The sequence below is a fragment of the Acidovorax sp. GW821-FHT09B03 genome (assembly GCF_059418305.1).
Map to the genome: position 1 here is coordinate 489,656 of NZ_JBWKPP010000002.1, position 54,716 is coordinate 544,371.

At 68.4% G+C, this 54,716-nt stretch carries 55 protein-coding genes (2 of these 55 running past the window's edge); 27 read left to right on the forward strand and 28 right to left on the reverse strand.

Annotation, left to right across the window (positions count from 1 at the left end; translation table 11 throughout):
- The 3 genes in view from nuoN to AC07PA_RS05590 are tightly spaced (at most 41 nt apart) and all read left to right on the forward strand, a layout consistent with a single transcriptional unit that may run on beyond the window.
- Positions 1-33 carry the end of an NADH-quinone oxidoreductase subunit NuoN gene (gene nuoN / locus AC07PA_RS05580; protein WP_007849150.1) on the forward strand. It extends 1,461 nt beyond the left edge of the window, so the window shows 33 of its 1,494 coding nt (coding positions 1,462-1,494); its start codon lies beyond the left edge, outside the window; the stop codon is at positions 31-33.
- A 21-nt stretch (positions 34-54) separates the two neighbouring features.
- Entirely contained in the window at positions 55-360 is a 306-nt protein-coding gene (locus tag AC07PA_RS05585; protein WP_494604703.1) for a DUF2818 family protein, read from the forward strand.
- A 41-nt stretch (positions 361-401) separates the two neighbouring features.
- A complete protein-coding gene (locus tag AC07PA_RS05590) occupies positions 402-875 on the forward strand; it encodes a DUF1178 family protein (protein ID WP_494604705.1) in 474 nt (157 codons plus the stop codon).
- Between the two features lie 64 nt (positions 876-939).
- On the opposite strand, the gene AC07PA_RS05595 is transcribed toward AC07PA_RS05590, so the two are convergent.
- Entirely contained in the window at positions 940-1,836 is an 897-nt protein-coding gene (locus tag AC07PA_RS05595) for a LysR family transcriptional regulator (protein ID WP_494604707.1), read from the reverse strand.
- 99 nt (positions 1,837-1,935) lie between these two features.
- On the opposite strand from AC07PA_RS05595, the gene AC07PA_RS05600 reads away from it, so the two are divergent.
- Positions 1,936-2,979 (forward strand): SDR family oxidoreductase, encoded by a 1,044-nt coding sequence (locus AC07PA_RS05600; RefSeq protein ID WP_494604709.1) that lies wholly within the window; start codon positions 1,936-1,938, stop codon positions 2,977-2,979.
- A 1-nt stretch (position 2,980) separates the two neighbouring features.
- Positions 2,981-3,385: a DUF6220 domain-containing protein gene (locus tag AC07PA_RS05605; RefSeq protein WP_494604711.1), complete on the forward strand. Its 405-nt coding sequence runs from the start codon at positions 2,981-2,983 to the stop codon at positions 3,383-3,385.
- 84 nt (positions 3,386-3,469) lie between these two features.
- Here AC07PA_RS05605 and AC07PA_RS05610 read toward each other — a convergent pair whose 3' ends face one another.
- Positions 3,470-5,284 carry an ABC transporter transmembrane domain-containing protein gene (locus AC07PA_RS05610; RefSeq protein WP_494604713.1) on the reverse strand — a complete coding sequence of 605 codons (1,815 nt, stop codon included), beginning with the start codon at positions 5,282-5,284 and terminating at the stop codon, positions 3,470-3,472.
- Positions 5,285-5,668: 384 nt separating this feature from the next.
- Between AC07PA_RS05610 and AC07PA_RS05615 the strand changes: the two genes are divergently transcribed.
- The 5 genes from AC07PA_RS05615 to AC07PA_RS05635 all read left to right on the forward strand — a co-directional run bounded on the left by AC07PA_RS05615 (position 5,669) and on the right by AC07PA_RS05635 (position 10,562).
- A complete protein-coding gene (locus tag AC07PA_RS05615) occupies positions 5,669-6,439 on the forward strand; it encodes an ABC transporter ATP-binding protein (RefSeq protein WP_007857591.1) in 771 nt (256 codons plus the stop codon).
- Positions 6,440-6,608: 169 nt separating this feature from the next.
- Positions 6,609-7,340, forward strand: coding sequence for an ABC transporter ATP-binding protein (locus tag AC07PA_RS05620; protein WP_494604715.1), 732 nt, complete (start codon positions 6,609-6,611; stop codon positions 7,338-7,340).
- Positions 7,341-7,413: 73 nt separating this feature from the next.
- The gene (locus AC07PA_RS05625; RefSeq protein WP_007857593.1) at positions 7,414-8,610 is read left to right on the forward strand and encodes an ABC transporter substrate-binding protein; all 1,197 of its coding nucleotides are present in this window, start codon (positions 7,414-7,416) and stop codon (positions 8,608-8,610) included.
- 53 nt (positions 8,611-8,663) lie between these two features.
- Positions 8,664-9,548: a branched-chain amino acid ABC transporter permease gene (locus tag AC07PA_RS05630; protein WP_007857594.1), complete on the forward strand. Its 885-nt coding sequence runs from the start codon at positions 8,664-8,666 to the stop codon at positions 9,546-9,548.
- A gap of 15 nt (positions 9,549-9,563) precedes the next feature.
- Positions 9,564-10,562, forward strand: a complete 999-nt coding sequence (locus AC07PA_RS05635) for a branched-chain amino acid ABC transporter permease (protein ID WP_007857595.1) — start codon at positions 9,564-9,566, stop codon at positions 10,560-10,562.
- Between the two features lie 801 nt (positions 10,563-11,363).
- Here AC07PA_RS05635 and AC07PA_RS05640 read toward each other — a convergent pair.
- Genes AC07PA_RS05640 through AC07PA_RS05665 form a run of 6 tightly spaced genes read right to left on the reverse strand, consistent with a single transcriptional unit; the run spans position 11,364 to position 19,093 of the window.
- Positions 11,364-12,488, reverse strand: a complete 1,125-nt coding sequence (locus AC07PA_RS05640) for a lipocalin-like domain-containing protein (protein WP_494609256.1) — start codon at positions 12,486-12,488, stop codon at positions 11,364-11,366.
- Between the two features lie 10 nt (positions 12,489-12,498).
- On the reverse strand, positions 12,499-13,581 hold the full coding sequence (locus tag AC07PA_RS05645; RefSeq protein WP_494609257.1) for a PLP-dependent cysteine synthase family protein: 1,083 nt from the start codon (positions 13,579-13,581) through the stop codon (positions 12,499-12,501).
- 41 nt (positions 13,582-13,622) lie between these two features.
- Positions 13,623-16,217, reverse strand: coding sequence for an FtsX-like permease family protein (locus tag AC07PA_RS05650; protein ID WP_494609258.1), 2,595 nt, complete (start codon positions 16,215-16,217; stop codon positions 13,623-13,625).
- A gap of 20 nt (positions 16,218-16,237) precedes the next feature.
- Positions 16,238-16,897: an ABC transporter ATP-binding protein gene (locus AC07PA_RS05655; protein ID WP_494609259.1), complete on the reverse strand. Its 660-nt coding sequence runs from the start codon at positions 16,895-16,897 to the stop codon at positions 16,238-16,240.
- Positions 16,894-17,865, reverse strand: a complete 972-nt coding sequence (gene miaA / locus AC07PA_RS05660) for a tRNA (adenosine(37)-N6)-dimethylallyltransferase MiaA (protein ID WP_494609260.1) — start codon at positions 17,863-17,865, stop codon at positions 16,894-16,896. The genes AC07PA_RS05655 and miaA overlap by 4 nt, the downstream gene beginning before the upstream one ends.
- Complete coding sequence (locus AC07PA_RS05665) at positions 17,852-19,093, reverse strand: multidrug effflux MFS transporter (RefSeq protein WP_494609261.1); 1,242 nt, start codon at positions 19,091-19,093, stop codon at positions 17,852-17,854. The genes miaA and AC07PA_RS05665 overlap by 14 nt, the downstream gene beginning before the upstream one ends.
- 157 nt (positions 19,094-19,250) lie before the next feature.
- Between AC07PA_RS05665 and AC07PA_RS05670 the strand changes: the two genes are divergently transcribed.
- Complete coding sequence (locus tag AC07PA_RS05670; RefSeq protein WP_494609262.1) at positions 19,251-20,609, forward strand: serine hydrolase domain-containing protein; 1,359 nt, start codon at positions 19,251-19,253, stop codon at positions 20,607-20,609.
- Here the strand turns inward: AC07PA_RS05670 and AC07PA_RS05675 are convergent.
- The gene (locus AC07PA_RS05675) at positions 20,569-21,480 is read right to left on the reverse strand and encodes an alpha/beta hydrolase (protein ID WP_494609263.1); all 912 of its coding nucleotides are present in this window, start codon (positions 21,478-21,480) and stop codon (positions 20,569-20,571) included. The two genes, AC07PA_RS05670 and AC07PA_RS05675, sit on opposite strands and share 41 nt — an antisense overlap.
- Positions 21,481-21,619: 139 nt before the next feature.
- Positions 21,620-22,963: an NADP-specific glutamate dehydrogenase gene (gene gdhA, locus AC07PA_RS05680; protein WP_035204318.1), complete on the reverse strand. Its 1,344-nt coding sequence runs from the start codon at positions 22,961-22,963 to the stop codon at positions 21,620-21,622.
- 256 nt (positions 22,964-23,219) lie between these two features.
- Between gdhA and AC07PA_RS05685 the strand changes: the two genes are divergently transcribed.
- The gene (locus AC07PA_RS05685; RefSeq protein WP_007856573.1) at positions 23,220-24,389 is read left to right on the forward strand and encodes a glycerophosphodiester phosphodiesterase; all 1,170 of its coding nucleotides are present in this window, start codon (positions 23,220-23,222) and stop codon (positions 24,387-24,389) included.
- Between the two features lie 197 nt (positions 24,390-24,586).
- On the opposite strand, the gene AC07PA_RS05690 is transcribed toward AC07PA_RS05685, so the two are convergent.
- Both AC07PA_RS05690 and mutL read right to left on the reverse strand, forming a co-directional pair.
- Positions 24,587-25,276, reverse strand: a complete 690-nt coding sequence (locus AC07PA_RS05690; RefSeq protein WP_494609265.1) for a PA4824 family protein — start codon at positions 25,274-25,276, stop codon at positions 24,587-24,589.
- Positions 25,277-25,357: 81 nt separating this feature from the next.
- The gene (mutL, locus tag AC07PA_RS05695; protein ID WP_494609266.1) at positions 25,358-27,379 is read right to left on the reverse strand and encodes a DNA mismatch repair endonuclease MutL; all 2,022 of its coding nucleotides are present in this window, start codon (positions 27,377-27,379) and stop codon (positions 25,358-25,360) included.
- A gap of 96 nt (positions 27,380-27,475) precedes the next feature.
- On the opposite strand from mutL, the gene AC07PA_RS05700 reads away from it, so the two are divergent.
- On the forward strand, positions 27,476-28,126 hold the full coding sequence (locus tag AC07PA_RS05700; RefSeq protein WP_007856569.1) for a DedA family protein: 651 nt from the start codon (positions 27,476-27,478) through the stop codon (positions 28,124-28,126).
- A gap of 256 nt (positions 28,127-28,382) precedes the next feature.
- Here the strand turns inward: AC07PA_RS05700 and AC07PA_RS05705 are convergent, their stop codons facing one another.
- Positions 28,383-28,625, reverse strand: a complete 243-nt coding sequence (locus AC07PA_RS05705) for a YMGG-like glycine zipper-containing protein (protein ID WP_007856567.1) — start codon at positions 28,623-28,625, stop codon at positions 28,383-28,385.
- 300 nt (positions 28,626-28,925) lie between these two features.
- Between AC07PA_RS05705 and AC07PA_RS05710 the strand changes: the two genes are divergently transcribed.
- Positions 28,926-30,509 (forward strand): methyl-accepting chemotaxis protein, encoded by a 1,584-nt coding sequence (locus AC07PA_RS05710; protein WP_494609267.1) that lies wholly within the window; start codon positions 28,926-28,928, stop codon positions 30,507-30,509.
- A 2-nt stretch (positions 30,510-30,511) separates the two neighbouring features.
- Here the strand turns inward: AC07PA_RS05710 and AC07PA_RS05715 are convergent, their stop codons facing one another.
- The 3 genes from AC07PA_RS05715 to tsaE form a co-directional block, all read right to left on the reverse strand.
- Entirely contained in the window at positions 30,512-30,844 is a 333-nt protein-coding gene (locus tag AC07PA_RS05715) for a cupin domain-containing protein (RefSeq protein ID WP_494609268.1), read from the reverse strand.
- Between the two features lie 105 nt (positions 30,845-30,949).
- Complete coding sequence (locus tag AC07PA_RS05720; RefSeq protein ID WP_108016333.1) at positions 30,950-32,407, reverse strand: N-acetylmuramoyl-L-alanine amidase; 1,458 nt, start codon at positions 32,405-32,407, stop codon at positions 30,950-30,952.
- 4 nt (positions 32,408-32,411) lie between these two features.
- Positions 32,412-32,966, reverse strand: a complete 555-nt coding sequence (gene tsaE / locus AC07PA_RS05725; RefSeq protein ID WP_494609269.1) for a tRNA (adenosine(37)-N6)-threonylcarbamoyltransferase complex ATPase subunit type 1 TsaE — start codon at positions 32,964-32,966, stop codon at positions 32,412-32,414.
- A gap of 12 nt (positions 32,967-32,978) precedes the next feature.
- Between tsaE and queG the strand changes: the two genes are divergently transcribed.
- Positions 32,979-34,016 (forward strand): tRNA epoxyqueuosine(34) reductase QueG, encoded by a 1,038-nt coding sequence (gene queG, locus AC07PA_RS05730; protein ID WP_494609270.1) that lies wholly within the window; start codon positions 32,979-32,981, stop codon positions 34,014-34,016.
- 20 nt (positions 34,017-34,036) lie between these two features.
- Here the strand turns inward: queG and AC07PA_RS05735 are convergent, their stop codons facing one another.
- Entirely contained in the window at positions 34,037-34,636 is a 600-nt protein-coding gene (locus tag AC07PA_RS05735; protein ID WP_494609341.1) for a GDSL-type esterase/lipase family protein, read from the reverse strand.
- Between the two features lie 59 nt (positions 34,637-34,695).
- Positions 34,696-35,601 carry an AEC family transporter gene (locus AC07PA_RS05740; protein ID WP_035206142.1) on the reverse strand — a complete coding sequence of 302 codons (906 nt, stop codon included), beginning with the start codon at positions 35,599-35,601 and terminating at the stop codon, positions 34,696-34,698.
- Positions 35,602-35,726: 125 nt separating this feature from the next.
- On the opposite strand from AC07PA_RS05740, the gene AC07PA_RS05745 reads away from it, so the two are divergent.
- From AC07PA_RS05745 to AC07PA_RS05760, 4 genes are all read left to right on the forward strand, one after another.
- Positions 35,727-36,692, forward strand: a complete 966-nt coding sequence (locus tag AC07PA_RS05745; protein WP_145696941.1) for a tripartite tricarboxylate transporter substrate binding protein BugE — start codon at positions 35,727-35,729, stop codon at positions 36,690-36,692.
- 75 nt (positions 36,693-36,767) lie between these two features.
- The gene (xerD, locus tag AC07PA_RS05750; RefSeq protein WP_007859897.1) at positions 36,768-37,667 is read left to right on the forward strand and encodes a site-specific tyrosine recombinase XerD; all 900 of its coding nucleotides are present in this window, start codon (positions 36,768-36,770) and stop codon (positions 37,665-37,667) included.
- A 43-nt stretch (positions 37,668-37,710) separates the two neighbouring features.
- Positions 37,711-38,673, forward strand: a complete 963-nt coding sequence (locus AC07PA_RS05755; protein ID WP_494609271.1) for a Bug family tripartite tricarboxylate transporter substrate binding protein — start codon at positions 37,711-37,713, stop codon at positions 38,671-38,673.
- Between the two features lie 23 nt (positions 38,674-38,696).
- Positions 38,697-39,710 (forward strand): Bug family tripartite tricarboxylate transporter substrate binding protein, encoded by a 1,014-nt coding sequence (locus AC07PA_RS05760; RefSeq protein ID WP_494609272.1) that lies wholly within the window; start codon positions 38,697-38,699, stop codon positions 39,708-39,710.
- Positions 39,711-39,774: 64 nt separating this feature from the next.
- On the opposite strand, the gene AC07PA_RS05765 is transcribed toward AC07PA_RS05760, so the two are convergent.
- From AC07PA_RS05765 to AC07PA_RS05775, 3 genes are all read right to left on the reverse strand, one after another.
- Entirely contained in the window at positions 39,775-41,055 is a 1,281-nt protein-coding gene (locus tag AC07PA_RS05765; protein ID WP_494609273.1) for an EAL and HDOD domain-containing protein, read from the reverse strand.
- A 102-nt stretch (positions 41,056-41,157) separates the two neighbouring features.
- Entirely contained in the window at positions 41,158-42,429 is a 1,272-nt protein-coding gene (locus tag AC07PA_RS05770; protein ID WP_007859905.1) for an EAL and HDOD domain-containing protein, read from the reverse strand.
- A 73-nt stretch (positions 42,430-42,502) separates the two neighbouring features.
- On the reverse strand, positions 42,503-43,306 hold the full coding sequence (locus tag AC07PA_RS05775; RefSeq protein ID WP_145696944.1) for a ferritin-like domain-containing protein: 804 nt from the start codon (positions 43,304-43,306) through the stop codon (positions 42,503-42,505).
- Positions 43,307-43,409: 103 nt separating this feature from the next.
- On the opposite strand from AC07PA_RS05775, the gene AC07PA_RS05780 reads away from it, so the two are divergent.
- The 3 genes from AC07PA_RS05780 to AC07PA_RS05790 all read left to right on the forward strand — a co-directional run bounded on the left by AC07PA_RS05780 (position 43,410) and on the right by AC07PA_RS05790 (position 45,585).
- A complete protein-coding gene (locus tag AC07PA_RS05780) occupies positions 43,410-43,934 on the forward strand; it encodes a gamma carbonic anhydrase family protein (RefSeq protein ID WP_494609274.1) in 525 nt (174 codons plus the stop codon).
- 40 nt (positions 43,935-43,974) lie between these two features.
- Positions 43,975-44,967 (forward strand): Hsp33 family molecular chaperone HslO, encoded by a 993-nt coding sequence (gene hslO, locus AC07PA_RS05785; protein ID WP_007859911.1) that lies wholly within the window; start codon positions 43,975-43,977, stop codon positions 44,965-44,967.
- 174 nt (positions 44,968-45,141) lie between these two features.
- On the forward strand, positions 45,142-45,585 hold the full coding sequence (locus AC07PA_RS05790) for a CZB domain-containing protein (RefSeq protein ID WP_238541918.1): 444 nt from the start codon (positions 45,142-45,144) through the stop codon (positions 45,583-45,585).
- Here the strand turns inward: AC07PA_RS05790 and AC07PA_RS05795 are convergent.
- The 6 genes from AC07PA_RS05795 to pyrG all read right to left on the reverse strand — a co-directional run bounded on the left by AC07PA_RS05795 (position 45,545) and on the right by pyrG (position 50,927).
- A complete protein-coding gene (locus tag AC07PA_RS05795; protein WP_494609275.1) occupies positions 45,545-46,066 on the reverse strand; it encodes a hypothetical protein in 522 nt (173 codons plus the stop codon). The genes AC07PA_RS05790 and AC07PA_RS05795 overlap by 41 nt on opposite strands.
- A 16-nt stretch (positions 46,067-46,082) precedes the next feature.
- Positions 46,083-46,361 (reverse strand): septum formation initiator family protein, encoded by a 279-nt coding sequence (locus AC07PA_RS05800; RefSeq protein WP_007859924.1) that lies wholly within the window; start codon positions 46,359-46,361, stop codon positions 46,083-46,085.
- A 100-nt stretch (positions 46,362-46,461) separates the two neighbouring features.
- Positions 46,462-47,748, reverse strand: coding sequence for a phosphopyruvate hydratase (gene eno, locus AC07PA_RS05805; RefSeq protein ID WP_305745761.1), 1,287 nt, complete (start codon positions 47,746-47,748; stop codon positions 46,462-46,464).
- A gap of 313 nt (positions 47,749-48,061) precedes the next feature.
- A complete protein-coding gene (locus tag AC07PA_RS05810) occupies positions 48,062-48,352 on the reverse strand; it encodes a DUF1330 domain-containing protein (protein WP_007859228.1) in 291 nt (96 codons plus the stop codon).
- A 3-nt stretch (positions 48,353-48,355) separates the two neighbouring features.
- A complete protein-coding gene (gene kdsA / locus AC07PA_RS05815; RefSeq protein ID WP_145696947.1) occupies positions 48,356-49,213 on the reverse strand; it encodes a 3-deoxy-8-phosphooctulonate synthase in 858 nt (285 codons plus the stop codon).
- A 40-nt stretch (positions 49,214-49,253) separates the two neighbouring features.
- The gene (gene pyrG / locus AC07PA_RS05820) at positions 49,254-50,927 is read right to left on the reverse strand and encodes a CTP synthase (protein ID WP_007859226.1); all 1,674 of its coding nucleotides are present in this window, start codon (positions 50,925-50,927) and stop codon (positions 49,254-49,256) included.
- 139 nt (positions 50,928-51,066) lie between these two features.
- Here pyrG and coaBC point away from each other — a divergent pair, with 139 nt between their 5' ends.
- From coaBC to AC07PA_RS05840, 4 genes are all read left to right on the forward strand, one after another.
- Complete coding sequence (gene coaBC / locus AC07PA_RS05825; protein WP_494609277.1) at positions 51,067-52,290, forward strand: bifunctional phosphopantothenoylcysteine decarboxylase/phosphopantothenate--cysteine ligase CoaBC; 1,224 nt, start codon at positions 51,067-51,069, stop codon at positions 52,288-52,290.
- A gap of 41 nt (positions 52,291-52,331) precedes the next feature.
- Entirely contained in the window at positions 52,332-52,829 is a 498-nt protein-coding gene (locus AC07PA_RS05830; protein WP_494609278.1) for a hypothetical protein, read from the forward strand.
- Positions 52,826-53,272: a dUTP diphosphatase gene (gene dut / locus AC07PA_RS05835; protein ID WP_007859220.1), complete on the forward strand. Its 447-nt coding sequence runs from the start codon at positions 52,826-52,828 to the stop codon at positions 53,270-53,272. The genes AC07PA_RS05830 and dut overlap by 4 nt, the downstream gene beginning before the upstream one ends.
- Before the next feature lie 218 nt (positions 53,273-53,490).
- On the forward strand, positions 53,491-53,985 hold the full coding sequence (locus AC07PA_RS05840; protein ID WP_007859218.1) for an outer membrane lipoprotein: 495 nt from the start codon (positions 53,491-53,493) through the stop codon (positions 53,983-53,985).
- Between the two features lie 55 nt (positions 53,986-54,040).
- Here the strand turns inward: AC07PA_RS05840 and AC07PA_RS05845 are convergent, their stop codons facing one another.
- On the reverse strand, positions 54,041-54,565 hold the full coding sequence (locus tag AC07PA_RS05845; protein WP_007859216.1) for an FKBP-type peptidyl-prolyl cis-trans isomerase: 525 nt from the start codon (positions 54,563-54,565) through the stop codon (positions 54,041-54,043).
- A gap of 53 nt (positions 54,566-54,618) precedes the next feature.
- Between AC07PA_RS05845 and AC07PA_RS05850 the strand changes: the two genes are divergently transcribed.
- Positions 54,619-54,716: the start of a cupin domain-containing protein gene (locus AC07PA_RS05850; RefSeq protein ID WP_007859215.1), read on the forward strand. Its footprint extends 1,042 nt past the window's final position; only the first 98 of its 1,140 coding nucleotides appear in the window; the start codon lies at positions 54,619-54,621; its stop codon lies off the right edge, out of view.

Genomic DNA, 54,716 nt, shown 5'->3' on the forward strand with positions numbered 1-54,716 from the left:
GCCGAGGCCGTCGTGCGCGCCCTGGCCACCTGACCGAACGGCCGGAGCGAACCCGTGTCCCTGACCGGTTCCGTCTGGCTGGTGATCGTGGCGGCCTTCATCGCTGCCAACCTGCCCTTTGCCAACCAGCGCTGGCTGGTGGTGGGGCCGGTGGCCCAGCCGAAGAAGGGCCTGCCTGTCCGCATTGCGGAACTGGTGCTGGCGTATTTCCTGGTAGGTGGCCTGGCGTTGCTGCTGGAGCGCCGTGCGGGGCAGATCGCTCCCCAGGGCTGGGAGTTCTATGCCATCACCGGCACGCTGTTCCTGACCCTGGCCTTCCCTGGCTTCGTGTACCGCTACCTGCTGCGCCGCCACGGCTGAGGGCCGGCAGCCCTTTCCCCTCCATTGCGATTCCTCCGACCATGAAAGTGCTCGATCTGCACTGCCACGCGGGCCATGTCTTCGAAGGCTGGTTCGCCTCGGAGGACGATTTCCAGGGCCAGAACCAGCGCGGTCTGGTGCAATGCCCGTTCTGCGGCGATTCGGGCATTTCCAAGCGCCTGAGTGCGCCGCGCCTGAACCTCGGTGCCAAGCCGCCGGCCCCACAGGCACCGGCAAAGCCGGCGATGACCACCCCCACCGGCAGCCAGGATTCCGTGGCCTTGCCGCCCGCCCTGCAGGCGGCGTGGCTGGAACTGGCGCGCAAGATCGCCGCCAACACCGAGGACGTGGGTAACCGCTTTGCCGACGAAGCCCGGCGCATGCACCACGGCGAGACCGAGGAGCGTGCCATCCGCGGCCAGGCCACGCCCGACGAAGCCGCGCAACTGCTCGATGAAGGCATTGCCGTGCTGCCGCTGCCCCTGCCGGTCGCGGCCAAGGAAACCCTGCACTGAAGTGCACCCCCCGGGGCGTGCACGGGACCAGCGCGAAGCCGTTTCAGTCTCCCTGGCGCTGCGCTCAGGACGTGTGGGACGACAGTCCCGTGACCAGGGCATCGAAGGCCACCTTGCAGCGGGGGCTGTCGCGCAGGTCCTCGTGCATCGTGACCCAGGTTTCGAGTGGCAGCGTGAAGTGCTGGGGCAGTACCCGGACCAGCGATGGATCGCGCCTGGCCAATGCCACCTGGCACACCCCGATGCCGCAACCTGCCCGCAGCAGCGCCAGCTGACCCAGGTCGCTGTCGGTGCGCAGCGAGAAGTTGCGCCGCGTCCAGCCCGACAGTGCCGGCAGTGCCTTGCTCGCCGCGCGCAGAAAGGGCGTCTCTTCGTCGAACCCGATCAGCGCATGGTCTGCGAGGTCACCGGGCTGTGACGGTGTGCCGTGCTGTGCCAGATAGCGCTGGTGGGCATGCAGGCCCAGTTCCACGTTGCCCACGCGGCGGGCCACCAGCACATCCTGTTTGGGGCTGGTCATGCGCACCGCGATGTCGGCCTCGCGGTGCAGCAGGTCCTGCACCCGGTTGGTCAGCACCAGCTCGATCCTGAGCGCTGGGTAGGTTTCGCGCAGCCCGGCCACGATGGGCGGCAGCACTTCCACGCCGATGACTTCGCTGGCCGATACCCGCACCGTGCCCTTCACGCCCGTCCCCTGGCTCTCGGCCGCGCGCTGCAGCGCCGCAGCGGTGCTGTGCATCGCCTCTGCGTGGCCGCGCAGGGCCAGGGCCGCCTCGGTCGGCATCAGGCCCGTCTGCGAGCGCGTGAAGAGGGCAAAGCCCAGCGACTTCTCCAGCGACTGGACGTGCCTGCCCACGGTGGGCTGGGTAATGCCCAAAGCCCGTGCAGCACCGGAGAGCGAGCCCTCCACCAGCACGCCCAGAAAGCTGCGGTACAGCTCCCATCCAATTTCCTTGTCCATGCATAAATGTATAGCTGATCAATCATGTTGGGCAATTTCTTTTGTTCTCTCGTGCGCCCAGAATTCCCCCATCGCAACACAATTCACTGGAGAGACATCATGGAAAACGCACATCCGAACATCGCCCTGGTACTCGGCGCCACGGGCGGCATCGGCGGCGAAGTGGCGCGCCAGCTGCGCGACGCCGGCTGGCAGGTGCGCGCGCTCCGGCGCGGCCTGGCACAGGCGCAGGAGTTGCGCGACGGCCTGGTCTGGCTGCGCGGCGACGCGATGAACCGCGACGACGTGCTGAACGCCGCGCAGGGCTGCTCCGTCATCGTGCATGCCGTCAACCCGCCGGGCTACCTGCGCTGGGCCGAGCTGGTGCTGCCCATGCTGGACAACACGGTGGCCGCCGCGATGGCCCAGCGCGCCACCATCGTGCTGCCCGGCACGGTCTACAACTACGGGCCCGATGCATTCCCTGTGCTGGCAGAAACCTCGCCGCAGCAGCCAGCCACCCGCAAAGGCGCCATCCGCGTGGAGCTGGAGCGCCGCCTGGAGGCTGCGAGCCAGCAGGGCGCGCGGGTGATCGTCGTGCGTGCCGGCGACTTCTTCGGCCCCCAGGTCGGCAACAGCTGGTTCGCCCAAGGCCTGGTCAAACCAGGCCAGCCCGTGGCCGCCGTCAGCCTGCCGGGCGACCGGGGCGTGGGCCACCAGTGGTCCTACCTGCCCGACGTGGCGCGCACCATGGTCGCGCTGCTGGCTCGCCGCGCGCAGTTGCAGCCGTTTGCCACCTTTCACATGGCCGGGCACTGGGACGCGGACGGCACGCAGATGGCTGCGGCGATCGGCCGCGTGGTGCAGCGCCGCAGCGGCAAGCGACCCAAGGTGCGCGCCTTCCCCTGGTGGCTGGTGCGGCTGGCCGCGCCGTTCGTGCCGACCCTGCGCGAGTTGCTGGAGATGCGCTACCTGTGGCGCCAGCCGGTGGCCATGGACAACGCGCGCCTGAAGGCGGTGCTGGGCCAGGAGCCGCACACGCCGCTGGACGAGGCCGTGCAGGCGACGCTCGAGGGCCTCGGGTGCCTCCTGCCAGCCCCCAATGCCCAGGTGCTCTCGCCGGCGGGCGCGGCACGGGCCTGGGGAGCACACCATGGCGCATAACATGCATCCTGCACCAACCGCCGGCACGCCGGCCATGGCCTGGAGCGCAAGGCTGGCGCTGGGGCTGGTCCTGGCCCAGTTCGCCCTGGCCGGGGCGGCCCTGTACGCCAGCCCCGCGGTGTGGGCGGCGCATGGCGCGGTCGGTTCCAGCGTGCTGCTGCCGGTGGTGGCGATGCTGGTGCACAGCAGGCAAGGGCAGGGGTTTGCCCACCTGCGGCCAGGGGTGTGGGGCCTGCTCGTGCTGTACCTGGCCCAGGTGCTGCTGGCGGTGCTCTCCGAGCGGCCCGAAATGCTGGCACTGCGTGCCGCGCATGTGGGCAATGCAGCCCTGGTGCTGTGCGCGAGCTTCTGGCTGGTGCTGCGCACCCGGGTGACCCGCGATGGCTTGTCGACCGCCTCACGGTAGGGCGGTCGACAAGCCCTGATCCAGAGGCGGTCAGGAACCGGGTCCGGGATCTGGAATGCCCCGGCATGGCCGGGAACGCAGGGTCTATGCCGTGAACTGCAGCGCCGCCAGCCGCGCGTAGATGCCATCGGCCGCCAGCAGGTCGGCATGCGTGCCTTGCTCCACGATGCGGCCATGCTCCAGCACCACGATGCGGTCGGCGTTCTGCACGGTGGCCAGGCGGTGGGCGATCACGAGGGTGGTGCGCTGGCCCGTGTGGCGCTGCATGGCAGTGTCCAGGGCCGCCTGCACCATGCGCTCGCTCTCTGCGTCGAGCGCGCTGGTGGCCTCGTCGAGCAGCAGCAGGGGCGGGTTCTTGAGCATGGCGCGGGCAATCGCGATGCGCTGGCGCTGGCCGCCGGACAGGCGCACGCCACGTTCCCCGAGGAAGGTGTCGTAGCCCTCGGGCAGCGCCGTCAGGAAGTCGTGCGCAAAGGCCGAGCGCGCGGCGGCCATCACCTCATCGTCCGTCGCACCGGGCCGGCCATAGCGGATGTTCTCCATCGCCGATGAGGAGAAGATCACCGCATCCTGCGGCACCACGCCGACATGCGAGCGCAGCTCGGTCAGGGGCAGGGCGCGGATGTCCATGCCGTTCAGGCGGATGGCACCCCGCAGAGCGCCGTCGCCCGCGGCATCCACGTCGTAGAAGCGCTGCAGCAGTTGGAACACCGTGGTCTTGCCCGCGCCGCTGGCACCCACCAGGGCCACGGTCTCGCCTGCGGCCAGCTGCAGGTTGAAGTCCTGCAGCGCCGGCTGGTCGGGGCGCGAGGGGTAGTGGAAGTCCACCTGGTCGAAGGCCACGGTCAGGCCCTTGCCGGTGCCGGGCAAGGCCAGGGGCGCAGCCGGCTCGGCCACCGGCGAGCGGCTGCCGAGCAGCTCCATCAAGCGCTCGGTGGCACCGGCCGCGCGCAGCAGGTCGCCATACACCTCGCCGAGCACGGCCACGGAGCCTGCCAGCAGGATCACGTAGACGACGGTCTGCCCCAGGTGCCCGGCCGTCATCTTGCCGGCCAGCACGGCCTGCGTGCCCTGGTACAGGCCCCACAGCAGCAGGGCCGCATTGGCGATGATGATGAAGGCCACCAGCACCGCGCGCGACAGGGTGCGCCGCACGGCCACGTGGAAGGCGTTCTCGGTGGCCTGCGAGAAGCGCTGCGCCTCGCGCGGCTCGGCGGTGTAGCTCTGCACCACGGGGATGGCGTTGAGCACCTCGGCCGCGATGGCGCTCGAGTCGGCCACGCGGTCCTGGCTGTCACGCGAAAGGCGCCGCACGCGCCGCCCGATCCACATCGTGGGCACCACCACCAGCACGATGGCCAGCAGCACCCAGGACATCACGTAGGGATTGGTCCACACCAGCATGGCCAGCGCGCCGATGCCCATGACCGCATTGCGCAGCCCCATGGACAGGGACGAGCCCACCACCGTCTGCACCAGGGTCGTGTCCGCCGTCAGGCGCGAGAGCACCTCGCCGGTCTGGGTGGTCTCGAAGAACTGCGGGCTTTGCTGCAGCACATGGCCGTACACCGCATTGCGCAGGTCGGCCGTCACACGCTCGCCCAGCCAGCTCACCATGTAGAAGCGCCCGGCCGAGAACACACCGAGCGCAATCGCCACGGCGAACAGGGCTTCGAAATGGTCGCGCAGCGCCATGGTCTGCTCGCCCCTGTCGGCGTCGACCAGGCCGCCATCGACCAGCGTGCGCAGTGCGATGGGGAACGCCAGCGTGGCCAGCGCCGCGAGCACCAGGAACAGGCCGGACAGGGCGATGCGCCCGCTGTACGGACGCAGGAAAGGCAGCAGGCCGGTCAGGGAGCGCGGTGCCCCGCGCGCAGGGGAGGAGGGGGAGGATGCCATGCGCCCAGTGTAGGGCGGCGGCTTGCACGCGGGAGGTGGGCCGGCGGCTCCATACAGGTGGATACATGCCGCTGCCTGTGCAGACGGCGTGTTCACCAGTCAGTAAAAAGTCAGCCTGAGGGCTTGGCGCTGGCAATGGCCAAGAGGGCCGCACAGCGGGCCACCGCGCCCTGTTTCAGAGGAAGCATCCGGGTATACGAGCATGCCCTCGGAGCGCCGCACGCAGCACCGCACTGTCACCTAGGCGTTTATACATAGGCATTAGTCCCAGTATCTGCGCAGGGGCCCACCCGCATACGATGCGTTGCAACAACAAATAAGTATGCATGGAGACCTTGCCGCAAGGCTCTCCCACACCGCACACCACGGAGCAGCCAAGGCGCAATGAGCGACGTCATCCTCGAAACCACCAGCCTGACCAAAGAGTTCAAGGGCTTCACCGCAGTCAGCGATGTGAACCTGGCCGTGCGCCGGGGTTCCATCCATGCGCTGATCGGCCCCAATGGTGCAGGCAAGACCACATGCTTCAACCTGCTGACCAAGTTCCTGGAACCCACGTCGGGCGTCATCCGCTTCAACGGCCATGACATCACGCGCGAGCAGCCCGCACAGATCGCGCGCCGCGGCGTGATCCGCTCGTTCCAGATCTCGGCCGTGTTCCCGCACCTCACGCTGATGGAGAACGTGCGCCTGGGCCTGCAGCGCAAGCTCGGTACCTCGTTCCACTTCTGGCGCAGCGAACGCAGCCTGCACCAGCTCGACGACCGGGCCATGCAGCTGCTGACCGAGGTCGGCCTGGCCGACGTCGCCGACGAAGTCACCGTGAACCTGCCCTATGGCAGGAAGCGCGCGCTGGAGATCGCCACCACGCTGGCCATGGAGCCCGAGCTCATGCTGCTCGACGAGCCCACCCAGGGCATGGGCCACGAGGACGTGGACCGAGTCACCCAGCTCATCAAGAAGGTCTCGGCCGGCCGCACCATCCTCATGGTGGAGCACAACATGAAGGTGGTCTCCACCATCGCCGACCGCATCACCGTGCTGCAGCGCGGCGCCGTGCTGGCCGAAGGCCCGTATGCCGAGGTATCGAACAACCCGCAAGTGATGGAAGCCTACATGGGCACCACCGACGGCCAACTCCAGGGAGCCCATTGAATGAAGCTCCCCCTGAGTCGCTTCGCGCCTTCCCCCTCTCTCGACTCGCTGCGCGATTCGGGAGGGGGACGCCCCCAGCGCGGCGGGGCGGCCCTTGCGCGGGGGCACTGGCCTGGTGCGTGCCGGTTTCGTGGGCTGCAGGTGGCGCGTAGCGCAATGGATAACTGAGATGGCAAATTCCCCAATCAATAACGGCGTGCCTGCGCTGGAAATCAAGGGCCTCGAAGCCTGGTACGGCGAATCGCATGTGCTGCACGGCGTGGACATCGTCGTGCAGCCCGGCGAGGTCGTCACCCTGCTGGGCCGCAACGGCGCCGGCCGCACCACCACCATGCGCGCCATCATGGGCCTCACGGGCGCGCGCAAGGGTTCGGTGAAGATCAACGGCGTGGAAACCGTAGCCATGGCCACGCACCGCATCGCCCACTTGGGCGTGGGCTACTGCCCCGAAGAGCGCGGCATCTTCTCCAGCCTCTCGTGCGAGGAAAACCTGCTCCTGCCCCCGGCGCTCAAGACCGGCACGCCCGGCATGTCGGTGCAGGAGATCTATGCCATGTTCCCGAACCTGGCCGAGCGCAGGAACAGCCAGGGCACGCGCCTGTCCGGCGGCGAGCAGCAGATGCTGGCCGTGGCCCGCATCCTGCGCACGGGTGCCAAGCTGCTGCTGCTCGACGAAATTTCCGAAGGCCTGGCGCCCGTGATCGTGCAGGCCCTGGCGCGCATGATCACCATGCTGCGCGAGAAGGGCTACACGGTGGTCATGGTGGAGCAGAACTTCCGCTTTGCCGCGCCGCTGGCCGACCGCTTCTACGTCATGGAGCATGGCCGCATCGTCGAGAAGTTCGGCGCCGCCGAGCTCGAAGCCAAGATGCCGGTGCTCACCGAGCTGCTGGGCGTCTGACCCGACCCCCAGCCCCCTTGCGAAGACCCTACCCCCGATTCTTCACCACCACCACACCTACAGGAGACAAACCATGAAGAACCAACTCAAAGTGCTGGCCCTGATGCTCGGCGCCGCCGGTCTTGCGACGTCGGCCGCGCACGCGCAGGACAAGGTCAAGATCGGTTTCATCACCGACATGTCCAGCCTGTACGCCGACGTGGAAGGCAAGAACGGCGCGCTGGCCATCCAGATGGCCATCGACGACTTCGGCGGCAAGGTGCTGGGCATGCCCATCGAGCTGCTCAGCGCCGACCACCAGAACAAGGCCGACATCGCCGCCTCCAAGGCGCGCGAGTGGATCGACACGCAGGGCCTGACGATGATCTTCGGCGGCACCAACTCCGGCACCGCCCTGGCCACGGCCAAGGTGGCATCCGAGAAGAAGCGCGTGTACATCAACAACGGCGCGGCCAGCTCGGCGCTGACCAACGAACAGTGCTCGCCCTACACCGTGCACTACGCCTATGACACCGTGGCGCTGGCCAAGGGCACGGGCTCGGCCATCGTCGATACCGGTGGCAAGAGCTGGTACTTCCTGACCGCCGACTATGCCTTCGGCCATGCACTCGAAGCCGACACCACCACCGTGGTCAAGGCCAAGGGCGGCAACGTGGTGGGCGCCGTGCGCCACCCGCTCAATGCGTCGGACTTCTCGTCCTTCCTGCTGCAGGCACAGAACTCCAAGGCCCAGATCCTGGGCCTGGCCAACGCCGGCGGCGACACCATCAACGCCATCAAGGCTGCCAAGGAATTCGGCATCGGCAAGACCATGAAGCTCGCCGGCCTGCTGATCTTCATCAGCGACGTGCACAGCCTGGGCCTGCGCAACACCGAAGGCCTGCAGTTCACCACCAGCTGGTACTGGGACCTGAACGACGAGACGCGCAAGTTCTCGGCCCGCTTCTTCGAGAAGGCCAAGCGCATGCCCACCGAAATCCAGGCCGCCGACTACTCGGCCACCATGAACTACCTCAAGGCCGTGGAAGCCGCCAAGAGCATCGATGCCGACAAGGTCATGACCACCTGGCGCGGCATGAAGATGAACGACTTCTTCGGTTCGGGCCAGCTGCGCGCCGACGGCCGCTACGTGCACGACATGTACCTCATGGAAGTGAAGAAGCCTTCGGAGTCCACCAAGCCCTGGGACTACTACAAGCTCGTGAAGAAGCTGCCCGGCGACACGGTGTTCACCACCAAGGCCGAGAGCAAGTGCCCGCTCTGGAAATAAGCCTTTTCTCGACCTGACCCGAACCCCCTTCGCACCTCCTGCCGCTCTCGCCCATGGAAATCTTTGGTGTCTCATTGCCAGGCCTGTTGAGCCAGCTCCTTCTCGGACTGGTCAACGGATCCTTTTATGCAATCCTCAGCCTGGGGCTGGCCGTGATCTTCGGCCTGCTCAACGTCATCAACTTTGCGCATGGTGCGCTGTTCATGACGGGGGCATTGATCACCTGGATGGCCATGAACTACCTGGGCCTCGGCTACTGGTGGATGCTGGTGCTGGCGCCGCTGGTGGTGGGGGTGTTCGGGGTGGTGATCGAGCGCTTGCTGCTGCGCTGGATCTACAAGCTCGACCACCTGTACGGGCTGCTGCTCACGCTGGGCCTCACACTGCTGATCGAAGGGGTGTTCCGCTCCATCTATGGCGTGTCGGGCCTGGGCTATGACACGCCCGAGCTGCTCGAGGGCGCGACCAACCTCGGCTTCATGATCATGCCCAACTACCGCGCCTGGGTCGTGGTGGCTTCGGTCGTGGTCTGCCTGGCCACCTGGTACGTGATCGAGAAGACCAAGCTCGGCGCCTACCTGCGCGCCGGCACCGAGAACCCCCGCCTGGTGGAAGCCTTCGGCATCAACGTGCCGGTGATGGTGACCCTGACCTACGCCTTCGGCGCAGCCCTTGCCGCATTTGCCGGCGTGCTCGCCGCGCCGGTCTACCAGGTCACGCCGCTGATGGGGCAGAACCTCATCATCGTGGTCTTTGCCGTGGTGGTGATCGGCGGCATGGGCTCCATCATGGGCTCCATCCTCACCGGCCTGGGTCTGGGCGTCATCGAAGGCTTCACCAAGGTGTTCTACCCCGAGGCTTCTTCCACCGTGGTGTTCGTCATCATGGTCATCGTTCTCCTCATCCGCCCCGCCGGCCTGTTCGGCAAAGAAAAGTAAGCAGGGGCCGCTCGCATGAATCTCAAGAACCTCGCCCCCATCGGCTACGGCCTGCTGCTGCTGGGCCTGATCGCCGCGCCTTTTCTGGGCGCCTACCCTGTCTTCGTGATGAAGCTCATGTGCTTTGCACTGTTCGCTTCCGCGTTCAACCTGCTGCTTGGTTTCACCGGCCTGCTGTCCTTCGGCCACGCGGCCTTCCTGGGTGGCGCCGCCTACGTGGCCGGCCATGCCATCAAGGTCTGGGGTCTCACGCCCGAAGTGGGCCTGCTGCTCGGCACGGCCGGCGGCGCCTTGCTGGGCCTGCTGTTCGGCTGGCTGGCCATCCGCCGCCAGGGCATCTATTTCTCGATGATCACGCTGGCCCTGGCGCAGATGCTGTTCTTCGCCTGCCTGCAGGCCCCGTTCACCGGTGGCGAGGACGGCCTGCAGGGCGTGCCCCGCGGCAAGTTGTTCGGCGTCATCAGCCTGCAGAGCGACCTGGTGATGTACTACGTGGCGCTGGTCATCGTGGTGCTGGCCTTCCTGGTCATCGTGCGCACCATCCACTCTCCGTTCGGGCAGGTGCTCAAGGGCATCAAGGAGAACGAGCCGCGCGCCATCTCCCTGGGTTACGACACGCACCGCTTCAAGCTGCTGGCTTTTGTTCTCTCGGCCGCACTGGCCGGGCTGGCGGGCTCGCTCAAGACCTTGGTGCTGGGTTTTGCCACCTTGTCCGACGTGCACTGGACGGCTTCGGGGCAGGTGATCCTGATGACCCTCGTGGGCGGGCTCGGGACGCTGTCCGGGCCACTGATCGGGTCGGCTGTGGTGGTGATGCTGGAGAACAAGATTGGCGAGTTCGGTAACCTGCTGGCTGCTCTGACCAGCGTGGAATGGTTCAAGACGCTGGGTGAGTCGGTCACCATGGTCACGGGGTTGATCTTCGTGATCTGTGTGTTGTTGTTCCGGCGCGGGATCATGGGGGAAATCATTGCTTGGCTGGCCAGCCGTCGGGCATCAGGTTCGCGGCACTGAGGTTCTTATTGCCCCCATGCCTTTGTTGAGGGCGGAGGCCGGGTCTCGGCCCGGCGGCCGAGGTACTTGTTCTTTGCTTCGCCAAAGAAAAGTACCCAAAAGAAAGGCGACCCCGCTGCCCGTGTCCCCCTCGCACTGCGTACGAGGGGGCAGCCTGCGATGCTCGGTCCTGGGGTGCACCGCGGAACTCGCTGCGTTCCCCCTGCGGGTGAACTCCCCTCGGACAACCGCGGTGAGTCAGTTCACGATGCGCGTGTCCTTCGGCACGCGCTCACCCCAGGCCCTGCGCTTCTCGGCACGGTCAGAAGGGGGTGAAAACGGGCTCCACTCGGGCCATTGCTTCGCTCGGCCTGTGGTCCTTCGCTGCGCTCGGCTCGCCAGGGCGATCGAGCCCACGCGTCGGCAGCGCGCAGCGCGAACAGACCCCAGGCGCAGCTGCGCAGCAGCAGCCGAGTGGTACCCGCTCCCCACCCCTGCTGGCTGCGCCGAGAAGCGCAGGAGCTGGGGTGGGCGTGTGTGCCGAAGGACACACACGCTTCGTGAACTGACTTGCCGCAGCTGTTTAAGCGAAGTTCGAAGAACGCAGCGAGTTCTGCGGCACCACCCCAGATCCGAGCATCGCAGGCTGCCCCCGTTCGCCCGACAGGGCGAACGGGGGACGCAGACTGGGGGGCGCCTTTTCTTGGCCCACCTTCTTTTGGCGACGCAAAAGAAGGTGGGTGCGCCGCCGGGCGCACACCCCGGCTCCCGCACATAGCCAAGGCATGCTGTAACCACCAACCACCAACCACCAACCACCAACTACAACTTCAAAGGCCTCGCATACCCCGTCATCTCCAGATACCCCTTCCCCACCACCACCCCCTCCCGCACCAACTCCGACAACCCCTCCCAGTAGATAGCCCCCGTAGACGCACTGCTATCGAGCTCCTGGTTGTCCAGCAGACTGCGCACCAGGAACACCCCCACAGGCGTCTGCACCCGCCACTGCACCGGATACCGCGCCCCGCTCACAGGACTCGTCCACCACCGCTCAGCCGAGAACACCACCTCGGCCGCATCGAACACGCGGGGCGCCTGCCCAGGAGCGCGGAACGACCCACCGGCCCACAGCGCAGACCCATCCGCGCGCCGCAACCGGAACGCTGTGAGCGCACTGTCATCCAGCAGGTTCATCCCGATCCAGTCCCACCCCTGCGCCTCGGGGTGCAGCAGCGCCTCGCTCCACTCGTGGTCCATCCAGGCGTGGCCACTGCCCGGGTCGATGGCCATGCGCTTGCCATCGAGCACGATGGTGCCGCCCACGGCCAACTGCGGCTGGCTGTAGTAGTAGCTGGCCTGGGTGCTCTCGGGGCCCTTGCGCGACAGGCCTTCGCGGCCCTGCAGCAGCACGGGCTGGGTGGCGTTGAATTGCAACTGCAGGCCGAAGTGCTCGCCCTCTATGCGCGCGGTGTAGCGGCCGCCCCCGCCACCCGGCAGGTCGCTGCGCACCAGGCTCCAGTCCTGCAGTCGGATGGCTGTGTCGGATTCACTCGCCTGGGCCACGCCGAAGCCTGCGCGGGCGATGCGCTGGTCGTGGTGCAGGCGCTGGCCCTTCAGATCGGTGAGGGCGGCATGCGCGAACAACAGGTGCTTTGCGGCAAAGGCCGACTGGATGCCTTGTGCGGCGTCCACGCGCGAGCGGAAGAACGTGACCTGGAAGCCCCATTCGCGGCCGCCCGCCTGCGCATGACCGGTGATGTACCACCACTCGGTGCGCTGCTCGGGGTGGCTGCCGTGGTCGCGGGGGAAGGCCAGGGTGCGGGCAGGCAGTGCCTGGGTGCGGCCGCTCCACGCGCTACCCAGGGCACCGGCCAGGCCCAATACGAGTGCCTTGCGGCGCGAGGGTGCGGGAGGTATGCCAAAGAGCATTGGGTACGGCGGCATGCGGCCTGCCTCAGTCCATCAGCGCCTGTACCTTGCGCTGTGCCTCGGTGCAGTCGCCGAAACTCCGGGCCACCCAATCGGCGTCGAAGTACGTGGGCAGGTAGCGCTCGCCTGCGTCGCACAGCAGCGAGAGGATGGAGCCCTGCTCCCCGCGCTCGCGCATTTCTCTGGCCAGCGTGAGCATGGCCACGAAGTTGGTACCAGTGGAAGGCCCCACGCGGCGTCCGAGCAGCTGCGACAGCGCCTGCATGGCGGCCACCGACTCCACGTCGGCCACTTCCTGCATGCGGTCCACCAGGGTGCGGATGAAGCTCGGCTCCACGCGCGGGCGGCCGATGCCCTCGATGCGCGAGCCGGGTGCGGTCAGCGTGGCATCGCGCGTGCGGTGGTAGGCGCTGAACACCGAGCCCGCCGGGTCGGCCACGCAGACCTCGGTGGTGTGCTGCTGGTAGCGCAGGTAGCGGCCGATGGTGGCACTGGTGCCGCCCGTGCCTGCCCCCACCACGATCCAGCGCGGCACGGGGTGGGGCTCGCGCGCCATCTGGGTGAACATGCTCTCGGCGATGTTGTTGTTGCCGCGCCAGTCGGTGGCGCGCTCGGCATAGGTGAACTGGTCCATGTAGTGGCCACCCGCCTGCTCGGCGATGGCGCGGGCCTCTTCGTACACCTGGCCTGCGCTGTCCACGAGGTGGCAGCGCCCGCCGTGGAACTCGATCTGCGCGATCTTCTCGGGCGAGGTGCTGCGTGGCATCACGGCCACGAAGGGCAGGCCCAGCAGGCGTGCGAAATAGGCCTCGCTCACGGCGGTGGAGCCGCTCGACGATTCGACCACGGTCGAGCCCTCGCTGATCCAGCCATTGCACAGCGCATACAGGAACAGCGAGCGCGCCAGCCGGTGCTTGAGGCTGCCCGTCGGGTGGGTGGACTCGTCCTTGAGGTACAGGTCGATGCCGTGCGCGCCATACGCGGGCAGGCGCAGCGGGATCAGGTGCGTGTCGGCACTGCGCTGGTAGTCGGCTTCGATGCGGGCGATGGCGTTGTGCAGCCAGGCGCTAGCATGCACGGGCGGCAGGGTCTTGGTGGCAGCGGTCATGAAGGGATTGTCTCGCAGTGCCTGCGGCCGCCCCACCGGGCTTACCAGTCTTCCTTCACGGCCATCACCGCATCGCGCCCGGCAGCGGCCCGCCCGGCGAGCCAGGCCGTCACCGTGCCCGAGACCACTACGGCCGCGCACAGCGCCGCCAGCCGCCAGGGCGGGATGCGCAGGTCCATGGTCCAGTGAAAGCTCTGCGGGTTCACCACATGCACCAGCACCACCGACACGGCCAGGCCCAGCAGCAGGCCCGCGACCGCGCCCACCCCGGTCCAGGCCGCGCCCTCGGCGGCCACCACGGCCAGGATCTGGCGGCGCGTGAGGCCCAGGTGTGCCAGCAGCCCGAACTCCTTGCGCCGCGCCAGCACCTGGGCGCTGAAGCTCGCGGCCACGCCGAACAGGCCGATGCCGATGGCCACGGCCTGCAGCCAGTAGGTGACGGCAAAGCTGCGGTCGAAGATGTGCAGCGAGCGCTCGCGGATCGCGCTGGCGGACATGAATTCCAGGGGCAGCGTGCCGGTGCCACCGGTCGCTGCCAGGTCACGGATGGCTTGCTGCAAGGCCGCCAGGTCGGCCCCTTCCCGCGGCCACAGGGCCAGGTCGCTGGTGCGCGCATCGCCCGTGAGACGCAGGTAGTCCGCCCGGTCCAGCGCCACCGCGCCCGACTGGCGCGCGTAGTCGCGCCAGACCCCGGCGATGAAGAAGCGCGGTGCATCCACCTTGGTGCTGAAGGCCCGCGACAGCCCATCCCACTGCATGCCCGGAGCCAGGCCATAGAGGTCCACCACGGCCTCGCTGATGTAGATGCCCATGCTGCCCGCAGGCACCGGCAGGGCCGTGCCCACCAGCGGCAGCTGGCGTGCCGGGTCGGCACCCAGCGGGCGGCTGATGAGCATGAGCGCAGGGCGCGAGGGGTCGAGCTGCAGGGGGCTGGCGCGCAGCGGCTGCACGCGCGCCATGCCCGGCAGCTGTGCCACGGCCTCGGCAAAGCCGGCGGGCAGCAGGGCCGCTTCGCTGCCCGCCCCGCCCAGGGCCGAGCGCACATACAGCGGCGAGGGCAGCACCCCGTCGAGCCACTGTGCGACCGAGCCGCGAAAGCTCGAGACCATCACCGTCAGTGCCACGGCCAGGCTCAGGCTGGCCACCACACCGCCCACGGCAATCGCGGCGCTGCCGCGCATGCGGCGCGCGCGCTCCAGCGCCAGCAGGGGCAGGGCGTGCTTCGCGGCCAGCGGCTGCAGCCGCGCCAGTAGCGCCGCCATGCCGCGGGGCAGCAAGGCGATGCCGCCCACGAGCAGCAGCGCAATGGCGCCGTAGGCCGCCAGCGGAATGCCGCCCAAGGGCGGAGCGAAAGACAGCGCCACGCCTGCCAGCACCAGGGCCAGGCCCACGCTGCCCCGGTCGGCCCGGGCGCTGGCGCCGCCCAGGCCCTTGAGGGTTTGCGCGGGTGGCAGGCTCTGCGCTGCGCGCGCCGGCCACCAGCCACCGGTCAATGCGGCGGCAATGCCCAGCGCGCCATAGATGGCTGCGGCCGGCGCGCTCCACTGCAACGCCGGCTGCACGCCCGCGAAGTAACCGCCACCCAGGTCGCCGCCCAGCAGGCGCAGTGCCGCCGCAGCCAGGCCCGTGCCCAGCGCGATGCCTGCCACGCTGCCCAGCACGCCCAGCGCCGCCGATTCGGCCAGTACCAGGGCCAGGCGCTGGCGCGGCGTGGCACCGAGCACGGCCAGCAACGCGAACTGCGGCCCGCGCTGGGCCACGCTGAGCGCCAGCACCGAAAACACCAGGAAGGCCCCTGTGAACAGCGCCACCAGCGCCAGCACCGTGAGGTTGACGCGGTAGGCGCGCGACAGGTTGCTGATGCGCTGCGCCGCGTCGCCGGGCTCGGCCAGCAGGGCCTGGGCCGGCCAGCCGGGCAGGGCGCGCAGCCCCTGCGCGAAGGCCGTGCGGTCGGTACCGGCCTGCAGCTGCAGATCGATGCGGCTCAACTGGCCGCCGCGGCCGAACAGGTCCTGCGCGGCACCGATGTCCATCACCGCCAGCGGCGCACCGCCCGCGCCCACGGTGCCCGCCACGCGCACGGCCAGGCGCTGCTGGCCGGTGTGCAGCGTGATCTGCGGCAGGGATGTGCCGGCCGCGCCGGACGGTGCGGTGGACAGGCCCAGCGCCTGCAGCGCCGAGGGGTTGAGGAACACGGTGTCCGGCGCAAACAGCGCAAGGCGGTCTGCGCGGGCCCAGGGGCGCGGCATGAGGGCCGGGGCCATGCCGGGCAACAGCAGGGCATCGGCCCCCAGCACGCGCAGTGGCACGCGCGCGGCCTGGGCCCCCGAGGCCCCGGCGGGCGCTGCCACGGCCGACAGCTCCAGCACCGGGCTGGCCCGTGTCACCTGTGGGTGCGTGGCCATGCGCCCGTACCAGGCTTCGTCCAGGTGGCCCTGCATGGCGCGCAGCTCCAGGTCGGGCTGGCCATTGACGGCACGCACCGCCTGCGAGAACTCATCGAGTGCCGAGGCATTGATCACGTGCACCGCAAAGGCCAGCGCCACGCCCAGCATCACGGCGACCACGGCCGCCAGGCTGCGCCATGGGTGGTGGCGCAGGTCCTGCCAGGAGAAGGTGCGCAGCAGGGCAAGCATGGCAGGTTGTGGCTGCGGTGTCAGCCCGCGCCGATGCCGCCGCTGGTCAGCCGCAGCACCCGGTCGGCGCGTGCGGCCGCCGCGTCCGAGTGCGTGACCAGCACCAGCGAAGCGCCGTGTTCGCGTGTCTGCGCGAGCAGCAGGTCCATCACCCGCGCGGCGGTGGTGGGGTCGAGGTTGCCCGTGGGTTCGTCGGCCAGCAGCAGGGCGGGGCGGTGCACCAGGGCGCGGGCGATGGCCACGCGCTGCAGCTGGCCACCGCTGAGCTGCTGGGGCAGGCGCGCGCCCAGGCCTTCGAGTCCCACGGCCGCGAGCATCTGTTGCACGCGCGCGGGTTCGTTCTGGCCCAGCAGCATCAGCGGCAGGGCCACGTTCTGCGCCACGTCCAGGTGCGGCAGCACGTGGAAGGCCTGGAACACGAAGCCCACCTGCGCACGCCGCCACAGCGCGCGCGCCGTGTCGTCGAGCGTGCCCAGCTCGGTGCTGCCGTGCGTGATGCGCCCGGTGTCCCAGGTATCCAGGCCCGCCAGGCAGTTGAGCAAGGTGGACTTGCCCACCCCCGAGTCGCCCACGATGGCCACGAACTCGCCGGGCTGCACGGCAAAGTCGACACCGGCGAACACCGTGGCCTCGCCATAGTGCTTGCCCAGGCCGCTGACGGTGAGCGTGGCCGTCGTCATGGCGCGGCCGTATCCAGCCGCGCCAGCACGGCCTGCACCAGCGCCGCCGTGGCATCGGGCTGGTCGCAGGCGATGGCATGGCGCGCGGGCATGCTGCGCAGCCAGGTGATCTGGCGCTTGGCCAACTGGCGCGTGGCGGCGATGCCGCGCTCGCGCAGGCTGTCCATGGGGAAGTGGCCGTACAGGCTTTCCCAGGCCTGGCGGTAGCCCACGCAGCGCATGGAGGGCAGGTCCGGGTGCAGGTCGCCGCGCGCGTGCAAGGCCTTCACCTCGTCCAGAAAACCGGCCGCGAGCATGGCATCGAAGCGCAGGGCGATGCGCGCATGCAACCACGCGCGGTCCCCGGGCTCCAGGCTGAACAGGGCGGTGCTGGCCGCCAGGGGGCTGGGTGCGCGGTCCTTGGCCAGGTGGAAGCTCGACAGCGGCCGGCCCGAGACATGCCACACCTCCAGCGCGCGCTGGATGCGCTGGCTGTCGGCCGGCGCCAGCCGCGCCGCGGTGACCGGGTCCACGCGCGCCAGCTCGGCATGCAGCGCGGGCCAGCCCTGCTCGGCGGCCTGGGCTTCGATGCGTTCACGCACGCCAGGGTCGGCGGCGGGCATGTCGTCGATGCCGTCGAACAGCGCCTTGAAGTACAGCATGGTGCCGCCCACCAGCAGCGGCAGTGCACCACGTGCGCGGACCTCGGCGATGAGCCGGGTGGCGTCCTGCACGAACTCGGCCGCGCTGTAGGCCTGCAGCGGATCGCGGATGTCGATCAGGTGGTGCGGCACGGCGGCCAGCTCGTCCGCCGTGGGCTTGGCGGTGCCGATGTCCATGCCGCGGTAGACCAGGGCCGAGTCCACGCTGATGATCTCCACCGGCATGCGCGGCGCCAGCACGGCCGCCAGCGCCAGGGCGCCTGCGGTCTTGCCCGAGGCGGTGGGGCCGGCCAGCGCGATGGCTGGAAGCTGCTCAGGCGCGCTCACCCGGGTCTCCGAATTTCTGCACCAGCGTCCACGAGAGCACGGCCAGCACCACCGACCAGAACCAGATGCCGTTGACCAGCGGCCACACCGTGCCATCCAGGCGCAGGCCCAGCCAGGCACCGATGCCGAAGGCCGCCAGCATCATCATGAAGCCATTGAGCGCCGAGGCCACGCCGGCGGCTTGCGGGAACGGCCCCACGGCACCACTTTGCCCGCAGGGCTGGTGGATGCCATGGGCCAGCATGAACAGCGAGAACGGCAGCAGCAGGGCCACCGGGTGGTGCCAGCCCATGAATGCGACCAACGCCATCAGCGTGCCCCCCGCCAGGCTCAGGCCGCCTGCGATGGCCACCGAGCGCTTGAGGCCGAAGCGGGCCAGCAGCCTGCGGCACAGGAAGGTGCCTGCGAAATAGGCCACGCAGGCCGACGCCATGGCACCGCCGTACTGCGTGCGCGACAGGCCCAGCACGTCGATGAAGACGAAGGACGAAGACGCGAGAAAGGTGAACAGCCCGCCATAGGTGGCCGTGGTCTGCAGCGAAAAGGCCCAGAAGGTCGGGGTGCGCAGCACGTGCAGCCAGGTGGCCACCAGGGTGGCGGGCTGCAGCGCGCGCGGGTTGCGGTGCACCAGGGTTTCGGGCAGGCGCAGGGCCACCAGGGCCAGCGTGGCCACGGCATACACCGTGAGGGCCGAGAGCGAGGCGCGCCAGCCCAGCCACTCGGCCAGCAGGCCGCCCAGCGGCGCGCAGATGCAGGCCACGAAGCCCAGGCCGGTGAGCGCCTTGGACATGGCGCGCGCGCCCTCCAGTGGGGTGTACAGGTCGCGCACGATGGCGCGTGCGCACATCACCACCGAGCCCATGGCCGCCCCCTGGGCGATGCGCCACAGGATCAGCAGCGACATGTTGGGCGCCAGCACGCTGCCGATGGAGGCCACGGTGTAGATGGACAGGCCCACCAGCAGAATGGGCCGGCGGCCGAAGCGGTCCGACAGCGGGCCCCAGACCAGCTGCGAGGAGCCGAAGGCCAGCAGCAGGCCGCTGAGCGTGAGCTGGGCCACGGACACGGACGAGCCCAGGCTGCGCGTGAGTGCCGGCAGCGCCGGCAGGTACAGGTCGGTGGTGACGGGCTGGATGCTCAGCAGCAGGGCCAGGATCAGGATGGCCAGCGCCGGGGAAATGGCAGCGGGCGCGGCCGGATGGCCGGCGGTGGCGAAGGGGGCAGACATATCTGTCTGAGCGTACCAGATGGGTCGGGACAAACCCGCAGACGGGGCTTTCGCGTCGCTTGCACGACATTGGCAAGACAGTGCGCGCCCTACAGTGACCGCGGCACTGGACGCCGGGCGCGGTGCCACCCCGACCACAACAACAGGAGACAAGCGCATGCACGGCAGCCATCACCCTACGACCCCTTCCCCATTTCGCAACCCCCTGACCACCCTGGCCCGTGCGGCGCTGGGGCTGTTGCTGGGCACGGCCCTGGCGGCCGCCCACGCGCAGGCACCCGCTGCGGCGCCGGCCCTGCCCGCGCCCGAATCGGTCTCGCTCGACAAGCTCGGCTACATGGGCACTTTCCCGCCCGAAGGCGCGCAACGGGTGGACCTGGGCAACTCCTACAAGTACCCGCAGATGCGCTGGGCCCTGCAGCACCTGCGCGAGCTGCAGCCCACGCGCAACATCCGCCGCGGCGCGGCCCCGGCATCGGCCCTGCCGGCCGATCCGCGCCCGCTGGGTGCGTTCGCGTTCGACGACGACAAGGGCCAGCCCATCACCGTGGACCAGTGGCTCACGCGCACCTACACGGATGCCATCGTCGTGCTGCACAAAGGCAAGGTGGTCTACGAGCGCTACGACAACCAGATGAAGCCCTGGACGCCGCACCTGCTGTTCTCGGTCACCAAGTCCTTCACCGGGCTCATGGCGGCCCAGCTGGCGCACGAGGGCAAGATCGATCCCGAGGCACTGGTCACGAAATACGTGCCCGAGCTGGCCGATTCGGCCTGGGGCGATATGAAGGTGCGCGAGGTCATGGACATGACCGGGGGCGTGCGCTTTCGCGAGGTCTACACCGATCCCACGACCGAGATCTTCGGCTACAGCTGGTCGGCCGGCATGCTGCCGCGCCCGCCGGGCTACCAGGGCGCGACCAACATCTACGACTTTCTCAAGACCCTCAAGAAGGAAGGCGAGCACGGCGAGGGCTTTGTCTACCGCACCGTGCATTCCGAGGTGCTGGGCTGGATCGTCTCGCGCGCCACGGGCAGGCACTGGGCCGAGCTCATGGGCGAGAACATCTGGCAGAAGCTGGGCATGGAGGAGGACGCCCACGTGATGGTGGACAGCGTGGGCACGCCGCTGCAGGGCGCGGGCCTGAACGCCACGGCCCGCGACCTGGCGCGCTTTGGCGAAATGCTGCGCCAGGGCGGAACCTTCAACGGCCAGAAGATCTTCGACAAGGCCGTGATCGACGACACGGCCAAGGGCGGCGACCGCAGCAAGTTCCAGTTCCGCGGCATCCAGACCGCACGGCCCGGCTACAGCTACCGCAACCAGTGGTGGGTGCTGCACAACGCCGACGGTGCCTACGAGGCTTCAGGCATCCATGGGCAGATGGTGCATGTGAACCCGGCGGCCGAGATGGTGGTCGTCAAGCTCTCCTCGCACCCCGTGGCCAGTGCGGCCGGCACGCATGCGCTCACGCTCAAGGCGTGGTCGGCGCTGGCGCAGGCCGTTCGGCGTTGAGGCCCACGATGGGCGCGGTATCGCCCTCGTAGCCGGGGGGCGAGAGCCGGAACAGCGAGACCAGGGCCTCGCGGTAGAGGTCCATGCCTACGTCGTTGGTGTTGTGGTGCGAGCCACCCTCCACCAGCACGAAGCGCTTGGGCTCCTGGGCCGCCTCGTAGAGCTTGCGCCCGAGCGCCGGGGCGATCAGGCTGTCCTTGCTGCCATGCACCACCAGCAGGGGCGAGCCGATCTCCGAGACCTTGCGCACCGATTCGAAGCGCTGGGTGATCAGGGCCGACACCGGCAGCCAGCCCCACTTGAAGGTGCTGAGCACCTCGGCGATGCTGGTGAAAGTGCCTTCCACCATCACGCCCTTCTCGTCCTTGACCTCGCGCGCCAGGTCGATGGCGATGGCGCCGCCCAGCGAGTGGCCGAAGAGGTAGCGCGGCGCCTGGGGGTGGCGCTCGGCGAGCCAGTCCCAGGCGGCGCGCGCGTCCTCGGCGGCCATGGCCTCCGAAGGCAGCCCGGCGCTGCTCTGGCCGAAGCCTCGGTAGTCGATGGCCAGCACCGAAAACCCGAGCGCGTGCATGCGCCGGATGCGGGGCGACGAGCCCGCCACGTTCCAGCGCGCACCGTGCAGGTACAGCAGCACCGGGGCGTCGGCCCGCTCCGCCGGCATCCACAGCCCGTGCAGGCGCTCGGCCTTGTCCGTGGCGCGCGATGCGAAGTCGATCCACACGTCCTGCATGCCCTCGGTCACCCCCGTGCCGCCCCAGCTGCGGTTGCTGGGCTGGAAGATCCATTCGCGCTGCTTGGCATCCAGAGTGGAACAACCCGCGCTGACCGCTAGGGCCAGCACCAGGGAGAGCAGAAGGGCGGTGCGTTTCATGGGTGGGACTGACTCGTGTGCGTGCCAGAAAGTTCTGCTTTCCATTGCATGCATCGTGCCTGTTACGCAAAAGGGAGGCCAAGCCTCCCTTTTGTTACCTATTTCCCGCTTTTGGCGGGATTTTGGACGCTGTTGCGGCTTACACCACGCCCTGCGCCAGCATGGCGTCGGCCACCTTCACGAAGCCCGCCACGTTGGCGCCGTCCACGTAGCTCACGCTGCCATCGGCGCGCTTGCCGTAGCGCAGGCAGGCGGCGTGGATGCCCTGCATGATCTGCAGCAGGCGGGCGTCCACTTCCTCGCGTGGCCAGGATAGGCGGGCCGCGTTCTGGCTCATCTCCAGGCCCGAGGTGGCCACGCCGCCGGCGTTGCTGGCCTTGCCGGGGGCGTACAGCACGCCCGCCGCCTCGAAGGCCTTGGCGGCCTCGATGGTCGAGGGCATGTTGGCGCCTTCGGCCACGCAGACCACGCCGTTTCGGATCAGCACGGCCGCGTCGTCGGCGTCCAGCTCGTTCTGGGTGGCGCAGGGCAGGGCCACGTCCACCGGCACATGCCAGGGGCGCACGCCGGCCTCGAACTTCGCACCCGTGCGTGCCGCGTAGTCGGCCACACGGCCATAGTGGTGGTTCTTCACGTCCATCAGGATGGCCAGCTTTTCCGTGGTGAAGCCCTCCTCGTCGATGATGGTGCCGCTGGAATCGGACACCGTGACCACCTTGGCACCGAGCTCCAGCGCCTTTTCCACCGCGTACTGCGCCACGTTGCCCGAGCCGGACACCGAGACGCGCAGGCCGTCGAAGCTGCGGCCCTTCTGCTTGAGCATCTCGGCCGCGAAGTAGACCGTGCCGTAGCCCGTGGCCTCGGGCCGGACCAGCGAGCCGCCGAACGACAGGCCCTTGCCCGTGAACACGCAGTCGGCCCGGTTGCTGAGCTTTTTCATCATGCCGGCCATGAAGCCCACCTCACGCCCGCCCACGCCGATGTCGCCGGCCGGCACGTCCGTGTCCGCGCCCACATGGCGGAACAGTTCCGAAACGAAGGCCTGGCAAAAGCGCATCACCTCGCCGGGGCTCTTGCCCTTGGGATCGAAGTCGGATCCGCCCTTGCCGCCGCCCATGGGCAGGGTGGTCAGGGCGTTCTTGAAGGTCTGCTCGAACGCCAGGAACTTGAGCACCGACAGGTTCACCGAGGGGTGAAAGCGCAGGCCGCCCTTGTACGGGCCGATGGCCATGCTGTGCTGGATGCGGTAGCCGCGGTTGACCTGTACCGTGCCATGGTCGTCCACCCAGGAGACGCGGAACATCACCACGCGCTCGGGTTCCACGAGGCGCTCCAGCAGGCCGTGTTCGGCGTAGCGTGGGTGCTGGGTGATGAAAGGCCAGAGACTTTCCGTGACTTCTGTAACGGCTTGCAAGAACTCGGGTTGGTGGGGGTTGCGCTGCGCCACCTGCGCCAGGAAACTGCCTGCGGACTCGTGCTTCATGTGAGAGAGATGTCTTTCTAGAAAGAGAGGGTGGGAGAAGCCCGGCAAAGGCCCGGACAGCTTGGTCATGTCAAAAAAACATGACATCATGCATTTGACTGCACTGTTTTGGGGATTATGACGCTTTGATTGCACCAATTTGAGGCAATGGTGTTGTGTGTTGCAGGTGCCACCCCCCGTAATGCAGTGCGTCATGCAGATGTCACACGCCGACCCCACAGTTCGGCGATTCCAATCCATGAATGAGGAGAAGACGATGCACAACAACGGTTTGAAGACCGCTCCCCTGGCGCTGATCGCAGCCCTGGCCCTCACGGCCTGCGGTGGCGACAACGATTCCAAGTACCCCACGCTCAATGGCGCCACCCCCCTGGTCGTGGGCCACCGCGGTGCCAGCGGCTACCTGCCCGAGCACACGCTGGAGAGCTACCGCCGCGCCATCGAACTGGGTGCCGACTTCATCGAGCCCGATCTCGTGGCCACCAAGGACGGCGTGCTGATCGCGCGCCATGAGCCCAACATCACGGCCACCACCGACGTGTCGCAGCGCCCCGAGTTCGCCAGCCGCAAGACCGAGAAGACCGTCGACGGCGTCAAGGAGCAAGGCTGGTTCGCGAGCGACTTCACCCTGGCCGAGATCAAGACCCTGCGCGCCGTGCAGCCCATGGCCGACCGCGACCAGTCCAACAACGGCAAGTTCCTGATCCCCACCTACGAGGAAATCATCGAGCTGGCCAAGACCGAAGGTGCCAAGGCCAACCGCACCGTGGGCGTGTACACCGAGACCAAGCACCCGACCTTCCACGTGGGCCTGAACCTGGCGCTCGAAGACCGCCTGCTGGCCATCCTGGCCAAGAACGGCTACACGGCCAAGAACTCGCCCGTCATCATCCAGTCCTTCGAGGTCGCGAACCTCAAGTACCTGCGCAGCAAGACCCAGGTGCGCCTGGTGCAGCTGGTGGACGCCGATGACGTGAAGGCCGATGGCAGCATGTCGCTGGTCGCCCCCTACGACAAGCCCTACGACTTTGCCGTGGCCGGCGATGCCCGCACCTTCGCCAGCCTGCTGACCCCGGCCGGCCTGAAGGAAGTCAAGACCTACGCCGATGGCATCGGTCCCTGGAAGCCGTACCTGATCCCATCGAAGCAGGTGGACGCCAACAACGACGGCAAGCCCGACGACCTGAACGGCGACGGCATCATCGACAACCGCGACCGCGTGATGCTGCCCCCGACCGACGTGGTGAAGAACGCCCACGCCGAAGGCCTGTTCGTGCACCCCTACACCTTCCGCAGCGAACCCAAGCAGCTCGCCTCGGACTTCAAGGGCGACCCCAAGGCCGAGTACAAGCTGTTCTTCAACCTGGGTGTCGATGGCCTGTTCAGCGACTTCCCCGACCAGGCCAAGGCCGCTCGCGACAATTGAGCCCCCCTGAGGCGCTGCGCGCCATCCCCCCAAGGGGGGACGCTCCCAGCGCGGCGGGGCGGCCCTTGCGCGGGAGCGCTGGCCTTTGGCAGCGCCGGTTTTTCCGGTTTTGCCCCTGGCGATCACTTTGTCGGCCCCTTCGGGGCCGATTTCTTTTTAGCGATCTCGAATGCCGTCCCATTGCGGCAGGGGTGGTCTCAGAAGCCGCGCCGGATGCCCGCGCTCAGCAGGGTGCGGCCCTGCTGTCGGCCGATGCTGCCGTCGAGCTGCCACTGGGGCGCCCACTCCCACCGGGCCCCGGTCTGGAAGGTGGGCGCGCTGCCGCGCTGGCCGAAGGCCTCGGCGTGCACGGTAACGGTGCCGAGCGCGCGTTCCACGGCAAAGCCCCAGGCGGGGGCCCAGTGCCGCTCGGGCATGCGCAGTGCGCCCAGGTTGGCGTGCAGGGCACCCCAGGGGGTGGCGCAGGTGCCGATGAGGTTCAGCCCCAGGGTGGTGCTGCCGGGGGCGTGGCGGGTGCGCACTGCGCCGATGCTGCTGGCGGCGTTGCAGCCCTGCTCCTGCGACGGGCTCCACAGCCATTTGGCCTGCAGGCCCTGCAGGGTGGCGTGGCCGCCCAGGTCGCGGGCCAGCACGCCGCCCAGTTCGATCCCCTGCCAGGGCGAATAGGCCGGGGCCAGGTAGGCGGTGCCCTTGGCGCCCCGGGCACCTTCCCACCAGGTTTCCAACTGGCCCCCGGCGGGCTCGGCCACCCCGGCATCGTCCACGCTCAGCGGGCGGCCTGCCTCTGCCGGCAGTGCGATGGCCAGGGCGGCGGCAGCGGTGCTCCACCAGCGGGCTTGCCGGGGGAGGGTTCGGGCCGGGCCCGGGCGTCGTGGGTGGCTGTGCATGGTGGTGCTTGGCTGCGGAGCACGCCGGTGCGGGCTGCTCCGTTGGCTATCTCTGTCTGTGCAGTCACTAACTAACGAACACTAACGCCCGCGCAGGAACAGCGCGTCCAGCTCGCGCATGGTCAGCTGGCGCCAGGTGGGGCGGCCGTGGTTGCACTGGTCGGATCGGTCGGTGGTCTCCATCTGGCGCAGCAGGGCGTTCATCTCGTCGAGGGTGAGCCGGCGGTTGGCGCGCACCGCGCCATGGCATGCCATGGTGCCCAGGATCTCGTTGCGTGCGCGCTGCACCACGGTGGTGGCGTCGTGCGCTGCCAGCTCGGCCAGCACGCTGCGCGCCAGTTCCACGGGGTCGCCCTGGGCCAGCGTGGTGGGCACGGCGCGCACGGCCAGGGTCTTGGGCGAGAAGGGCACGACCTCCAGGCCCAGCATGGCCAGCACGTCGACCGAGGCCTCGGCCGTGGCCACCTCTTCGGGCGTGGCCGCAAAGGTGGCGGGGATCAGCAGCGGCTGGCTGGCGATGCGCGCCCCGCTGTCCACCTGGGATTTCAGGCGCTCGTAGACGATGCGCTCGTGCGCGGCGTGCATGTCCACGATGACCATGCCCTGGGCGTTCTCAGCCAGGATGTACACGCCGTGCAACTGCGCCACGGCCCGGCCCAGGGGCCAGGCGGACTCCTGGCCATCGCGGCCCACGGGCAGGGGCGCATCGCCCGCCGCGCGCTGCTGGGGCCATGGCATCGCGGGGGGGGCCGTTGCGGCAAGGCTGCTGCCGGCAGGGAATGCCGGGCGCTCGGTGACCGCGGCATCGGCCTGCGCGGCCGCATTGCCGGCGAAGCCGGTGCCCGGGGCCGGGGTAGTGGCGGCGGACGGCGTGCCCCACAGTGCCTGCAGGTCCGTCACGCGGTGGCCCACCACCGGCTCGTCGAAGCGCATGGCGGACTGGGCGCGCCAGTCGGGCAGCGGTGTCTTGGCCAGGGTGAAGGGGGCCTGTTCGGTGGCTGCGGGTGCCGCCTCGGCGGCCAGGGCCGCAGCAGCCAGTGCGGCAGCGCGCGGGGCGGCCAGCGCATTCTCCACGGCATGGCGCACAGCCTGGTGCACCTCGCGGCTGTCGCGAAAGCGCACCTCGATCTTGGTCGGGTGCACGTTCACGTCCACGCGGGCCGGGTCGATCTCCACGTACAGCGCATACACCGGCTGCTTGTGGCCGTGCAGCACGTCTTCATAGGCGCTGCGCGCGGCATGCGTGAGCACCTTGTCGCGCACGAAACGGCCGTTCACATAGCAGTACTGGTGGTCGGCGCGCGAGCGTGCCGCATCGGGCAGGCCGGCGCGCCCGGTCACGGTGACGGCACCCGAGCGGTGCTGCACGGCCACCGACTGGCTCACGAAGTCTTCGCCCAGCACGTCGGACAGGCGCCGGGCCAGCGCATCCTGCGCATCGCCCTGGCCCGGTACGAAGGTGGCCCGCCACTGCTCGACCAGCTTGCCCTCGTGCCAGATGGCAAAGCCCACGTCGGGCCGTGCCAGCGCATGGCGGCGCACGGACTCGATGCAGTGTGCGAGCTCCGTGGAATCGGTCTTGAGGAACTTGCGCCGGGCCGGGGTGGAAAAGAACAGCTCCTTGACCTCCACCGTGGTGCCCGTGGCGCGCGCGGCGGGGCGCAGCTCGCCGCTGCGCGCATCCAGCAGAAAGGCCGTGGCCTGGCTGGCCGGGCGCGACAGCAGAGACATCTCGGACACCGAGGCCACGGCGGCCAGGGCCTCGCCGCGAAAGCCCATGGTGGCCACGGTCTCCAGGTCGGTGAGGTTGGTGATCTTGCTCGTGGCATGGCGGCGCAGGGCCACCGGCAACTCGTCCTGCGGGATGCCGCCGCCATCGTCCTCCACCGTGATCAGGCGCACGCCGCCAGCCGACAGGCGCACGGTGATCTGGGTGGCCCCCGCGTCCAGGGCGTTGTCCACCAGTTCGCGCACCACGGAGGCGGGGCGCTCGACCACCTCGCCGGCCGCGATCTGGCTGATCAGCTCGTCGGGCAGGTCGCGGATGGGACGGCGTGCAGTGGGGATGTCGGCAGCAGGGGAGGGGAGGGCGGTGGAGGTCACCCGAGGGATTTTAGGTCGGGTTGCCGTGGGGACTTGCCGGCAGGGGCAGGAGGCCGGTGGGGATAATGCGCGCTGCCTTCACCAGACCCGGACCCCATGGAACTCATCACCTTCCTGATCGACTTCATCCTGCACGTGGACAAATACCTCGAGATGTTCGTGCAGAACTACGGGCCCTGGGTCTATGCGCTGCTGTTCATCATCGTCTTCGTGGAGACGGGCGTGGTGGTCATGCCCTTCCTGCCCGGCGATTCGCTGCTGTTCATCGTGGGCGCGCTGTGCGGCGCGGGGCTCATGAACTTCCCGCTGGCCTGCGTGGTGCTGATCGTGGCGGCCATCCTGGGGGACCAGTGCAACTACTCGATCGGGCGCTACTTCGGGCCCAAGGTCTTCCAGTGGGAGGACTCGCGCTGGTTCAACCGCCGCGCCTTCAACCAGGCACATGAGTTCTACGAGCGCTATGGCGGCGTCACCATCGTGATCGCGCGCTTCATGCCCTTCATCCGCACCTTTGCGCCCTTCGTGGCCGGCGTGGCCGAGATGTCGCGCAGCAAGTTCACCGCGTTCAATGTGGGCGGTGCCCTGCTGTGGGTGCTGGGCATCGCCACGGCGGGCTATTTCTTCGGCAACTTCGCCTGGGTCAAGGAAAACCTGGACAAGATCATCTGGGCCATGATTTTCATCCCCGGGCTGATCGCCATCTTTGGCGCCTGGCGGGCCGGGCGCAAGGCCAAGGCCCTGGCCTGAAGTAAAACACCCCCTGAGTCGCTTCGCGCCTTCACCCCTCTCTCGACTCGCTGCGCGAGTCGGGAGGGGGACGCCCCCAGCGCGGCGGGGCGGCCCTTGCGCGGGGGCACTGGCTTGGGCCGCGCCAGTTTCATGCCCGCGGTTGGCGCGTAGCGCAATGAACCACTGATAACGGTCGCCCCAACGGAAAAGCGCCGGCCATTGTGAGATGGCGGCGCTTTTTTCATGGCCGCGGTGGGGCGGCGAGGACGGCGGCTTAACGGCGATAGCGGCGCTGGTCGCGGTCTTCGCCGATTTCGTGGCCCACCAGGGCACCGGCGGCTGCGCCGCCGATGGTGCCCACGGGGCCGCCGAAGATGGCATTGCCGGCGGCACCGCCGACCACGGCGCCGACACCGGTACCGACCTGTGCATTGGTGGGGTTGGAGGCGCAACCACCCATGGCCAGGGCGGCGGTGGCGGATGCGGCGACGAGAAGGGTTCGAAGGGTGGTGGTCATGGCAGGATTCCTTTGCGGTAGGTGGAGTCAGGCCTGGAAGTCCCAAAGCCCGTGGGCGTTCGGTGTTCGACCTGTGCCTCTACTGTCATGCGCCAGGTGTTTTTGCGGTGTAGGTACCCGGGGGCAGCGGCTGTAGGACCCTGTCCGGGCGGCATGTCCCCCCGTAAATCGTTGCGCAAGGGGAACGCCGGGCGCGTTTCGAGGGCCAGGCAGTGCCACAGGAGCGTTATGCTGCGTTCATTCGGGCACCCGCAGCGCTGCTGCCGCGATGCGGCCATAACAAGCAAGGAGACAACCACCATGGGCAACCCCGCACTTCCATCACCCCGCGGCAACGGCAACGGGGGAGGCCCGCTCACCGTGGCCCAGCAGATCAGCCTGGTCGTGGCCCTGGCGGCAGCCGTGCTCGTCGTCGTGCTGGCGCTCAGCCTGGTGCGCGTGCAGCACCTGGGTGCCACGGTGGACCATCTGGCCAGCGAGCAGGTGGAACGCCTGCAGCTGGCGCTGCGCTGGCGCAGCAACATCGCGGTCAATTCCACGCGCGTGTTCTCGGTCGTGCAGTCCGACGGCGACGACCTGCAGAACTTCTTCAAGGACCTGATCGCGGCGACCACGGCCGACACCTCGCAGGTGCAAAAGCGCTATACCGAGCTCGAGACCAGCCCCGATGGGCTGCGCATCCAGGAGGAGCTGGCCACGGTGCGCAAGCCCTACCTGGAAACCCGCGACAAGGCCCTGGCCCTCAAGAAGGCGGGCGACATGGCGGCCGCCAAGTCGTTTGCCATGTCCACCTTCGTCCCCGTGGTCAACCAGTACAACGCGGTGGCCGACAAGATGGTGGCCTACCAGGTCCAGCGCTCGGCCGACCAGGCCGCCGAGGCGTCGGGCCTGATCCGCTCCTACCGCACCACGGTGCTGGTGGCCGGCGTGGTGGGCCTGGCGCTGCTGATGCTGCTGTCCTGGGTGGTGGTGCAGCGCATCCGTGCCTCGCTGCACGGCGTGGCCGTGGTGGCGCGCAACATCGGCGAGGGCGACCTGTCGCAGCCCATCGCCGTGCAGGGGCGCGGCGAGGTGGCCGAGATGATGCAGGCCATGCAGCACATGCAGACCTCGCTGGTGCGCATCGTAGGCGCCGTGCGCCAGAGCAGCGACTCCATTGCCACCGGCTCCAGCGAGATCGCCATGGGCAACGCCGACCTGAGCCAGCGCACCGAAGAGCAGGCCAGCAACCTGGAGGAAACGGCGGCCTCGATGGAGGAGATCACCAGCACCGTGAAGAACAATGCCGACACCGCGCGCAAGGCGGCCACGCTGGCCGGCACCGCATCGCAGGCGGCGGTCAAGGGCGGCGAGGTGGTGGGCCAGGTCGTGGCCACCATGCAGGACATCTCGGCGTCGTCGAAAAAGATCACCGACATCATCAGCGTGATCGACGGCATCGCCTTCCAGACCAACATCCTGGCCTTGAACGCTGCGGTGGAAGCGGCCCGCGCGGGCGAACAGGGCCGGGGCTTTGCCGTGGTGGCCAGTGAGGTGCGCAGCCTGGCCGGGCGCAGCGCCGAAGCCGCCAAGGAGATCAAGTCGCTGATCGGCGCCAGCGCCGAGCGCGTGGACAACGGTACCCGGCTGGTGGCCGATGCCGGCAGCAGCATGGAAGACATCGTGGCCCAGGTGCAGCGCGTGAGCGACCTGATCGCCGAGATCTCTAGCGCCACGGGCGAGCAGACCATCGGCATCGGCCAGGTCGGCGAGGCCGTGACCCAGCTCGACCAGGTCACGCAGCAGAACGCCGCGCTGGTGGAGCAGAGCGCCGCCGCGGCCGACAGCCTCAAGCACCAGGCTGCGCGCCTGGCCGAAATCGTCAGCGTTTTCCGTTTGGCCTGAGTTCAGCCAGGCACCAGGCAGATCGTCAGCAGCACCGACGAATCCTTGACGGCCTTGAGCGCATGCGGCGAGCGCGGCGCCAGGTGCACGAAGTCACCGGGCTGCATGAGCTGCACCGACTCGCCGGCATGGAACTCCACCGCGCCCTCCAGGCACTGCACAGTGGCCTCGCCCTGGGTCTGGTGCTCGCGCATGGCCTTGCCCGCGGGCAGCACCACGCGCATCACCTCCAGCTGGCCGGCCTTGAGGATGGCCGAGGTGGTGGCGCTGGCCAGTTGCGCGCCCAGGGGGCGCACGCTGGCCACTTCTCCGGATTGTGCGTGGGGCAGTGCCATGGTTCTTCTCCTTCACCGGGGTCGTGGATCGTTGGGTCCCACTGTGCCCGTGAAGGCCGAATGAAGCAAGCCACACCCCCGTGAAGGGCGTGCCGGCCTACGCCGCTACACTGAGCGGCTGCGTGCCAGCGGCGGGTTCTTGGCGAAGTAGCGCGTGATGCCGCGCATCAGCGCGTCGGCCAGCTGCACCTGGTAGGCGCTGCTGCGCAGCTTGGCCTCTTCCTCGGGGTTGCTGATGAAGGCCGTTTCCACCAGCACGCTGGGGATGTCGGGGGCCTTGAGCACGGCGAAGCCCGCCTGCTCCACGCGCGGCTTGTGCAGCTTGGCCATGTTGCCGATCTCGCCCAGCAGCACGCTGCCGAGCTTCAGGCTGTCGTTGATCTGCGCCGTGGTGCTCATGTCCAGCAGCATGCGCTGCACATGGCGGTCCTGGCTCTGCACGTTCAGGCCGCCCACCAGGTCGGCCTGGTTCTCCTTGTTGGCCAGCCAGCGCGCGGCGGTGCTCGATGCGCCGCTCTGGCTCAGCGCGAACACGCTGGCGCCGCGCGCTGCCGGCGTGGTGAAGGCATCGGCGTGGATGCTCACGAACAGGTCGGCCTGCACGCGGCGGGCCTTTTCCACGCGCGTGCCCAGGGGCACGAAGAAGTCGCCATCGCGCGTGAGAAAGGCGCGCATGGGGTTGCCGCCCACCGTGGTGGCGTTGATGCGGTCGCGCAGCAGGTGGGCCACGCGCAGCACCACATCCTTCTCGCGCGTGCCGCCGGGGCCGATGGCACCGGGGTCCTCGCCACCGTGGCCAGGGTCGAGTGCGACGATGATGATGCGGTCGGTCTGCGTGGGCGTGGCGCGGTTGCCGCCTTTCGCGGGCGGGGCCACGGCCACGGTGGGGGGTGGGGCCGGGTCTGCAGGGGCGGCCGGTGCCGGGCCGGGGCGGTTGGCGCGCTGGGCGATCAGATCGCCCAGGGGGTCGCTCTCGGCCGATGGCGGGGCCGGCGCGGCTGCAGGCGGGCGGGCGACCGGTGCCGGGGCTGCGGCAGCCACGGGCGGCGCAGCAGCAGCACGGCCTCCCGTGGTATCGCGCAGGCGCTCGGCGATCAGGGCCTCCAGCGGGTCCACGGGCTCGGCAGGGTACAGGTCGAACACCAGCCGGTGCTGGTAGGCGGCCACCGGGGGCAGGGTGAACACCTGGGGCATGGCGGCCTGTTTCAGGTCCACCACCAGGCGCACCACGTTGGGCGCGTTCTGCCCGACGCGGATGCCGGCGATGTTCGGGTCGTCGGGCTTGACCTTGGCCACCAGCTCGCGCAGCTCGGGGCTCAGGTCGATGCCTTCGATGTCCACCGCCAGGCGCGGCGGCGTGGTCACGAAGAACTGCTTGGCGACCAGCTTGCCATCGGATTCGATGGTGACGCGCGTGTATTCGGGGGCGGGCCAGACACGCACTGCCAGGATGGTGGCCCCGCGGGCGATCTGCTGTGTACCCAGCAAGAGCACCAGGCTGCCCGTCTGCAGCAGGGCGCGGCGGGACGGTTGGCGGGGTGCCGGGCGGGCGGGCAGCTTCATTCGTTCAGAGTCCTTGCAGCAGCCGGTGGCCGGCGGCGGTGTGGGCATGCACGGTGACTTGCCTTTCGGTCTCGTCAATTGCTTCAATGTGTATAGCAAGGTCGGCAGGCGGGGTGAGCGCTGCAGCCTTCTCCGGCCATTCTGCCACCTTGAGGCCCTGGTTGGCAAAAATGTCCCTGAATCCGGCGTCTTCCCACTCGCGCGGGTCGTCGAAGCGGTAGAAGTCGAAGTGCCAGACGGTGGTGGCGTGCGGCGCCAGGCCCGGTGCCTCGTGCGGCTCCACCACGGCATAGGTGGGGCTCTTGATGCGGCCTTGCACCCCGAGCGCGCGCAGCAGGTGGCGCACCAGCGTGGTCTTGCCGGCGCCCAGGTCGCCATGCAGCGTGAGGAAGGCCTGGGCCAGCAGGGGCGGCTGGGCGGCCAGCGCCTGCGCGAAGGCGGCGGTGTCGTCCTCGCCGTGCCAGTGCCAGGTGCGAGGGTTTTGCGTGCGGGGGCTTTGCCCGGCGGCCGGGACCGCGGGGCTTTCTACAATCTGGCCGGTATGTGGTGCAACAGTCAACTCGTTCCTCAAATGCAGGAGTGGGCCCGCGAGCTGGGATTTTCCCAAATCGGCGTGGCGGGGGTGGATTTGTCTGCCGCCGAAGAGGGGTTGATGCAGTGGCTGGCCCAGGGGTTCCATGGCGAGATGCATTACATGGCCACCCACGGCACCCGCCGCGCCCGCCCGGCCGAGCTCGTGCCCGGCACGGTGAGCGTGATCACGGCACGCATGGATTATCTGCCGCGCGGCAAGGCCATGGAAGGCTGGCAGGAGGCGGAGCTGTCGCGCCTGGCGCGCCCGGGCGAGGGCATCGTCTCGGTCTACGCCCGGGGCCGCGACTACCACAAGGTGCTGCGTGCGCGGCTGCAAAAGCTCAGTGACCGCATCGCCGAGGCGGTGGGCCCGTTCGGCCACCGCGTGTTCACCGACTCGGCGCCGGTGCTCGAAGCCGAGCTGGCCTCGCGCAGCGGCCAGGGCTGGCGCGGCAAGCACACGCTGGTGCTCAACCGCGAAGCGGGATCGACGTTCTTCCTGGGCGAGATCTACGTGGACATGCAACTGCCCGAGAGCGCGCCCGTCACCGCGCACTGCGGCAGCTGCAGTGCCTGCATCGCCATCTGCCCCACGCAGGCCATCATCGCGCCGCACCGGATCGACGCGCGCCGCTGCATCTCCTACCTGACCATCGAGCACGGTGGCCCGATCCCGCTGGAGTTCCGGGCGGCCATGGGCAACCGCATCTACGGCTGCGACGACTGCCAGCTGGCCTGCCCCTGGAACAAGTTCGCGCAGGTCAGCCGCCTGCCCGATTTCGACGAGCGCAATGGCCTGTCGGGCCAGCAACTGGTGCACCTGTTCGCCTGGGACGAGGCCACCTTCCTGCGCATGACCGAGGGCGGGCCGATCCGGCGCATCGGCCATGAGCGCTGGCTGCGCAACGTGGCCGTGGCCCTGGGCAATGCGCTGCGCGCGACGGGCGACGAAGCGGTGCGCGCGGCGCTGCAGTCGCGGGTGGCGGATGCCAGCCCCCTGGTGCGCGAGCACGTGGCCTGGGCCTTGGAGGGGTAGCGGGTGCGGCAGGCCCCGGCTCAGCCGCCGGCCAGCAGCCCGGTCGCCCTGAGCGTATCCACCAGCCCCTGGGCAAAGCGCTCGTACCCCGCCGCATTCGCATGGATCTGGTCGGAGCGCAGCGTGGCGTCGGCCAGCACGCCGGACCATCCCTTGCGGTGCAGGGGAATCTTGAGTTCGCTGGCGATCTCGTCGTACATGGCGTGGTCGCTCAGTTGGCCCAGGGTGGCCATGACCGTGAACTCGGGCACGGCGACCAGCAGCACCTGGGCGCCGGCGGCCCGCGCCTGCTCGCAGATCTTGCGCACGTTGGCGCGCGTGGCGCTGGTGCTCTGGCGGCGCAGGAAGTCGTTGCCGCCGATGCCCACGATCACCAGGGCAGGCTGGTGCTTTTGCAGCAGGTCCGGCAGCCTCTGCAAGGCCTGGGCTGAGGTATCGCCCGAGATGCCGCCGTTGACGACCTTCCACCCGGTCAGGCGCTGCAGCACGGCCGGGTAGGCCGCATCGGTGGACGCGCCCACCCCGGAGGTGAGCGAATCACCGAGCGCGAGCACGGTGGCCCCGGAGGGGATGGCCTGGGCGCGGGGCGGCTTGCGCCCGCAGCCTGCCAGCGGGGCCATGGCGGCCACCAGCAGGCCGGTCGCCAGGAGCCGACGGCGCGCCCGTGCGTGGAGGGAATTCACCGCAGCACCCCGAGTGCGAAGGGCAGGCTCACCACGCCCAGCAGCGTGGACAGCGTCACCAGCCCCGCCACGTAGGGGCCGTTGTAGCCCATGCGCGCGGCCAGCACGTAGCAGGTGCTGGCCGTGGGCAGGGCCGAGAAGGCCAGCAGCACCGTGGTCTGAACGGGGTTGAGTGCGAACAGGTGCGCCAGGCCGAAGGCGATCACGGGCAGCACCAGGTGGCGGATGGCCAGCACCGTCACGCTCAGCGCCTTGCCGCGCGTGAGCAGGCCGAACTGCATGCCCGCGCCCGCGGCCATCAGGCCCAGGGCCAGCGAGGCGGCGCTGATGCGCGTGACGGTGGGCTCGATCCACGCGGGGATCTGGAACCCGAGCAGGTTGGCCACCAGGCCCGAGAGCGTGGCCACGATCAGCGGGTTGCGCGCCAGCTCGCGCACGAAGCCGTGCTCGCCCTGCCGCGCCATGGGCCACACGGCGGCCACGTTGAACAGCGGCACGCAGACGCCGATCAGCACGGCGATCATCAGCAGGCCCTGCGCACCCGCCAGCCGCTCGGCAATCGCCAGGCCGATGAAGGAGTTGAAACGGAACGCGATCTGCGCGCTGGCCGCATGGTCGCGCAGGTCCAGGCGTTTGCCCAGCCAGGGCCAGTGCGGCATGCTGTAGGCCAGCGCAATGCCAGCGATGCCGGTGAGCATGCCGGCGGCGATCAGGCCCGAGGCGGCGCCGACGTCCACCGGGCTCTTGACGATGGACTGGAACAGCAGCACCGGGAACAGCAGGTAGTACACCAGGCTCTCGACCGGCTGCCACACGGCGCGGTTCAGTGCGGTAAAGCGGCACACCAGATAACCGCACAGGATCAGGGAGAAATCGGGGAGCAGGAGCTGGGCGTAATTCACACTCCGAGGATAACGGAAGCCCTGGCAGGCTGCGGGTAAGCCCCTATGTGGAATCCATAGGGGGCCGGGCCCCGCATTGCGCATACCATTGGCTACCGCCAAGTAAACCCCATAAGGAGAAATCAATGCAACGTCGTCGCCAATGGCTCGCACTGGCGCTGGTGGCTGCCGCAGGATCTGCCGCAGCCCAGGGCTACCCCAACAAGGTCATCAAGCTGCAGGTGCCTTTCGCCCCCGGCGGCACCACCGACATCATCGCGCGCGTGATCGCCGACCCGCTGGGCAAGGCCCTGGGCCAGAGCGTGATCGTCGAGAACAAGGCCGGTGGCGGCGGCATCGTGGGCGCGGCTGAGACCGCACGCTCGGCACCGGACGGCTACACCCTGGGCGTGGCCACCGTGTCCACCACGGCGGCCAACCCGGCCATCAACCCCAAGACGCCGTACAACCCGATCACGGACTTCACGCCCATCACCAACATCGCGGCCACGCCCAACGTCATCGCGGTGCACCCGAGCTTCCCGGCCAAGGACTACAAGGCCTATGTGGCCGAGCTCAAGAAGTCGCCGGGCAAGTACTCGTACTCGTCGTCGGGCACGGGCGGCATCGGCCACCTGCAGATGGAGCTGTACAAGAGCCTGTCGGGCACCTTCGTGACGCACATCCCCTACCGCGGCGCGGGCCCGGCGCTGAACGACACGGTGGCCGGCCAGGTGCCGATGATCTTCGACAACCTGCCCTCGGCACTGCCCTTCATCAAGGAAAACCGCCTGGTGCCCATCGTGGTCGCGGCACCCCAGCGCGTGGCCGGCCTGCCCAATGTGCCCACCTTCAAGGAACTGGGGCTGGAGCCCGTGAACCGCATGGCCTACTACGGCATCGTCGGTCCCAAGGGCCTGCCCAAGGAGGTGGTCGACAAGGTCAACGCCGCCGTGCGCAAGGCCCTGGAAGACCCGGCCGTGAAGAAGCGCATCGAGGAGACCGGCTCCATCGTGATCGGCAACACGCCCGAGCAGTTCGCCGAGCAGATCAAGGCCGAGTTCGGTGTCTACAAGGACGTGGTGGCCAAGCAGAAGCTGGCGCTGGAATAAAGACGCCAGCGCGGGCCACGCTCGCTGTCCCCGAGGCCGCCCACGGGCGGCTTTTTTACGTGCTATGGTTTTGGCATGCTCACCGCCAGCCTGAACGCGATCGATACCTTCGTGGATGCCCTGTGGCTGGAGGACGGCCTCTCGCGCAACACCCTGGCTGCCTACCGGCGCGACCTCACGCTGTATGCGCAGTGGCTGGCCGAGCACCACCCCGAACTGGCGCTCGACGGCACGGCCGAGCCGCACCTGCAGGGCTACTTCGCGGCCCGGCACGATGAGACCCGCGCCACCTCGGCCAACCGGCGCCTGACGGTGCTGCGGCGCTACTTCCACTGGGCGCTGCGCGAGCGCCGCATCAGTGCCGACCCCACCGTGCGCCTGCAGGCAGCGCGCCAGCCCTTGCGCGTGCCCAAGACCCTTTCACAGGCCCAGGTCGAGGCCTTGCTGGCTGCGCCCGACATTGGCAACCCCCTGGGCCTGCGCGACCGCACCATGCTGGAGCTGATGTACGCCAGCGGCCTGCGCGTGACCGAGCTGGTCACGCTCAAGACCTTCCAGTTGGGGCTCAATGAAGGCGTGCTGCGGGTGATGGGCAAGGGCAGCAAGGAGCGCCTGGTGCCCTTCGGCGAAGAGGCGCGCCAGTGGCTGCAGCGCTACCTGGCCGAGGCGCGCGGCGCCATCCTCGGCGGCCAGCAGACCGACGATTTGTTCGTGACCCAGCGCGGCGCGGGCATGACGCGGGTGATGTTCTGGGTCATCGTCAAGAAATGGGCGGCCGTGGCCGGCATCACCACACCGCTGTCGCCGCACACGCTGCGCCATGCCTTCGCCACCCACCTGCTCAACCACGGTGCCGACCTGCGCGTGGTGCAGCTGCTGCTGGGCCACGCCGACATTTCCACGACCACCATCTACACCCATGTGGCGCGCGAGCGGCTCAAGGCCCTGCACGCGCAGCACCACCCGCGGGGGTAAGCCGACCCCTTCAGCCATTCAAACCACAACGAGGAGACAACGCATGAAGAAGCCCCTGATCGCAGCGCTGCTGCTGGCCAGCGCCGGCCTGGCCATGGCCCAGGCCTGGCCGGCCGCCAAACCCATCCGCCTGATCGTGGGCTACCCGCCGGGCGGTGGCATCGACTTTGCCGCGCGCACCGTCCAGACGCCGCTGCAGGAGGCCTTGAAGCAGCAGATCGTGGTGGACTACAAGCCCGGCGCCGGCGGCCTGCTGGCCGCGGGCGAGCTGGTGCGCGCGCAGCCCGATGGCTACACCATCCTGCTGGCCAACACCGGGCCCTTTGCCATCGCGCCCTACCTGCAGCGCAAGCTGCCCTACGACCCGCTCAAGCAGTTCACCTACATCGGCCAGATCAGCCAGGGCAGCTACATCGCCGTGACCTACCCGGCCCACCCTGCCAAGGACCTGAAGGAATGGGTCACCTGGGCGCGCGCCAACGCCGGCAAGGTCAACTTCGCATCGGGCGGGGCGGGCACCTCCACCCACCTCAACGGCGAGCTCATGAACCAGGCCATCGGCATGGACATCACCCATGTGCCCTACAAGGGCAGCGCCCCGGCCCTGCAGGAGCTGATCGGCGGACAGACGCAGCTGCTGATCGACGCCGGCACCGTGCTGCTGCCGCAGATCAAGGGCGGCAAGCTCAAGGCCCTGGCCGTCACCGGTGCGCAGCGCGACCCGCAGCTGCCCGATGTGCCCACGGTGCGCGAACTGGGCCTTGGCGCCATGGAGTCCGTGGGCTTCCAGGGCCTGGTCGGCCCGGCCGGCATGCCGCGCGAGGTGGTCGACAGGCTCTCGGCCGAACTGGCCAAGGTGCTGGCGCAGCCGGATATCCAGGCCAAGTTCGCGACCGCCGGGGCCCAGGTGCACCCCCTCGGCCCTGCGGAGTTCACGGCTTTCGTGAAGGGCGAAAATGACAAATGGGCCAAATTGGTACGCGAGCGCAAGCTCCAGGTGGACTGAGACAACGTTCTGAGGAACAGGGAATGAAGACGATGGCAACCGAGAACACGGTGGATGGAGGCCGGCGCGCTGCGCTGGCGGTGGTGGCGGGCGGGGCGCTGGCGGCGCTCGCCCCTGGCCTGGCACGGGCCCAGGCGCGCGCCTGGCCCACGCGGCCGGTGCGCATCGTCGTGGCCTACCCGGCGGGTGGCGTGAGCGACGTGGTCGCGCGCCTGCTGGCCGACAAGCTGTCGCCCGTGGTCGGCCAGCCGGTGGTGATCGAGAACAAGGCCGGCGCCAGCGGCAGCATCGGCCTGGATGCCGTGGCCAAGGCCACGGACGGGCACACCCTGGGCTTTGCCGCCATCAGCCCGCTGGCGCTGAACCCGCACCTGGGCGCCTCGCCCTTCGATCCGGCCAGGGACATCGTGCCCGTGGCCACCGTGATGTACTCGCCCGTGCTGCTGCTGGGCACACCGGCCAGCAGCGCGCGCGATTTTCGCGACCTGCTGGCGCAGGCCAAGGCCAAGCCGGGCAGCATCCGCTGGGCCACCTCGGGCCAGGCCTCGCTGGGCCACATCATGCTCGAGCAGGTCATGCACACCGCGGGCGTGCAGATGACGCACATCCCCTACAAGGGCGGTGGCCAGCAGATGAACGATGCGCTCAGCGGGCAGTTCGAGATCCTGTCCACCAACGCCGGGCCGGCCGTGCTGCAGCACATCAAGGCCGGCAAGCTCAAGGCCCTGGCCGTGGGTGCACCGGACCGGCTCGACACCCTGCCCGACGTGCCCACGCTGGCCGAGCTGGGCCAGGGCGCGGCCAACCTGTCCTCGCTGTTCGGCGTGTTCGCGCCGGCCGCCATGCCGGCGGCCGTGGTGGCACGGCTCAATGCCGAGATCAACAAGGTGCTGGCCCTGCCCGAGGTGCGCGCCAAGCTCGACGCCTCCGACAACGTGCCCCTGGGTGGCACCGCGGCCGATTTCGGCAAGCGCATTGCCGCCGAATCCGAGGCCAACCTGCGCATCATCCGTGCGGCGGGCATCAAGGGGCAATGAAGAGCTGACCACGCTGGAATGACAAAGGGGAGCCGAGGCTCCCCTTTTTGTGCGCCGCGCAGGCTCAGTCTGCGTTCAAACTCTCGGCCCAGGTCAGGGCCTGCAGATGGGCCCAGTTGACCTGGCGGTTGGACAGGTGCAGGGCCTCGGCCATGCGTGCGAACACCACCTCGTCGCCGCTCTCGCAGGCCTTGGTCAGCTCCAGGAAGGGGGCGAACACGCCGGTGTTGTGCAGCAGGGCGTCGGTCACGGGCTGGGGCAGGGCCACGGATTCGAGGGCCTTCTCGATGGGCACGTTGAGCATGGTGTCCAGCAGCGAGAACACGCCCACCACGAAGGCGTTGTCGCATTCCTCGGGCGGCAGCAGTTCGGTGGCCAGCAGCTCCATCAGGCGGCCGCGCACCACGGCGGTCTGGCCCACGGCCGGCGGCGAGCCGTCGGCGCGCGAGGTGGTCATGAGCAGGGCGGCCCAGCGGAACAGCTTCTTGAGGCCCAGGATCATCACCGCATGGCGGAACGAGGTGATCTCGCACGACAGGCCGAAGCCCGAGGAGTTGATGAAGCGCAGCAGATTGAAGGACAGCGTCGGGTCCTTCTTGAGCAGGTCTTCGATCTCGGCCGTGCTGGCCTGTTTGCGCACCAGGTTGATGAGCTGGATGATGGTGGCCTGCGAGGGCCGGATGGTGGTGGCCTTGACCAGCGAGGGCTTGGCGAACCAGAAGCCCTGGAAGAGCTTCACGCCCAGGTCGGACATCATCTTGAACTGCTCGGGCGTCTCCACCTTTTCGGCCACCAGCGTGGCCTTGGCGTAGTTGCCGGCAAACTTCACCAGGGGCGCCGCCAGCTCGGGCTTGAAGGCCTGCATGTCGAGCTTGATGTAGGCTGCCAGCGGCATCCAGTTGGCATAGGCGCGGCGCAGGGCATTCTGGTTGAACGCCAGGCGAAAGCCGCGGGTGCGCAGCGACTCGAGCACGGGCACGCGGCCGTCGATCTCTTCCTGGGTGGCGTTGTCGGGCAGCGGGGGCACTTCGAGCACCACCTTTTCGGGGTGGATCAGCTCCAGGTGGCCGCCGGCCAGGCTGTCGTGCGTGCAGTTGATGAAGACGGTCTTCTTGCCCACCAGGGCTTCGGTGCCCGCATAGGACAGGGCGTTGAACAGCAGCGCCGCATCGCTGGCGGCGGTGTGCGAGGCACTGGCGGTGGAGCGGTCGAACAGCTCGTAGCCGTACACGGCGCGGTGCTGGTCCACGATGGGCTGGCGCGCAATGATGGCCAGGTTGCTGTCTTCGACGTTCTCCTGGGTCGGGTCGACTTCGGAGGCGGCTTGTTCAGGGGTGGTCGACATGGGCGCTTGGATAGGGATAGGCAATGGGGGCTATTGGATGGATTCTAGACCTGCTCCCGCAATCCTTCTGTATGCAAATTGCACGCCATGCCCCAATGGGGGTCAATCCTCGGTCAGCTGGTCGGCCCAGGCCAGCGCCTGCAGGTGGGCCAGATTGATCTGCTGGCTGGACAGGTGCAGGGTGCCGGCGGCGCGGTGGAACACGGCGTCGTCGCTGGATTCGCAGGCCTCGGCCAGGTTCAGCAGGTCCCCGAGGAAGCCCTCGCGGCGCAGCAGCGCGGCTGCGGAGGCCTCGGGCACGTTGAGCAGGCCGATGGCCGATTCCATGGGGATGGAAAGCATCACGTCCAGCAGCGAGAAGATGCCCACGACGAAGGCTTGGTCGGCCTCGTCGGGCGGCAGGGTCTCCAGCGCCAGCAGCTCCATCAGGCGCCCGCGCACCACGGCGGTCTGGCCCACGGAGGAGGGGGCACCGCTGGTGCGCGAGGCCGTGAGCAGCAGGGCGGCCCAACGGAAGAGCTTCTTCAGGCCCATGAGCATCACCGCCTGGCGGAAGGAGGTGATCTCCCGGTTCATGCCGAAGCCGGCCGAATTGATCAGGCGCATGAGGTTGAAGGCCAGGCCCGCATCCTTCTTGAGCACTTCCTCGATCTCGTCGGTGCTGGCCTGCTGGCGCACCAGGTTGATCAACTGGATGATGCTGCTTTGCGCCGGCGTGAGCAGCTTGGCCTCGACCAGGGCCGGGCGGGCGAACCAGTAGCCCTGGAACAGCTGCACGCCCTGGGTGGACACCATGTCGTACTGCTGGGCGGTTTCCACCTTCTCGGCGATGAGCTCCGCCTGGGAATGGCGTCCGGCATAGCTGATCAGCACCGCCAGCTGGTCGGCCGCCAGCACCGACAGGTCGAGCTTGATGTAGTCGGCCAGCGGCAGCCAGGGCGCATAGGTCGACTGCAGCACCGTGTGGTTGAACGCCAGGTGAAAGCCGCGGTCGCGCAGGCCGGTGAGGATGGGCAGGCGCGCCTGTACCTCGTCGGCCGCCGCGTGGCCCAGGGGCGGGATCTCCAGCACCACCTTGTCAGGGTCCAGCAGTTCCAGGTGGCCCCCCGAGAGGCTTTCGTGCGTGCAGTTCACGAAGATCAGCTTCTTGCCCACGAGTTCTTCGGTGCCCGCATGCGAGAGGGCGTTGAAGATCAGGATCACGTCGCTGGCCGCCGTGTGCGAGGCTTCGGTGCGCGAGCGGTTGAACAGCTCGTAGCCGACCACGATCTGCTGGCCATTGACGATGGCCTGGCGCGCGATCATTGCCACGGACGACTGGCCAGAGGCTGTGCTGGCAGGGTAGGTTCTTCCATTGGCAGGATGGGTGGACATGGATCGTGGATACGTTGGCTGGACATGGGGGATGAAAGGGCGCGAGGCATTGTAGGGAAGATCGTGGACACGTTCAGCCCTGCTGGAGCCATGCGAGCTCGGTGTCGGTGAATCCGGCTGCGCGGCGCGCGCTGTCGTTGAAGGGCGGCTTCAGGCGCGGCGCCTCGTACTGGCGCACCAGCGTGCCGTAGTGGGTTTCCGGCTCCAGGCCTTCGCGCATGCACAGCCAGCGGTACCAGTGGTTGCCGATGGCCACGTGCCCGACCTCGTCGCGCAGGATGGTGTCGAGGATCCCCACGGCGGCCAGCGCATCGGGGGTGCCCACCTGGCGCAGCTTGCGCTGGATCTGCGGCGTGGCGTCGAGCCCGCGCGCCTCCAGCGTGCGCGGCACCAGGGCCATGCGCGCCACAATGTCGTGCTGGGTCTTCTCGCACATGGTCCACAGCCCCTGGTGTGCGGGGAAGTCGCCGTAGTCGTGGCCATTGGCGCGCAGATGCTCGCGCAGCAGGCCGAAGTGGGTGGCCTCCTCGGCGGCCACGCGCAGCCAGTCCAGGTAGTAGGCGCCCGGCATGCCGTCGAAGCGCCAGATCGCGTCGAGCGCCAGGTTGATGGCATTGAACTCGATATGGGCAATGGCGTGCAGCAGGATGGCCCGGCCTTCGGGCGTGGCCGGTGAGCGGCGCGCCACCTCGGTGTGGCGCAGCAGCAGCGGACGCTCGGGCCGGCCGGGCAGGGCGCTGGGATCCAGGGGGGGCTGGGGGGCTTTTTCTGCTATTGAAAGATGAGCGGCCTGCGCGTGCAGGCTGAGCGACTGCGCCGCTTTTTGTTCAGGGTCTGCAAGGCACAAGACCTGCAGTGCACGTTGGCGAAGCTCCATCCTTACAATTCTAGGCCCTGCCATCTGCAACGCTGCAAACGCTTTGTAACCATTGGCAGGCCCCGATGCGCGCAATATTTTCTTTCTGTCTGGAGTCTGCGGTATGGCGATTTACGAACTCGATGGTGCGATTCCCCAGGTGCCCGCTTCGGCCTGGGTGGCCGATAGCGCCCAGGTCATGGGCAACGTGGTGCTGGGTGAGGACGCGAGCGTCTGGTTCGGCACCGTGGTGCGCGGCGATACGGAGAGCATCACCATCGGTGCCGGCTCCAACATCCAGGACGCCAGCGTGCTGCACGCCGACATCGGCAAGCCGCTGGTGGTGGGTGAGCGCGTGACGGTGGGCCACCAGGTCATGCTGCACGGCTGCACCATCGGCGACGAGTCGCTGATCGGCATCGGCGCCATCGTGCTCAATGGCGCCAGGATCGGCAAGCACTGCCTGGTGGGGGCCGGCGCCCTGGTGACCGAAGGCAAGGAGTTTCCCGATGGCTCCATGATCATCGGCAGCCCCGCCAAGGCGGTGCGCGAACTGACCCCCGAGCAGATCGAGGGCCTGCGCCAGAGCGCGCAGCACTACATCGACAATGCGCGCCGCTTCCAGAGCGGCCTGCACCGGATCGGCTGACCCTGTCCGCATCCTGACTTTTCAACGGAACCCTTCTCGCGTGTCTGAACTCCACAAATTCCTTTTCGATGGCCTGCCCGTGCGCGGCATGCTGGTGCGCCTGACCGACGCATGGACCGACATCCTGCGCCGGCGCGCCGGCAATTCCGCCACCGGCGCCTACGCTGCCCCCGTCACCGAGCTGCTCGGCGAGATGGCGGCCGCCGGTGTGCTGATGCAGTCGAACATCAAGTTCAATGGCGCGCTGATCCTGCAGGTGTTCGGCGATGGACCGGTGAAGCTGGCCGTGGCCGAAGTGCAATCCGACCTCTCCCTGCGCGCCACCGCCACCGTCACCAGCGAGGTGCCTGGCGATGCGCGCCTGAGCCAGATGGTCAACGTGACCGGTGGCGGCCGCTGCGCCATCACGCTGGACCCCAAGAACCGCCATCCCGGCCAGCAGCCCTACCAGGGCGTGGTGCCGCTGCACGGTGACCACCACGAGAAGCTCGACCGCCTGTCGGACGTGCTGCAGCACTATATGCTGCAGTCCGAGCAGCTCGACACCGTGTTGGTGCTGGGGGCCAATGACAAGGTGGCTGCGGGCCTGCTGATCCAGCGCATGCCCATCAAGGGCGAGGGCAACCTGGCCGCAGGCCTCACGCACCGCGAGAACGAGGACCAGATCGGCCACAACGAGGACTACAACCGCATCGCCCACCTGGCCGCCAGCCTGACGCGGGAGGAACTGCTGAGCCTGGACGTGGACACCATCCTGCGCCGCCTGTTCTGGGAGGAAAAGCTGGTGCGCTTCACGCCCCAGGAGGGTGAGACGGGCCCGCGCTTTGCCTGCACCTGCAGCCGTGAGCGCGTGGGCAACATGCTGCGCAACCTGGGCGCGGCCGAGTCCGAGAGCATCCTGGCCGAGCGCGGCGAGATCGAGGTGGGCTGCGAGTTCTGTGGCCAGCAGTACCGCTTCGATGCGGTGGATGCGGCGCAGATCTTCGTGGAGCCGGCCATCATCCAGCCACCGGCCCCCACGGGCATGCAGTAGCAGCCTGTCCGCATGCTCCCTGCGAGATCGCCGTGCCGGGTGCGATCGTCTGACCATCGTTGACAATCGCGGCCGCCGCGCGCCGCCCTGCGGGTCTACCATGAAGGTCTGTACCAAAGGTCTGTCATGGGGTTTCTTAGTCGCGTCATGGGCCTTTCGGCCCGCAACAGGGGAGTGCCGCCACTCGCGCTGTACGAGAGCTCGCTCGCGCAGGACTCACGGCGCGCCGACACGGTGCTCGCCGTGCTCGACCTGGACGCCGCCATCAACGCCCATGAGCGCTGGAAAGAGCGCTTGATGGACTACCTCGAAGGCCGCTCCGCCAAGGGGCTGGACCCGGCCATGGTGCGCCGCACCGACCAGGATGCCCTGGGCCGCTGGCTGCACGGCGTGGGCGCAGAACTGCTGGGCGACCGCCCGGCCTTCTCCCTGCTGGTGGCGCGCCACCAGTACTTCCACGAACAGGCCGCCAGCATCGTCGAGCTGGCGCAGCAGGGTGAATGGCCTCGCGTGGTGCAGGTACTCAATGGCGGCTACCGCCACGGCTCCAGCCAAGTGGTGCTGCTGCTCAAGGAGCTCAAGCGCGGCCTGGCGCAGGAGGCCGGGTCAGCGCAGTGAACAGCCGGTGTTCGCACACCGGGTCGCTGCATTTCTCGCACCCATAGGCGCGCAGGCGGGCCGCACGGGCCTCGCTGTGTGCCACGGTCTGTCCGTCAACGGCCTGGTGCCCGCCCAGCAAGGAGCCCAGGGCGCGCATGGCGCTGGCCAGGCGGGCTGGCCCCTGGCCGTACACCACGCGGTAGGCGATGGCCTGGGCGTCGAGCGTGGCGCGCAGGCGCGCATCCATCGCCTGCCGGCGCTCCCGTTCCGCAGCCGGGCAGGGCAGGTCCAGACCCATCAGCAGCGTGAGCGCGGCGCCCTGGTGCGCTTGCAATGCGGCAGCCAGGTGCATGCCGTGGTCCGCTGCCAGGGCATCCACCAGGGTGGAGTGGGCGATTGAAAGGGGCGATGGCGCTGCGCGCAGGTGCGGTGCCAGGGCCTCGGCCAGTGCCTGGGTGCCGGTGCCCGGTGCACCCAGCAGCACGATGGGGGATGTCACGGGGTGGGGTGCCCGCTCAGCGCGGTGTGAACTGCACGTAGATTTCGTTGGGCCGCACCATGCCCAGCTCGCTGCGCGCCTTTTCCTCGACCATGTCCAGGCCCTCCTTGAGGTCGTGCACCTCGGAGGTCAGGCGCTCATTGGCCTGCTGGGCCTGTGCATTGGCGGCCTTCTGCACGTCGATCTGGCGCTGCATGGCGTTCACGCGCGGCAGGCTGCCCCGCCCCAGCCACAGCTGGGCGTGCACGGCCGCCAGCAGGGCCAGCAGCACGACGGGAACGAGGCGGTTGACCATGGTCCGCTAGCTTAGCAGCCGGGCGCCATCGGGAATGCACCACTCCTGGACAGGAGCGGGTGGTTCGCAACCGCGCAGACCGGCATGCTGCAGCCCGGCCTCAGCGCAGGTTGTAGAAGGCAGCGCGGCCGGGGTAGTGCGCGATGTCGCCCAGGTCTTCCTCGATGCGCAGCAGCTGGTTGTACTTGGCGATGCGGTCCGAGCGCGACAGCGAGCCGGTCTTGATCTGGCCGGCGTTGGTGCCCACGGCGATGTCGGCGATGGTGCTGTCCTCGGTTTCGCCCGAGCGGTGCGAGATCACGGCGGTGTAGCCGGCGCGCTTGGCCATCTCGATGGCGGCGAAGGTCTCGGTCAGCGTGCCGATCTGGTTGATCTTGATCAGGATCGAGTTGGCGATCTGCTTGTCGATGCCTTCCTTGAGGATCTTGGTGTTGGTCACGAACAGGTCGTCACCCACCAGCTGAACGTTCTTGCCCAGGCGCTCGGTCAGGATCTTCCAGCCGTCCCAGTCGCCTTCGTGCATGCCGTCTTCGATGCTGATGATGGGGTACTTGTCGCACCACGAGGCCAGCATGTCGGTCCACTGCGTGGCCGTCAGCTTCAGGCCGCCTTCGCCTTCGAGCACGTAGTGGCCGTCCTTGTAGAACTCGCTGGCCGCGCAATCGAGGCCCAGGGCGATCTGCTCGCCTGCCGTGTAGCCGGCGGCTTCGATGGCCTGCAGGATCAGCACGATGGCCGCTTCATGGTTCTCGACGCTGGGGGCAAAGCCGCCTTCGTCGCCCACGGCGGTGCTGATGCCCTTGTCGTGCAGGATCTTCTTGAGTGCGTGGAACACCTCGGCGCCCCAGCGCAGGGCTTCGCGGAAGGTGGGGGCGCCCACGGGGATGATCATGAACTCCTGCAGGTCCAGGCTGTTGTTGGCGTGCGCGCCGCCGTTGATCACGTTCATCATGGGCACGGGCAGCTGCATGCTGCCCATGCCGCCCAGGTAGCGGTACAGCGGCAGGCCGGACTCTTCGGCTGCGGCGCGGGCCACGGCCATGGAGACGGCCAGCATGGCGTTGGCGCCCAGGCGGCCCTTGTTGTCGGTGCCGTCGAGGTCGATCAGGGTCTTGTCCAGGAAGGCCTGCTCGGAGGCATCCAGGCCCAGCACGGCTTCGGAGATCTCGGTGTTGATGTGCTCCACCGCCTTGAGCACGCCCTTGCCCAGGTAGCGGCTCTTGTCGCCGTCGCGCAGCTCGATGGCTTCGCGGCTGCCGGTGGACGCGCCCGACGGCACGGCCGCACGGCCCATCACGCCCGACTCCAGCAGCACGTCGCATTCGACGGTGGGGTTGCCGCGGCTGTCCAGCACTTCGCGGCCTACGATGTCAACAATGGCACTCATGATCTTCCTTGAGGGTTTTTGAAATTCATCCGGACGGGCAGGGAGGAGGGGCAAACCACCTGCGGTGCCTGGCGCCGCCGCGCGTCGGTCGCGATTCTATGCTACCGATTTGATAGTAATTGAGGGTCCTAGGTACGAATCGGGTACGGAATCAGAAGGTGTGAATGGACCCGGCGTGTCCGAGCAGGCCGCCAAAACGTGTGCGATCTAGGCGCAAAGCACAGCCATAGCTCGGGCTATGGAGAGCATTTGCAACGACGAGCGCGCGTGTTTTGGCGGCATGAGCGGGCATGGCGGGTTCGTTCGCACCTTCTCAGACGCCTTCCACGCAGACCATGCGCATGATCGCAGCGCCTTCGCGCGCGGCCTTGGCCTTCTGGTACTCAGGGGTGTCGTAGAAGGCGCGGGCCGCCTCGAAGCTCGGAAACTTGAGGATCACGGTGCGGCCGGGGTTCCAGTCGCCTTCCAGCACCTCGACCTTGCCGCCGCGCACGCACACCTCGGCACCATGGGCCTGCATGGCGATGGTGCTCCACTTGCGGTACTCCTCGTACTGCGTGGGGTTGGTGACGGTGACGGATGCGATGACGTAACCACTGCTCATGTCTCAGGCTCCAAAGTTGTTTTCGAGGAATCCGTTCTTCTTGGTGATGCCGTCCAGGGCCACCAGCGTCTCCAGCAGCGCCTTCATGTGCTTGAGCGGCACGGCGTTGGGGCCGTCGGACAGCGCATTGGCCGGGTCCGGGTGGGTTTCCATGAACAGGCCGGCCACGCCCACGGCCACGGCCGCGCGCGCCAGCACCGGCACCATCTCGCGCTGGCCGCCGCTGCTGGTGCCGTTGCCGCCGGGCAGCTGCACCGAGTGCGTGGCATCGAACACCACCGGGGCATTCGTCTCGCGCATGATGGACAGGCTGCGCATGTCCGAGACCAGGTTGTTGTAGCCGAAGCTCGCACCGCGCTCGCAGGCCATAAAGCTGTCCTCGGGCAGGCCGGCCTCACGGGCGGCAGCGCGGGCCTTGTCGATCACGTTCTTCATGTCGTGCGGCGCGAGGAACTGGCCCTTCTTGATGTTCACCGGCTTGCCCGACTGCGCCACGGCGCGGATGAAGTCGGTCTGGCGGCACAGGAAGGCGGGTGTCTGCAGCACGTCGACCACCTTGGCGGCCTCGGTGATGTCGTCCTCGGTGTGCACGTCGGTGAGCACCGGCACACCCAGGTCCTTGCGGATCTTGGCCAGGATTTCGAGGCCCTTCTCGCGCCCCGGGCCGCGAAAGCTCGTGCCCGAGGATCGGTTTGCCTTGTCGAAGCTGCTCTTGAAGATGAACGGGATGCCCAGGGCGCCCGTGATCTCCTTGAGCTGCCCGGCCACGTCCATCTGCAGTTGCTCGGACTCGATCACGCAGGGGCCTGCGATGAGGAAGAAGCGGTGTTCCAGGCCGACGTCGAAGCCGCAGAGTTTCATGGCAGGGTCTCTTCTTTTTGAGGGTTGCTGGCGCCGGGGGTCAGGCCGCCTTGGCGGGCTGCTGTTGCAGGCCCTTCTGGTGTTCCACCGCCGCCTTGATGAAGGCGTTGAACAGCGGGTGGCCGTTCCAGGGCGTGGACTTGAACTCGGGGTGGAACTGCACGCCGATGAACCAGGGGTGCACGCTCTTGGGCAGCTCGACGATCTCGGTGAGCTGCTCGCGCTGCGTCAGTGCCGAGATCACCAGGCCCGCCTTGCGCAGCTGGTCCAGGTAGTTCACGTTGGCTTCGTAGCGGTGGCGGTGGCGCTCGGTCACGATGTTGCCGTAGATCTCGTGCGCCAGGGTGCCGGCCGAGACGTCCGAACTCTGCGCGCCCAGGCGCATGGTGCCGCCCAGGTCGGAGTTCTCGTCGCGCTGCTTGATGGTGCCGTCGGCGTCCTTCCACTCGGTGATCAGGGCGATCACGGGGTGGGGCGTAGCGGGCTCGAATTCGGTGCTGTTGGCATTCTTGAGGCCGGCCACGTGGCGCGCGTACTCGATGGTGGCGACCTGCATCCCCAGGCAGATGCCCAGGTAGGGCACGTGCTGCTCGCGGGCAAAGCGCGCGGTGCTGATCTTGCCTTCCACGCCGCGCGCGCCGAAGCCGCCGGGCACCAGGATGGCGTCGTACTTGGCGAGCTTCTCGGCCGCATCGCCGGCGTTGATGGTCTCGGAGTCCACGTGCTCGATCTTCACGCGCACATGGTTCTTCATGCCGGCGTGGCGCAGCGCCTCGTTCACCGACTTGTAGCTGTCCGACAGGTCCACGTACTTGCCGACCATGGCGATGGTCACCTCGCCCTGCGGGTGCTCGGTTTCGTAGACCAGCTGGTCCCAGCGCTTGAGGCTCGTGGGCGGGGTGTTCAGGCGCAGCTTGTCGCAGATCAGGCCGTCCAGGCCCTGCTCGTGCAGCATGCGCGGCACCTTGTAGATGGTGTCCACGTCCCACATGCTGATCACGCCCCATTCGGGCACGTTGGTGAACAGCGAGATCTTGGCGCGCTCGTCCTCCGGCATGCGGCGGTCGGCCCGGCACAGCAACGCGTCGGGCTGGATACCGATCTTGCGCAGTTCCTGCACGGTGTGCTGGGTGGGCTTGGTCTTGAGCTCGCCGGCCGCGGCGATCCACGGCACGTAGGTCAGGTGCACGAAGGCGGCGTTGTTCGGGCCGAGCTTGAGGCTCAGCTGGCGCACGGCTTCGAGGAAGGGCAGGGACTCGATGTCGCCCACGGTGCCGCCGACTTCCACGATCGCCACGTCCACCGCATCGTCGGTGCCGACACCGGCGCCGCGCTTGATGTATTCCTGGATTTCGTTGGTGACGTGCGGGATCACCTGCACCGTCTTGCCCAGGTAATCGCCCCTGCGTTCCTTCTCCAGCACGCTCTGGTAGATGCGGCCGGTGGTGAAGTTGTTGGTCTTTTTCATGCGCGTTTCGATGAAACGCTCATAGTGACCCAGGTCGAGATCGGTTTCGGCGCCATCGTCCGTGACGAACACTTCGCCATGCTGGAACGGTGACATGGTGCCCGGGTCCACGTTGATGTACGGGTCGAGCTTGATGAGGGTGACTTTGAGGCCCCGCGATTCGAGGATCGCGGCAAGGGAGGCTGAGGCGATTCCCTTGCCCAGGGAAGACACCACACCGCCGGTGACGAAGACAAATTTGGTCATGTCTTTTTTGGTGGTGGGAAATTGGGATTATAGATGCCCGCCCGGCCTGGGCCCCGTCCATGGTCTTTTCACGGGGCCCGCTGCAGTGCCATCGGGCTGCCCGCAGGCGCTTGCGGCCCCGTCTGCTAAATTCGCGCCCATGAATGAGCTTGCTGGCAAACACATTGTTCTGGGACTGAGCGGGGGCGTGGCCTGCTACAAGGCGGCCGACCTGTGCCGCCAGCTCATCAAGGAGGGCGCCACCGTGCAGGTGGTGATGACCGAGGCGGCCGCGCAGTTCATCACGCCGGTGACCATGCAGGCCCTGTCGGGGCGGCCGGTCTACGGCTCGCAGTGGGATGCGCGCGAGCCCAACAACATGCCCCACATCAACCTCAGCCGCGAGGCCGACGCCATCCTGATCGCGCCCTGCAGCGCCGATTTCATCGCGCGGCTGGTGCAGGGCCGCTCCGACGAGCTGCTCAGCCTGCTGTGCCTGGCCCGCCCCATGGACAGTGTGCCGCTGCTGCTGGCCCCGGCCATGAACCGCGAGATGTGGGCCCACCCCGCGACCCAGCGCAACCTGGCACAGGTCGCGAAGGACGGCGCCCGTGTGCTCGGCGTGGGCAATGGCGACCAGGCCTGCGGCGAGACCGGCGACGGCCGCATGCTCGAACCCCTGGAACTGCTCGACGAGCTGGTCGCCTTCTTCGCGCCCAAGCCACTGGCCGGGCGCAAGGTGCTGATCACGGCCGGGCCGACCTTCGAGGCCATCGACCCGGTGCGCGGCATCACCAACCTGTCGAGCGGCAAGATGGGCTTTGCCATTGCCCGCGCTGCCCGCGAGGCCGGTGCCGAGGTGACCGTGGTGGCCGGGCCCGTGCACCTGCCCACGCCACGTGGCGTGCAGCGCGTCAATGTGCAGTCGGCCCAGCAGATGCTGGCGGCGGTGATGGCGCTGGCGCCCACCTCGTCCGTCTTCGTTGCCACGGCGGCCGTGGCTGACTGGCGCCCGGCCACGCAGGCCTGTGAAAAGATCAAGAAGGATGGCTCGGGCCAGACGCCGACGCTGGCGTTTGTAGAAAACCCCGACATCCTGGCCACCGTGGCGCAACTGCCCGAGGCGCTGTCGGGTGAACTCTATTGCGTGGGCTTCGCCGCGGAAAGCCATGACCTGCTGGCTCATGCCACGGCCAAGCGCCTGCGCAAGAAAATCCCGCTGCTGGTGGGCAATATCGGGCCCGCCACCTTCGGCCAGGACGACAATGCCTTGTTGCTGGTGGACGAACATGGCCACCGCGAACTGCCCCTGGCTTCCAAGCGCTCCCTGGCGCAGGGCCTGGTGGCCGAGGTGGCGGCGCGGCTGCCCGCGCGGCGCGGTTGACGGTTTTCAGCCCATTTCCTTGACCCCTGCGGGGAGGCCTTATGACGATGCACTCGATCAAGCCCGAATGGGACACCCCGCCCAATGGCGACTTTGCCAGCTATGTGGAGCGCCTGAGCGCTGCGCAGGCGCTGCAGTCGGGGCGTGCACAGGCGGCCCATTCCGCGCAGGTGACGCAGTCCGGTGGCGTGGCCCCCGGGTCCGCGCAGGCCGCGGCCCGCCAGGGAGTAGGCAGCGCCAGCCCGGTGCCGCTGGCAGTGGCCCTGCCGCCCGACCTGCTGAAGGTGGTGGCGCCCTTCGTCGGCCTGGTGCGCATTGCCCGCACCCTGCTGGCCGTGATCGCCGCGGTGCATGCGCTCACGCTGCTGATGGCGGGGCAGGGCTCCTGGTTCGTCTTGGCGGTGATGGCCGGCCTGTGGTGGTTCATGGGGATTGTGATCAATGCCGCGTCGGCGGGCACCGTGGTGGTGCCGCCTGCGGCCGTGAAGGAGCGCCAGCGGCAAGGGGCCCAGCAGCGCAAGACAGGAAACAAGAAGTGAAGATTGACGTCAAGATTCTCGACCCGCGCATGGCGGACCAATTGCCCGCCTACGCCACGCCCGGCAGTGCGGGGCTCGACCTCAGGGCCTGCCTGGACGCGCCGCTGACCCTCGAACCCAATGCCTGGCAGCTGGTGCCCACGGGCATTTCCATCTACCTCAAGGACCCCGGCTACGCCGCGCTGATCCTGCCGCGCTCGGGCCTGGGGCACAAGCACGGCATCGTGCTGGGCAACCTGGTGGGCCTGATCGACAGCGATTACCAGGGCCAGCTCATGGTGAGCGCCTGGAACCGCAGCAGCACGGCCTTCACACTCGAGCCCATGGAGCGGCTGGCGCAACTGGTCATCGTGCCCGTGGTGCAGGCGCAGTTCAATGTGGTCACGGAATTTCCCGCGTCCGAACGCGGCGAAGGGGGCTATGGCTCCACCGGCAAGGGCTGATTTGTAATCTGCGGCACAAACGCTTACGGGCGCCCGCGTGGCGTTCCTATCCTGTAGGTGAGGACTGACGCCACCGGGGTGCGCGGCCTGACGCGCCCATCCGCTGCCGGATGGCGTGGCGGGTAACTCCCCGGTGCTTCAATCTCTCCATTGCCTGGCGGTGAACGCTGCGGACCCGCAGCGATCTGCCTGGCGAGATTCATTCCAGGAGATCTGCCATGACCAAGACCCGTATCGCCACGCTGACCGGCTCCCTCATCCTCATCGGGAGCCTTGCCGCCTGCGGTGCCCCACCGCGCTCCGAGGAGTACTACGCTGGCGGCGGCTACCGTACAGCGGCGCCCGTCTACTCGTCGTCCAACCCGGTTCCGACCGAATTCGGCCGCGTGGCCAATATCGAGACGACGCAGACCCAGGGCTCGGGCCGCACCTCGGGTGCCGGTGCCGTGATCGGTGCCGTGGTCGGCGGTGTGCTGGGCAACGCCGTGGGTGGTGGCACAGGCCGCGTGGCCGCCACGGCCGTGGGTGTGCTGGGCGGTGCCGTGGCCGGCAACGCCGTGGAACGCCACAACAACAGCGGCGAGTACATCGGCTACCGCGTCTCGATCCAGCTGGACCAGGGCGGCTACCGTGCCTATGACGTGCCCTCGCCAGGTGATCTGCGCATCGGCGACCGCGTGCGCGTCTACGACGGCCAGATCCAGCGCATCTAAGCCTTTTTCCATGCAAAACGGGCCCTTCGGAGGGCCCGTTTTCTTTGGGGGGTGATCAGTGCAGCAGGTCGTTTCCGGGGGCCTGCGGCTGGACGCGGAAGAAGCCCGTGCCCGCGCTGCCCTGGCCGATCTCGTCCTCGGTCGCCTCACGCACCGACTGCACCTGCAGCTGCAGGCGCAGCGCAATGCCGGCCAGCGGGTGGTTGCCGTCCAGCACCACATGCTCCGGGTAAATTTCGGCCACCGTGTACAGAACGTCGCGCGGCGCGTCGGGGTTCACACCCTCGGGCAGGGCTGCGCCGTCGAAGGTCATGCCTTCCTCGATTTCCGGGGGGAACAGCGAGCGGGGCTCCAGGAACAGCAATTGGTCGTTGAAGTCGCCGAAGGCATCTTCGGGTTCCAGGTGCAGCGCCACCGAGGCCCCGGCACTGTGGCCCTGCAGGGCCTCCTCGATACGGGGCAGGAGGTCATCGCCCCCCACCAGGAACTCCACCGGCTCGTCGAGCACGTCGAGTTCCTCGCCAAGGGTGTCCTTGAGGATCCAGGTCAAAGCGACCACGCATTGTTCGGTAATTTCCATAGGAGAATTGTCGCAGTTTGACCAACCGCCCTGCAAAGGGCCGCACAGTACCCATGGACGCCCACCAACCCCTGACCCTTCTGGGCGGACTCACCCCTGCCCAGTTCATGCGCCGCCACTGGCACAAGAAGCCTCTCCTTGTGCGCCAGGC

Bases quoted from the DNA above. Each gene is read 5' to 3' on its own strand.
- AC07PA_RS05605 (WP_494604711.1), top strand. From the start codon at position 2,981: ATGCATCCTGCACCAACCGCCGGCACGCCGGCCATGGCCTGGAGCGCA.
- AC07PA_RS05765 (WP_494609273.1), bottom strand. From the start codon at position 41,055: ATGTCGACCACCCCTGAACAAGCCGCCTCCGAAGTCGACCCGACCCAG.
- AC07PA_RS05770 (WP_007859905.1), bottom strand. From the start codon at position 42,429: ATGTCCACCCATCCTGCCAATGGAAGAACCTACCCTGCCAGCACAGCC.
- AC07PA_RS05590 (WP_494604705.1), top strand. From the start codon at position 402: ATGAAAGTGCTCGATCTGCACTGCCACGCGGGCCATGTCTTCGAAGGC.
- AC07PA_RS05610 (WP_494604713.1), bottom strand. From the start codon at position 5,284: ATGGCATCCTCCCCCTCCTCCCCTGCGCGCGGGGCACCGCGCTCCCTG.
- AC07PA_RS05675 (WP_494609263.1), bottom strand. From the start codon at position 21,480: ATGAAACGCACCGCCCTTCTGCTCTCCCTGGTGCTGGCCCTAGCGGTC.
- AC07PA_RS05665 (WP_494609261.1), bottom strand. From the start codon at position 19,093: ATGTCTGCCCCCTTCGCCACCGCCGGCCATCCGGCCGCGCCCGCTGCC.
- AC07PA_RS05615 (WP_007857591.1), top strand. From the start codon at position 5,669: ATGAGCGACGTCATCCTCGAAACCACCAGCCTGACCAAAGAGTTCAAG.
- AC07PA_RS05800 (WP_007859924.1), bottom strand. From the start codon at position 46,361: ATGGTCAACCGCCTCGTTCCCGTCGTGCTGCTGGCCCTGCTGGCGGCC.
- AC07PA_RS05650 (WP_494609258.1), bottom strand. From the start codon at position 16,217: ATGCTTGCCCTGCTGCGCACCTTCTCCTGGCAGGACCTGCGCCACCAC.
- AC07PA_RS05640 (WP_494609256.1), bottom strand. From the start codon at position 12,488: ATGCCGCCGTACCCAATGCTCTTTGGCATACCTCCCGCACCCTCGCGC.
- AC07PA_RS05745 (WP_145696941.1), top strand. From the start codon at position 35,727: ATGCAACGTCGTCGCCAATGGCTCGCACTGGCGCTGGTGGCTGCCGCA.
- AC07PA_RS05600 (WP_494604709.1), top strand. From the start codon at position 1,936: ATGGAAAACGCACATCCGAACATCGCCCTGGTACTCGGCGCCACGGGC.
- AC07PA_RS05705 (WP_007856567.1), bottom strand. From the start codon at position 28,625: ATGACCACCACCCTTCGAACCCTTCTCGTCGCCGCATCCGCCACCGCC.
- AC07PA_RS05830 (WP_494609278.1), top strand. From the start codon at position 52,332: ATGACGATGCACTCGATCAAGCCCGAATGGGACACCCCGCCCAATGGC.
- AC07PA_RS05690 (WP_494609265.1), bottom strand. From the start codon at position 25,276: ATGCACAGCCACCCACGACGCCCGGGCCCGGCCCGAACCCTCCCCCGG.
- queG (WP_494609270.1), top strand. From the start codon at position 32,979: ATGCAGGAGTGGGCCCGCGAGCTGGGATTTTCCCAAATCGGCGTGGCG.
- xerD (WP_007859897.1), top strand. From the start codon at position 36,768: ATGCTCACCGCCAGCCTGAACGCGATCGATACCTTCGTGGATGCCCTG.
- AC07PA_RS05715 (WP_494609268.1), bottom strand. From the start codon at position 30,844: ATGGCACTGCCCCACGCACAATCCGGAGAAGTGGCCAGCGTGCGCCCC.
- AC07PA_RS05840 (WP_007859218.1), top strand. From the start codon at position 53,491: ATGACCAAGACCCGTATCGCCACGCTGACCGGCTCCCTCATCCTCATC.
- AC07PA_RS05775 (WP_145696944.1), bottom strand. From the start codon at position 43,306: ATGGAGCTTCGCCAACGTGCACTGCAGGTCTTGTGCCTTGCAGACCCT.
- AC07PA_RS05685 (WP_007856573.1), top strand. From the start codon at position 23,220: ATGCACAACAACGGTTTGAAGACCGCTCCCCTGGCGCTGATCGCAGCC.
- AC07PA_RS05630 (WP_007857594.1), top strand. From the start codon at position 8,664: ATGGAAATCTTTGGTGTCTCATTGCCAGGCCTGTTGAGCCAGCTCCTT.
- gdhA (WP_035204318.1), bottom strand. From the start codon at position 22,963: ATGAAGCACGAGTCCGCAGGCAGTTTCCTGGCGCAGGTGGCGCAGCGC.
- AC07PA_RS05635 (WP_007857595.1), top strand. From the start codon at position 9,564: ATGAATCTCAAGAACCTCGCCCCCATCGGCTACGGCCTGCTGCTGCTG.
- AC07PA_RS05620 (WP_494604715.1), top strand. From the start codon at position 6,609: ATGGCAAATTCCCCAATCAATAACGGCGTGCCTGCGCTGGAAATCAAG.
- AC07PA_RS05810 (WP_007859228.1), bottom strand. From the start codon at position 48,352: ATGAGCAGTGGTTACGTCATCGCATCCGTCACCGTCACCAACCCCACG.
- AC07PA_RS05720 (WP_108016333.1), bottom strand. From the start codon at position 32,407: ATGAAGCTGCCCGCCCGCCCGGCACCCCGCCAACCGTCCCGCCGCGCC.
- AC07PA_RS05710 (WP_494609267.1), top strand. From the start codon at position 28,926: ATGGGCAACCCCGCACTTCCATCACCCCGCGGCAACGGCAACGGGGGA.
- AC07PA_RS05670 (WP_494609262.1), top strand. From the start codon at position 19,251: ATGCACGGCAGCCATCACCCTACGACCCCTTCCCCATTTCGCAACCCC.
- AC07PA_RS05595 (WP_494604707.1), bottom strand. From the start codon at position 1,836: ATGGACAAGGAAATTGGATGGGAGCTGTACCGCAGCTTTCTGGGCGTG.
- coaBC (WP_494609277.1), top strand. From the start codon at position 51,067: ATGAATGAGCTTGCTGGCAAACACATTGTTCTGGGACTGAGCGGGGGC.
- AC07PA_RS05645 (WP_494609257.1), bottom strand. From the start codon at position 13,581: ATGACCGCTGCCACCAAGACCCTGCCGCCCGTGCATGCTAGCGCCTGG.
- AC07PA_RS05755 (WP_494609271.1), top strand. From the start codon at position 37,711: ATGAAGAAGCCCCTGATCGCAGCGCTGCTGCTGGCCAGCGCCGGCCTG.
- eno (WP_305745761.1), bottom strand. From the start codon at position 47,748: ATGAGTGCCATTGTTGACATCGTAGGCCGCGAAGTGCTGGACAGCCGC.
- AC07PA_RS05655 (WP_494609259.1), bottom strand. From the start codon at position 16,897: ATGACGACGGCCACGCTCACCGTCAGCGGCCTGGGCAAGCACTATGGC.
- AC07PA_RS05625 (WP_007857593.1), top strand. From the start codon at position 7,414: ATGAAGAACCAACTCAAAGTGCTGGCCCTGATGCTCGGCGCCGCCGGT.
- AC07PA_RS05700 (WP_007856569.1), top strand. From the start codon at position 27,476: ATGGAACTCATCACCTTCCTGATCGACTTCATCCTGCACGTGGACAAA.
- AC07PA_RS05760 (WP_494609272.1), top strand. From the start codon at position 38,697: ATGAAGACGATGGCAACCGAGAACACGGTGGATGGAGGCCGGCGCGCT.
- AC07PA_RS05780 (WP_494609274.1), top strand. From the start codon at position 43,410: ATGGCGATTTACGAACTCGATGGTGCGATTCCCCAGGTGCCCGCTTCG.
- AC07PA_RS05845 (WP_007859216.1), bottom strand. From the start codon at position 54,565: ATGGAAATTACCGAACAATGCGTGGTCGCTTTGACCTGGATCCTCAAG.
- pyrG (WP_007859226.1), bottom strand. From the start codon at position 50,927: ATGACCAAATTTGTCTTCGTCACCGGCGGTGTGGTGTCTTCCCTGGGC.
- AC07PA_RS05735 (WP_494609341.1), bottom strand. From the start codon at position 34,636: ATGGCCCCGCTGGCAGGCTGCGGGCGCAAGCCGCCCCGCGCCCAGGCC.
- kdsA (WP_145696947.1), bottom strand. From the start codon at position 49,213: ATGAAACTCTGCGGCTTCGACGTCGGCCTGGAACACCGCTTCTTCCTC.